The organism is Candidatus Omnitrophota bacterium (assembly GCA_028715415.1).
Lineage (GTDB): Bacteria > Omnitrophota > Gorgyraeia > Gygaellales > Profunditerraquicolaceae > JAQURX01.
On record JAQURX010000008.1, the window covers coordinates 1 to 57,671 of the forward strand.

Genomic DNA, 57,671 nt, shown 5'->3' on the forward strand with positions numbered 1-57,671 from the left:
CCCGGCTTGCCGCCTAATGCATCAACGCAAAGGCCCGAATCTTCTCCAAGAGTAAGCGCTTTTGTGAAATGCGCAATCTTTACTGCCTTCTTAACCGCATTTTCTTTAAAAGTTTTCCCATTTTCAATAATTCTTGGAGTTTTCTTAAAACTTTCTAAAGAAACAATTTCTAAATCAAATTCCCTTAAAAGATCTTTTAGCTCCTGAAGCTTTTTTTTATTCTTTGTAGCAACAACTAAACATTGCTTCTCTATCATAAAATATCACCAACAAAATTCTTTTGGATATCCACTAAATCACTAATACCTTTTTTTGCCAAATCAAGGAGTTTATCCATCTGAGTCCGGTTAAAAGGTTTTCTTTCCGCAGTCCCTTGTATTTCAATAAACTCTCCCTTGCCGGTCATAACAATATTCATATCAACCTCGGCCTGAGAATCCTCTTCATAACAAAGGTCAATTATGGGATGGCCCTGAAAAATCCCCACGCTTACAGCTGCTACGTAATCTTTAATCGGAATCTCTCCAATTAATCCTGCTTTCTTTATTTTACTTAAAGCGTCAACTAACGCGATAAAACTTCCCGTAATAGAAGCTGTACGCGTACCACCGTCTCCCTGGATTACATCGCAATCAAGCCAAATGGTCCGTTCTCCTAATTTATCCATTTCAGTTACTGTGCGCAAAGACCTGCCGACAAGACGCTGTATTTCATAAGTGCGCCCAGAATCTTTATTGCGCTGGATGCGCGATTTGCAGGAACGAGGAAGCATCCCGTATTCAGCTGTTACCCAACCATTGCCTGAATTTCTTAAAAATGGCGGCACAGTTTCTTCAACCGAAGCTGAACAGATAACTTTGGTATTTCCCATTTCAATAAGGCATGAGCCTTCTGCGTATTTTAAATAATTCCTTTTGATCTCAATTCTTCTTAACTTATCCAATCCTCTTCCATCTGGCCTAACCATAAATACTCCTCCCTAGTGAATCAATTCCAACAATTAATGGAAAATCTTTAACCTCTAATTCATGTATCGCTTCCGGGCCTAAATCTTTATATGCTGCAACTCGCATCTTACAAACAAATTTTGACAAGAGTGCTCCGCAGCCTGCATATGTTAAAAAATAAATCCCTTTATATTTCTTTATTGCTTTTTTTACTTCTGCTGAGCGAGCCCCTTTCCCAATCATTCCCAAAACCCCTTTTTCCAATAAGCAAGGAGCAAATTCATCCATCCTCGAGCTTGTGGTCGGGCCGCAAGCACCGATAGCCTTTCCTTTAGGTGTTTTTGTCGGGCCGCAATAATAAACAATCTTGTCTTTTAAATCTATAGGGAGCTTCCCACCTTTTTTAATTGTTTCAACCAATCTCTTATGCGCCTGATCCCGCGCAGTATAAATAATGCCGCTGAATAAAATCTTTTGCGAAACCCTTAAAGTAAGGAATTCTTCTCTTAAAATAGAATTTGATCTTTTCATCATAAAATTTTTGTTGCTGATCTTAAAGCATGGCAGCTAATGCTTACGGCAACCGGCAAGCCTGCAATATGCGTAGGATAAGTTTCAATATTTACTGCTAACGCAGTAGTTTTTCCACCTAGGCCCATTGGCCCAATGTTTAATTTATTAATCTCATCTAACAATTCTCTCTCTAATCTTGTGACCTTGTGACCTTGTGACCTTGTGACCTTTTTAAGCAGCGCTTTCTTCGCCAAGAAAGAAGCGCTCTCCGCCGTCCCTCCAATACCAACCCCAATAACATAAGGAGGACAGGCATCCGGGCCTGCTATCTTTACCGCTTCAACAATAAATTTCTTTATTTCTTCAATGCTTGCTGTCGGACGAAACATTTTAAGAAGCGATTTATTCTCGCAGCCAAAGCCTTTAGCTAAAACAGTTACCTTAATTTTATCTCCAGGAATATAATCAAAATGAATTACTGCGGGAGAATACCCGGACGAACCTCTTAATAGCGGATCAATAATAACTGAATTTCTTAATGAGCCTTTCTTATAACCTAACTCAACACCTTTATTTATTGCTTTCTTTAAATCTCCGGTTATTTTTACATTTTGCCCGATTTCAATATAAACACAGGGCATTCCGGTATCCTGGCAAATAGCAAGCTCTTCTTTCCGGGCAATCTTTGCATTATCTATAATCGCCTGCAAAATATCTTTAGCCTGCAAACTTGTTTCTTTAGCGTAAGCTTGCTTTATGCTAGCCAAAACATCTTTTCTTAAAAAGAAATTTGCCTTGATGCATAAATCTGCAATTGCGTCTCTTATTTTTTTTGAATCAATCTCTCTCATAATTATCTTTTGTATTCGGATGAAACAGTTGTTTTGATTCCCCCGCGGGGATTGAACTCACCAACAATTTTTACCCAACGCGGCTTGGATGCCTTAACAAAATCTTCCAGCATCTTATTGATCAAATGCTCGTGGAATATCCCCACATCCCGAAAAAATATCGTGTACATTTTAAACGATTTAAGCTCAATACAATATTTAGTCGGAGAATATTCAATACGAATATGGGCAAAATCCGGAAGCCCGGTTTTTGGGCAAATACAGGTAAACTCCGGAACATCCAATATAATCGTATATTTTTTATCCGGATATTGATTCTCCCAAACTTCAATCTCAGGAGTTAATAAACCCCTAACATTCTCTTGCAGCCCTTCATACGACGACTTTTTATGCCTTCTCATTTCACTCCCATAACTTTATGCATCTGCGGGATAATGCATGCCGAAACTTGCTCATCCCTACATAAATTCTTAAAATTCTCTAATTTTTCAATCAAAGTTTGATTATTTTCAAAACTATTAGGCTGCAAAACCAACATTGCTGAGCCATTAACTGATTTAATAACTTCCAATGCCTGTTTTAAATCATCCTCACTTGTCCCTTGGCAGATTATAGCTTTTAGAAAAACATCTTTTGCAGAAGCAATCTTTAAGAACTTTTTATGCAAGCCCCAAAGATCACCCATACCTGTCGAACTGGGAAGTTTTAAATCCATTGCTACAATATCTATTCCATCAATCACACTCTCTAATTCTCCGGGTAATGTGCCGTTTGTTTCAAGATAATTTTTAAAACCCGCCTGATGAGTTAACCGTAATACCTTACTTAAAAATTCTTTGTGTAAAAGCGGTTCCCCGCCGGTAAATGATATAGAATGATAACTATCTTCGTAGGTATCTATTTCATTAATCAACTCTTCGGGATCGTATTCGCGAAACCGGTCCAACTTAGTATCGCAAAAACGGCAACTAAGATTGCAGCCGAAAAAACGCACAAAAATCTGTTTTTCTCCGAAATAAAGCCCTTCCCCTTGAATGCTATCAAAAACTTCTGAGATTCTTGCTTTCATTTAATCCTATAAGTTGCAGCACTAGTATCGTTTTCCCAGATAGTGACAGATTCTGCCCTTACTCCCCTTTTCCTGATTTTGTCAAAAATATACTTTGCGATATTCTCCGAGGTAGGATTTACTTTCTTAAAGAATACGTGGTTATTTAAATATTTATGGTCAAATTCTTCCAAAACTGAATTTAATTCTGCTTTTAAACATTTAAAATCCATAACCATACCGATCTTATCAAGCTTACTGCTTGAAAGGACTAATTCGACTCTCCAGTTATGGCCATGAAGATCCTCGCATTTGCCCTTGTAGCCGCGTAGATTGTGCGCAGCACTAAAACTTCCCAAAACTTTTATACTATACATTATTATTCACCTTGCTTACATTCTTTACAGAATACCCTAAGAACCTTTTCGCTAAGCCATTAAACCACTCAGGATTATCACTCACATAAAACCTGCTCTTACCGGATCTTTTTTTATTTAATAAATCTTCCGCTGATAAAATCTTTTTTACTTCGACGGCTACCTGTTTTGCAGAATCAATTAAAGTTACATGTTCACCCATAACTTCTTTGATTACCGGCTTAAGCAAAGGATAATGCGTACATCCTAGTATAATTGTATCAACTTTAGCTTGTTTCATCGGCTTTAAATAACCTTCTGCTACCTGTTTTACGACATCTCCAGCTAACCATCCCTCTTCCGCAAAAGGAACAAACAAAGGGCATGCAACTGCCGTTACCGAAACCTTCGGATCAAGCTGTTTTATCTCTAATTCATAAGCCCGGCTCTTAACAGTCCCTCTTGTCCCGATTACGCCTATACGCTTATTCTTTGTCGCATAAACTGCCTCTCTTACTCCGGGAGTAATTACTCCGACGATTGGAACCCGAAAATGATTTTTGATTACCGGAAGAGCCAAACTTGAAACCGTATTACAGGCAACACAAATCAATTTAACATCATGCTTTAATAAAAATAAGATATTTTCAATAGAAAAACGGATTATAGTTTCTTTTGATTTGATGCCATATGGAACCCGCGCAGTATCTCCGAAATAAACAATATCTTCTGACGGAAGCTGCTTGACTAATTCTTTTACAACTGTAAGCCCTCCTACGCCCGAATCAAAAACACCAATAGACTTCATCTTGCCTCCAATGCCGCGTATTCTTTAGCATAACCATTAATCCCCTGCTCAATAGCCTCTGCTATTTGCTGCCTGTAATAACCATTTTTTAATTTGCGTTCTTCCTGAAAATTAGAAACAAAACCTGTTTCAATTAAAACACCCGGCATGCGTATACCTCTTAACACTTCAAACCTAGCACTCTTAACACCCAATATTTTAACTCCCAAATTATCATTCATTGACCTGCAGACGAATTTTGACAACTCTATTGATTCTGCGCGGCTGGAAGTATAAATCATATCCCAGAGAATTGCTTTAAGATTTGAGGAATGGCTCCCAAAACAAGCGCTGTTTAAATTTAATGAGGCGTCCTTTGCTGCCAATACCGCCCGCTTAGAATCGCTTACAGAAGGAGCAACATAATAAACTTCAAAACCATTCAAAGTTCTAACCCTGCTTGCGTTTGAATGGATACTAACAAAAAGGTCTGCTTGTGAACTATTTGCTATATTCACCCTGGATGATAAAGGGATAAACCTATCCGTTGAGCGTGTAAAAACAACCTCAACACCGTCTTCTTTTAACAATTTAGTTAATCTCTTAGCAATATCTAAATTAACATCTTTTTCTCTTAAGCCCGTCCTGCCAATAGCACCCGGGTCATTCCCGCCGTGTCCGGCGTCAATAACTATCTTACGGATATTTTGCAAATATAAAGTATATCCCGGACGCGACTCTCTAAAAAGAGAATCCATCTGTTCTTTAACCCTATAAGGAACAACCACAGCACCCTGATAAATATCAACCGGATGGTTTAAATAAATAGACTGGCTATCCACCAACATAAGCGAATCGCCGACTCGCAAATTAATTTTATGCGAAGCTCTTTTTAAATTAATTATTTTGGAGATATTGTCATATTCCCAGCTAACCCCTTTTTTCTCACAAAGACGGATAAGAGGAAAATAAGTTGCCCCGTTTATTGAATAGCTTGGCACGTCTGAAGTAGGAACTGTTGCGCATCCGGAAAGAAAATAACAGAAAGCTGACAACAAACAAAAACTTAGTAGTATTTTAACTGTGGTTTTAGAATGCATTTAGAAACTTATCTACTCCTATTAAACGTGGTAGGGCCGAAACACATTATTTCGGCATCCACTTGTTGTTTCATTAATGAAACAACAAGTGGAGGTGGGCGGAATCGAACCGCCGTCCCTAAGTAACCAGATAAAAGCCGCTACATGCTTAGTTTAGCTTTTACGCTTAATCTTGCGCACTCAACTAAACAAGATTGCACAAGACGCAACCTTTTAAATTTCGCTAAGCCCCCAAAGGTAAACAAAGCTTAGCTATCCTACTTTAGGCTCTATTTCATCCCGTAGGCATGGATGGATAGAGGCTTCAGCGTTTAATGAACGCCGAAGGCTAGCGCACCCGCTACCGGCGGAACAACCAATGGAGAAAATGCTGGTTGTATCGCTGATAAACGGTTTACCATTGTGTGGTTTGCGTTTACATTTTGCAAAGGTTGTTAACGCGGCTAACTTTGCCTCCGCGGCATGCTGCTCTTACCCAATTGCCTTAAGTCGAGCCCTTTTCACCCCCTAATGTTAATTATAACATATGGGCTTCTCTTAAAACAAAACTAACGATTTCTTCTTCTTAGTGCTCTACGCATATCAAGATCAGTTTCGCGCTTCTTAATATCTTGTCTGCGGTCATAAAGCTTTTTACCTTTACAAAGAGCAATTAGCAACTTTGCAAAACCTCTATCATTAAAATATGCTTTTAAGGGAACAATTGTAAACCCTTTTTGCGCGGTAAGCCCCATTAATTTTGCAATCTGTTTCTTATGCAAAAGAAGTTTTCGCGGCCTGACAGGATCTACATTCTGATAACTTGCTTGAGTATAAGGACTTATATGCGTGTTATAAAGGATTACTTCTTCTTTCTCTATTCGTGCAAAGCTATCGTCTAAATTAACCTTCGCGTCTCTTAAGGATTTTACTTCGCTCCCCTTTAATTCAATCCCGCATTCAAAGCTTTCTATGACTTCGTAATCTCTATACGCCTTATGATTTGTTGCTATTGGTTTACTCATTTTATCATAACTAATGCAAAATAAATACTTAAAAATATTGGAATTGTAATAATACTAACCACATGCCCTATAAATATACCTTGGCTGATATACAAGTCTTCTTTTTTAAAATGCCGGATGATAACCGAAAGGCTTGTAGCTGGAGGCATAGCTAACTGCATTAAAATCAACAATCCGATTAATTCCGGTAATCTAAGTTTAAGAATAACTGTCAGGCCAAGTGCCGGCAAAATAACCAATTTAGAAAGCACCATTAAAAACATTGCTTTTCTTTCAATATGCGCAAGCTTAATTTCCGCAAGGCTTCCCCCAACAACAATCATTGCGAGAGGAACGGTGCATTCTCCGGTAAGCCGCAACGGTTTAATTAACGCATCCGGCAGCATATTCTGCCAGCCAAAAAATACAAACCCCATACCGATTAAAGTCGCAACTACAGGGGCGCTGAAAATACTGGATAATTCAAATTTCTTTTTCTCATGCAGTAAAAGCATATAAACACCGGCGGAAAACATAACCAAATTAAATCCGAGCAGAAATAAAAAAAGATAAATATAAATTGGCCCGGCCTGTTCATTGGGTAATAAAGCTGCAATCAAAACGAGTGGAAGATAACCTGAATTCTGAAAAGCAGATAAACTTAAGAACTGTAGCCTGCGTTGCAACCCCTTAATAAAACCAATGAATATAAAACCGACCAATAGCCCGATTATTGTTATAACCACACTAATTAAAGGAAAAATCCACCAGTTTGGATACAAATGAAAATCAAAATCTTTGATTAACTGGCAAAATATCAAAAGCGGCAGAGTAACCTTCATCACCAGCCGGCTTATACCATCAAGCTCATCATGGCTTAAGATTAGTTTCTTAATTAGCAAGAATCCAATTGCGGCAAGCAATAAGCTCTGTGCAACCGCAATACCAGTTATCTTAAATGATTCTATTAGCAAGGCTTTTCTCCCTTTTAAGAAATTAATATTATAACAGTAAATTCACCCTCCAGCAACAAAGAAAACCATCACATGCTGTCATCCCTGCGGAAGCAGGGATCTACCATATAGCATAGATTCCCGCTTTCGCGGGAATGACGTCAAAACGGATCAATTAAAAAGCAATTTCAAAGATTAATTTGACATGATTATTAGGGTAGGATATACTAAAAAATAACATCGCGGGGGTGGCGGAATTGGCATACGCGTACGTCTCAGAAGCGTATGGGGCAACCCTTGAGGGTTCAACTCCCTCCCTCCGCATTCTATTTCGCCAGTCGTTAAAAAATTTTTATTGTGATTTACTTTGAAGGAACAAACGAAAGCCAATGCATTTTCCTATTGCGCTCTTTCCATTCCTTTAATATCCCATGCCCCATAAATCGGAACATAGCATTCCTAAAATGCAGTTTAATCAATAAAGAAAACGAACGGGTAAGAGAATAATATTTTGTGTATGCTTTTAAAACATTGGCTTGGAGCTGTTTTGCAGATATTAATTTAGGATAAAATACAACATGCTGCCCGTCGTAAAGATTCCAATCCTGGCTAAAAATCCTTTTTTGTGTATGCAATTCCTCGTGAATTTTTGTCCCCGGAAAAGGAGTTAATACTGTCATTTGCAGCGTATCTATTTTCTGCTTTAGTGCGAATTTAAGGGTATCAGTAATTGTATTTTCATTATCATTATCGCTTCCTAAAACAAACATACCGTGGATTTTAATTTTCTTTTTATGGAAAGACTTGATCGCAAATACTATATCTTCAAGGCTTTGATTCTTTTTATAATCCTGGAGGGTTTTAAGATTAACCGACTCAAATCCAATACAAGCAACTGCGCAACCTGCTTTACTCATAAGGCTAAGCAAAGAATTATCTTTTGCCACATCGCATCTTACCTGGCAACTCCAATCACGAATCTTGTTTTTAAGTATTAACTCCAGCAGCGTACGTGTGCGTTTTGGGTAAGCGGTAAAATTATCGTCGCAGAAAAACCATGAGTTTACTTTTCTAGACGACAACTCTTCCATCACATTCTCAGCACTGCGGAAGCGGTATTTCCTGCCAAACATCTTTGTCACGGAACAAAAAGTACAATCAAAAGGGCATCCCCTTGATGTAGAAATCGGAGTAATTATTGAAGGCAATTTATAGCCTTTTATCAAAGAAAAATCGGGAAATGGCAGTTTATCCAAATTTTGTACGGCCTTTCCCTGCACGATCGGATCTTTTATTAAACCCTCTACTATATCAACAATCACTTCTTCTGCCTCGCCCACAACTACCTGCCTTGCGTATTGCAAAGCTTCATCAGGAAGAAGGCTTGCGTGCACTCCTCCTATGATAACTTTTTCTTTAGGAAAATGCTTTGCTATTTCATAGCCTCTTTTAGCAGTTGACGTAAGGATAGAAATCCCGATTAAGTCAGCTTTTAGCTTACTATAATCGGGTTTAAAAATATCCTCATGGTAAATTTCAACCTCATGGCCTCTCTCCCTTAAGATTGTCCCTAAATACACAGGGCCCAAAAGAGGCATACGTAATTTACTATAAACTGTTGCGCCTGCCGAAACAGGTTCAATAAATACTATTTTCATGCTCTTAATTTGCCTATAAAGATTAAGCTACAACCTTTATATCAATTGCGCGTGGGCCTTTATCGGATTTCTCAATCTCAAATTCAACCTTAGTCTCTTCTGTCAGGTTTTCGAATTTCTCTCCGATAAGGCTTGATTTATGGAAAAACACTTCTCTGCCGTCTGTATCGCTGATAAAACCAAACCCTCTGTCTAAAACCACCTTCTTGATCTTTCCTGTATGCATGCTTCCTCCCTTGCAAAAAAAATGTGCTCAGCCCCTTATTGGAACTGAGCACATTCTCTTTTAGGTTATTTTATAACTTGACAACTTTAGTTGCTTGTTCACCTTTAGGACCTTTTTCAATTTCAAACTCAACTTCCTGTCCATCGGTTAAAGTTTTATATCCTTCACCCTGAATTGCGGAATGATGCACAAATACATCACTACCAGACTCAGGAGTAATGAACCCATAACCTTTCTGATTCGAGAACCACTTTACTTTACCTCTTGCCATTATTTGCTACCTCCTTTTCTTAAAATTGTAGTAAACCCCGTTAAGAAATCTGCTTCATCTTTACCTTCACCTTATTAGATTTCTTCTAACGGGGGCAAATAATGACAGCATAAAAAAAACCTCAAGGTTAGACATCTTATTAACCATGAGGCTTCAGACTTCTAATCTCTTGTTCACTACTGAAGTAAGTATACCACAAATACCCTGCTTGTCAAATGATATTTTCTTACTCTGTTTCATCCCTTCTATGGGTAGTTTGTTCAATATTTATATAATCCTTGAAATCCATCCCTTCTCCCAGCTCTTGCTTAACTACACGTATTCTATCAGGTACATAAGGGTGGGTTTTATAATAAACTGGTGGTGCAAGCGGCTTCTTTTTCTTTATGCTTTGTAATTTATTCAAGAATTTAATCATTCCATGCGGATCATACCCGGCTAATTTCTCATATCTTGCACCTAATTGATCAGCTAACAACTCATCTTCGCGGCCGTAACCAAGCAAAATTTCGGTAAATGCAGTATCCGCAGCAGTCCCTACGGCAGCTCCACTGCTTCCAGAGGGAGCAACCGCTACCAAAAGCCTGAGTATTGAATACCCCTGGGCAACTTGCAGCTTTTTAACGCTATGCCGCGCAACAATGTGCCCGACCTCATGCGCAATAACCCCGGCTAACTCATCATCGCTTGAACATTTTTCAATCAATCCTTTGTTTATATAAATATATCCTCCGGGAAGCGAAACCGCGTTGACATCCTCATCATCCAAAACATAAAAATAATAATCTATTTCTTTTCTATCGCAGACAGCTGCTATCTTTTTACCTATATCCTGCACCCTTTTCTGGATCAAAGGATCGTCCACAAACTTATATTCTTTTTCAACCTGCCTTGCTATTGACTGACCCATAGCCACTTCTTTATCCGTAGAGTAATAAAGAGAGTCTTCTTCTTTGGTCGCAATATTATACTCAGTAGAACATCCTGATAAAAGAATGCAAAACAACAACGCAAAAATACCGACTTCCATCTTTTTTAACATAATATACAATTTCCTTAAAGGCAGACCAACAACATTGTAAAAACAGCCCTCAATCCTTTTAATAAAAAAAGCTCCCCTTCCTTGTATATCAAAACTACCGGCTTTATCTAGAGGAGAGGTGGAAGCAAAATAACCCCGAATCTCCGCATCTGTCAATTTATCCATATAAATCTTTGTTTTTTCATAATCAACCAATACCTTCTTTTTATCCTTGTCAATCACAGCTAATCCAGTATAAAGCCATTGCGGTTTTTTTGAAAGCCTTTTTAGCATTCTCTGCGCTTCTTTTAGGCCTCTTGGCTTGCCAAAAATCAAACCATCCTGGACAACAACCGTATCTGCGCCGATAATAATGCCTTTTTGCACTTTCTTTGCTACGTCTTTTGCTTTATTTAAAGCATTCATTTTAACCAAAGAGGCAAAAGAAGAATTAGAATGATTCTTCTTCTCTTCAATATTGCTCGGTAGCACTTTAAACTTTATCCCAAAGATATTCAGAAGTTTCTTCCTTGCCTTAGAATCTGAAGCCAAATAAATAGCTCTCATATTTTAACCTAATGCAGCGCTCTCTCCCGCAAGATATCCCGTTGAAAACGCCGCTTGCAGATTAAAGCCTCCGGTATCAGCATCCACATCAATCATCTCTCCAGCAAAATATAAATCTTTGATTAAGCGCGATTCCATTGTTCGCGGATTGATATTCTTTAAACTAACGCCCCCTTTCGTAACCATTGCATGCTCAATCGGAAGCGTTTGTTTAATTTCAAGGCGAAAATTCTTAAGAAACCTTACAATTGTTAACCTTTCTTTTTGGGTAATCTGATTTGATTTTTTGTTTGCGTCAATTTTCAATAACTCCATAAACACATCTATCAATCTTAAAGGCAACAATTCTTTAAGCATATTCTTGATACTTTTTGACGGGCTAAGTTTGATCTCTCTTAAAATACGCAAATCAAGCTGCATTTCAGTTAAAGCCGGCTTTAAATCAATATCCAAAAATACTGAACCTCCGTCGGCAATCCAATCTGAGATCTTCCCACTAAGAGATATCACTAAAGGCCCCGATACTCCGAAATGAGTAAATAACAACTCCCCGATTTCAGAAGTCAAACGTTTACTTCCAGAGTTAAATTTTAATACAATATTTTTTAAAGTTAAACCTTCCAACCTCGCGGGAATGCCTCCCTTTACTTCCAGAGGCACAAGTGCCGGCTTTAAAGGGATAATATCATGCCCAAGCTTCTTGGCAATCTTAACTCCATCCCCAGTTGAGCCGGTAGAAGTATAAGAAGCGCCTCCCATAGCTAAAATCACGCTATCGGCTTCAATAATCTTCCCGTCCTTGAGCAAAACTCCGCAAGCCCTATCCCCTTTTGTCAAAACTTCTTTTATCTCCGAATTACAGATAATTATAACTTTGTTTTTCTGCGCTTCTTTTATCAAAACATCAAGTATACTACTTGATTTATCGCTTACAGGAAACACCCTAAGCTGCCTCTCAACTTTAAGCTTTAAGCCTCTTTCTTCAAAAAAAGCAATTAAGTCCTGATTAAAGAATTTACGGAAGGCATCTCTTAAAAACTCTCCATGTGAAAAAGCTTTTAAGAATGAATTTAAATCGCAGGCATTAGTAACATTGCAGCGCCCTTTGCCGCTTAAGAGAAGTTTCTGCCCAAGGAATGATTTTTTTTCAATTAACAATGTTTCTACCCCAAGCTGAGAGGCTCTTATTGCCGCCATCAAACCAGCCGGGCCGCCGCCAACAATCAAAATTCTATTTTTCACTAAACTCCGAATTCCTCTATTTTAAATATAGACTCCAATTTCAAGCCTACTTTACTTAAGTTTTCAGCTGCCCCCTCATTTCTATCAACAATCACAACAGCAGTATCTACCTTTAATCCTGCTTTATCCACAGCTGTTTTTGCTTCAATCAAAGCCTTTCCGGTTGTTGCCACATCATCAACTAAAATCACTTTATCTCCCGCATTCAAAGCAGGCCCTTCAATCTGACGTTGCATACCATGCCCCTTAGCTTCTTTTCTCACTATAAATGTTTTAATACCGGTTTGATTGATATGCGCAAGGCAGGCAACTGCTCCGGTGATTGGATCTGCGCCTAAAGTCGGACCGCCAACCGCCTTTATATCCTTATCCTTAATTAATTCTAAAATTATACTAGCCACCAGAAAAGCCCCTTCAGGCGTCAAAGTTATAACCCTACCGTCAAGATAATAGGTGCTTGCTTTGCCCGAAGATAAAATAAAATTCCCCCTCTTCAAAGCTTCTACCTGCAGGAGCTCAAACAATCTCTTCTTTAATATTTTTATTTTTTCACTCATTATTTTTTATGAGAGGTAAGCTTTTTAATTTGATCAAACAATTCTCCGGAATCAAATGGTTTTGTAAAATACGCATTTGCCCCAATAACTTTTCCTATGACTTTATCAACATCTGCATTTTTTGCCGTAAGCATTAATATTGGAGTAGAGCAGACAGAATCATCTTTACGTATCTCTTTGCAAACCTCCTCCCCGCTAAGCTCAGGAAGGATAAGGTCCAAAATAACAATGTCAGGCTTTTCTGCTTTTACTTTTTCAAGGCCGGAAAGGCCGTCATTAGCACTTATGACATCAAACCCCTTTTCTTTAAGGTCTAAAGCCAACAGTGAACAGAGATCCACTTCATCTTCTATTATCATTACTTTGGTCTTCATATTATCCTCTTAATAAAAATATACCACTAAATACCTAATCTTTCAACTATTTATGACAAACTAATTTATATCTAACTAAAAAGGGAAATTGATTTTGACAAATTTTAATTTCATTGTTATTATATACCTATGTTTGTGCGCCTTTTTAATGGGCTGATAGATACATTCTATCCAAAAAGGTGTTTGAGCTGTAAAAGCAAGATCCATAAGCTTGCGGTTGACAATTTTATTTGCGCTGAGTGTTGGGCTAAAATCAAGAAAAACCGGCCTCCCTTTTGCCATAGCTGCGGCAGGCAGCTTGAAAAGAAAGGCTTTGCTAAAAATATCTGCTCCGGATGCATAAGAAAAATGCTGCATTTTGACCGGGCCTTTAGCCCCTGCACTTACACAGGTATTATTAAAGAATTAATCCATGATTTCAAATATAATCAGAAAGATTACCTTGGCCTGCCCTTAAGCAAATTAATGATTGAATTTATTAAAGAATACTCTTTACCTATGGACAAAATAGACTTTATTATCCCCATGCCTTTACATAAAACAAGGCTGAGAGAAAGAGAATTTAACCAAGCCGAAATCTTGAGCCGGCACATAGGTAATGAATTTAAGGTAGATGTTCTTGCAACTTGCCTGGAACGCAGTCGTTACACAAAGACTCAAACCGAATTGTCTCCTCATGAAAGATTCTTGAATGTGGAGAATTGTTTTTCTGTTAACGGAAACCGCAACTTAAAGAGAAAAAACATACTGTTAGTTGACGATGTATTGACAACCGCGGCCACATCTTCAGAAGCCTCAAGGGCATTAAAAAATGCTGGCTCAGGAATTGTTTTTGTATTAACATTAGCTAATTAAAATGAAAATACTGCGAAGCTACTTCTTAAAAGAATTTATCGGGCCTCTATTTCTTGCGCTTGGGGTTCTTACCTTTGTCATGCTCCTCGGAAATCTTATTAAAATTGCCGATATGGTAATTAACAGAGGAATTGACATTGGAAGCGTCTCTAAGCTTTTTCTTTTCATGATGCCTGCTCTAATCAAATATACTCTACCAATAGCTTCTCTTGCCGCTATCTTACTTTCACTTGGAAGGCTCTCCAGTGATAATGAAATAATCGCAATCAGGGCAAGCGGGATTAACCTCTTTAGCCTGATTCTTCCTCTTCTCATAGTAGGCTTTATTTTAAGCCTTGTTTTGGTTATCTTTAATGACAGGGTTATCCCTTACGCCCATTTTGCTTCAAGGAAGACGTTAATGGAGGTCGGGATAAAAAACCCGACTGCAGCCCTTGAAGAAGGAGTCTTTATAAATTCTTTCCAAAAATACATATTGTTTATTTATAGAGTTGACCAGAAAAAAAACAAACTAAGTAATATACGTATTTATGAACCTCAAGGTGAAGATAAACCAACCCGCACAATTATCGCAAAAAGCGGCGAGTTTATTAGCATCCCGGAAAAAAGCAGCGTAAAGTTAAAACTCATGGACGGAACCAGTGATGAACCAGACCCGGAGAATCCTGCTAACTTTTATAAGCTGAATTTTAAAACTTATTTCATGAATTTAAACCTAGCGCAGACTAGAGATAAAAATAAAATTGAGAAAAAGCCAAAGGATATGACAATAGTTGAATTAGAAAATGAAATTGCAAAATTAAAAAAAGAAGGAATTGAGCCAACCCCTCTTCTTACAGAATTAAATGAAAAAGTTTCGCTTGCTTTCTCCTGCCTTGGTTTTATGCTACTTGGGATACCGATGGCAATAATCACCAGAAGAAGAGAAAAATCAATAAATTTCGGAATTGCATTCCTTATTGTGGGAGTTTATTATCTTTTACTTATGGGCGCAGAAGCCATAAGCTTGCAAGGAATAATGCCTCCGCAAATTGCCCTATGGATCCCTAATTTACTTATGGGGGTAATTGGCACTTTTCTCCTGATCAAACTATGCGCATCTTAGACCGCTATATTTTAAAATCTTGCCTCGGCATTTTCTTCGGCTGCCTTTTCATTTTCTTATTTCTTTATGTAATCATTGATATCTTCGCTAATCTTGACCAGATTTTAAAACAGAAGGTTGCAATCGAAATGCTTTTGCAATACTATCTGTCGTATCTGCCGATAATTTTCGTCCAAGTCTCTCCTATAGCTTGCCTTTTGAGCACACTTTATACTTTCGCGAAACTCAACCGAGGGAATGAAATTATCGCAATGCGTTCAGCGGGATTAAGCATTTTCCAGATAACAAAAACAGTGCTCTTATTTGGTGCACTAATCAGCCTCTTTGTTTTTCTTGCAAATGACAAGATTGTCCCCCCTGCCATGGCAACTAACCAAAGAATCAAAGATCAGATGGACAACAACACAAAGAAACAAAATGAAAAAAAGAACGAAATTATCACCAACCTTTCTATGTATGGGCTAAAAAACCGCTTATTTTTTGTAAATAAATTTACCGTGGCGACTAATACCATGGAAGGCATTACCATCTTAGAGCATGACGAACATCAGAATATTACAAAAAAGGTTGTCGCAAACAAAGGAATATACAAAGATAACCACTGGCTATTTTATCAAAGCATTACCTACAACTTTGACATAAGCGGGCAGGTATTACAAGAGCCGGAATATTATGATGAAGAAATAATGACTATCCCTGAATCTCCTGCTGACTTCATCAATCAAAGGCAGCGCGTAGACTTTATGACAATTGCACAGATTGAAAATTACATATGGAGATTATCCAAAAGCGGGGCAACTACGGTTATCAGAAACCTTAAAATAGACCTTTATCAAAGATACACTTCGCCATTTACCAGCCTGATTATCATGCTTCTGGGTATTCCTTTTGCTCTAATGATGAAAAAACGCGCAACCGGAGTTTCTTCTCTTGGTTTTTCAATTATGGTAGGATTTCTTTATTACGTTATTAATGCGGTAAGCATTGCCTTTGGCAAAGGCGGGATATTAATGCCGATACTATCTGCTTCTCTAAGCCATATTATCGCGATAATATTTAGCCTCTATTTAATCTTTAAACTTCCTTAAACGAATATACTCTCGGTATCCTTGCTCCAAACCCACAAACAATTTCATAAGGAATAGTCCCGGAAATGCGCGCAAGCTCTTCTGTTAGAATCTTATTCTTTCCTTGCGAACCGATAAGTACAACTTCATCCCCTACATTAACCTTTAAATCCCCGACATCAACCATTATCTGATCCATACAAATCTTTCCGCTAATTTTAAAACGCTTACCCTTAATCAAAACCGGAGCCTGGTTTGATAAATTCCGGGGATATCCATCTCCGTAGCCGATAGGAATGGTTACGATTTGAGTAGGTTTTTTTGTAATATAATCATGGCCATAGCTAATGCCATATCCTTTTGGGACTTTTTTTACATAGATTACCCTTGTCTTAAGGCTTAATACCGGCTTAAGATTAACCTCTAAGCCTTCTTTAGGAGACAACCCATAGATTACAAGCCCGGGCCTGACCATATTAAGGTGGCTATGGTTATAATCAATAAGGCCCATACTATTTGCAGCATGGAATAAATTAATCTTAATACCCAATTTATTTAGCTTCTGGATCAATTTCTCAAACAATTTGATTTGGTATAAAGTAAAATCTTTATTTAAATCAGCAAAAGGAAAATGCGTAAAAACTCCTTCAATATTCACAAACCTTAACTTTGATATTTTTTTAATAAGCGCATCTGCTTCTTGATGTAAAACTCCAATCCTGCCCATTCCGGTATCAACTTTTACATGTAAATTAAGATGTTCTGAGCGCGACTTGGCGAAATTATTTAATGAAACTGCAAGTTCCTCATCACAGACTGAAGGAGTAAGTTTATATTCAAAAACAGGATCTATATCTTCCTTCAAAATCAAGCCTAAAATTAAAATGGGCAGATTTATCCCAGACTCCCTTAGTTTTATCCCCTCGTCAATTGAGGCAACACCCAAGAAATCTACTCCCGCAGATACAAGCTTTTGAGATACAGGAATTAATCCATGCCCATAAGCATCGGCTTTCACGGTCACCATAATCTTCGTATTAGGAGCAACCCTGCCCTTAATCTCTTTAAAATTATGCAGGATGTTGCCTAAATTAACCTCTGCCCATGTCGGTCGATAACCGATAAAATTAATTTTGTCCATAGTTACTTTCGCCTTACCTGGCATTCTTTCGGGTAAAGATAAATTGGTGAAAGCTCAAAACAATTATCGAGCTTCTTATTCTTAATCCTCTCCAAGGCAAGTTCAATTATATTACGCGGCTTAGGATACCAGTACTCTTTATCTAAAATAACAACTCCTTTTACTTGAGCAATCAGCTTGTCTTTATATAAATTAACTGCATCCCCCAGAACTATACTCCTTGGCTTAATCAATTTAAATAGTTCATCTTCGTTTAGAAGTAAGTATGGTTTTGTTTTAACCAGACCTGCCTTATTCTTTCTAAAAACACTAGTATAGATAAGGCTTCTTTTGGCATCAATAATCGGGACAATGCTTAAGCTCTCCTTCAAACAATTTTTCGCTAAGATATCCAAAGAAGGCACGCCAACCATCGGCTTTTTTACTGACCAACTTAAACCCTTTAATGCCGCAAGGCCGACACGCATTCCCGTGAAAGACCCCGGGCCAAGCCCGCAGGCAAAATAATCTATATCTTCAACTTTTAGCCCTAAAGCATCCAAAACTCTTTTTATGCTGACAGTAATTACTGCAGAAAGCTGACGGCCAACTTCAAAAGTATATTCATAAACTTTTAAATTATCATACACTCCGATGCACAAATAACTTGTGCTAGTATCAACTGCTAATATTTTCATGGATATCCTTTAATAGCTCCTTGTAACGATTCCCGAATGCGCTGAATTTTATTGTTCTTTTGGTTCCCCCCAAAAGAGACAATTCAATCTTTAAGAATTCCTTAGGCATTAAAAAATTCAGCCTATCCGCCCATTCTATTATCGCAATTCCCTGCCCGTAAAAATATTCTTCGTAACCTAAACCCAAGATATCCCCTACCTCACTTAATCTATAAAGGTCAAAATGATACAGTGGCAAAGATTTTCCCATATGCATCCGCATAAGCACAAATGTAGGGCTGATTACTTTTTCCTGAGAAATCCCTAAGCCTTTAGCAATACCTTTTGTCAAAACAGTCTTACCAGCGCCTAAATCCCCGAACAAACAAATTATATCAGAAGGTTTCAGGATTTTTGCGATTTTTTTACCGATATTTAATGTATTTACTACGGAATTAGATACAATTTTCATTTTCTTTAGAAATGGCTAAACCCCTTTAGATCAATATCTTTTACTATATTCTTAAGATTTACTATTTTTAAACCTCCGGATTTATCAACAATTTCTCCGATTGGTTTATAAATCTTTAGCTTCTTACTTAACAACTTCTCTGCTTCTTTTTTAGATAGAGTAAAAAGTAGTTCAAAATCCTCTCCCATAAAAAGCGCCTCTTCTAAATTTTTCGCATTTCTATCTTTGGGAATCAAACATTCATAAATAACTGCCCCGACCTGACTTTGTTCTAAAATGTGCCGCAAATCCTGCGCCAGTCCATCAGAGATATCAATCATTGCATTAACTTTAAAATTCTGGACCAAAAACCTGGATTCTTTTAGCCTTGGAGAGAACTTAAGATGCTTTCCGCGGATTGAACCGCCAAGAGCTCCGGTAACAAATATAATGTCGCCTTTTTTTGCGCCATTTCTTAATACCAAATGCTGTTTGGCAACACTACCCAGCATACTTACATCTAAAATCAACTTAGGAGCTTTGCTGATATCCCCCCCTACGATATTTATACGAAACTGCCTTGCCAAATCAAACATCCCCTTAGCAATCCTATCTATCTTTTCTACACTTAAATATTTAGGCAAGCCCATTGATACAACACAATGGTTAGGAATCCCCCCGCAGGCGGCAACATCACTAATTGAAATTGCCAAAGCCTTCCTGCCAATTAGCTCTAATTTATCCTTAAAAGTAAAATCCTCATTTTCAACTATCATATCGCAGGTAAAAAGCTGGAAATTATTTTTATCAAGTTTTAATACCGCGCAATCATCTCCGCTTCCTGCCACAACAGAAGAATCTATTTTGATTTGTTTCTTAAACCGCTCAATCAAACCGAATTCTCCAATATTCTTTAATAACATCGTTATCCTAGTATTTTCTTAATATTAACCTTGTTAGGATGCTTGATAACCCCATGGTCAGTAATAATTGCGCTGATTAATTTAGCTGGAGTCACATCAAAAGCCGGATTATAAACCTTTACTCCTGCGCAGGCAATCGGCTGCTTAAAAAACAAACTGGTAATCTCCTTAGCATCTCTTTGCTCAATTGGAATTTGCTTTCCGGAATTAATACTTAAGTCAAAAGTTGATTTTGGAGCCGCGATATAAAAAGGGATATTATGGAACTTGCTTAAAACAGCTAAGCTATATGTTCCGATTTTATTGGCCGAATCCCCATTAGCAGCGATCCTGTCTGCTCCGGTAATTACTTTGTTAATTTTTCCCTGCCCCATTAATGAAGCTGCCATATTATCACAAATAAGCGTCACATCAATACCGTTTCTCTTTAATTCCCATGTCGTAAGCCGAGCTCCCTGCAAAAGAGGCCTTGTTTCACAAGCAAACACCTTAAACCTTTTTCCTTCTTTTTTAGCACTATAGATTACTCCAAGCGCAGTGCCATAATCAATGGTTGCAAGGATTCCAGCGTTGCAAACAGTCAAAACATTATCCCCATCTTTAATTAATTTCGCGCCAAAAGAACCGATATTCCGGCAAGAAAGCATATCTTCCTGTATGATATTCTGTGCCTCATTAAAAAGGATATCTTTTATTTCGCTAATTGGCTTATCTTTATTTATCAAGGCGATTTTATACATCCTATCCAAACCCCAAAAAAGATTCTTTGCTGTTGGTCTTGATGACCCGACATAAATAATTATATCTTTTAATCTCTTTGAAAATTGCTCAAAATCCTGCGATTTCAGATCTTTAACACCTAGATAAACCCCTAAACCGGCAGCCCCGCCTAATGCAGGAGCACCACGTACCTTAAGCAACTTTATCGCCTCCCAAAGCTGCTTTAAATCCCTAATATAACAATACTCTAATTTACCCGGTAGTTTTGTTTGATCAATAATTTTAATGCTATTTTTACTCCACTCAATAGTCTTTAAGCTCATATTATTTAACCATCCTTTAATTCTTTTTCAATAAGGCTGATTCTTTCCTTTATCTGCTTTCTAATACTCCGGCATAAACCGGGTTTAAGCAATTCCAAAACTTTTCTATAGGCCTTAAGAGAACCATCGTAATCGCCAAGATTATATAATGCATCTGCCAGATTATCATAAGTAACCGCCCTGCCCGACTCAAGAGATAATGCTTTCTTAAAACATTCTATTGCCTGGCTGCATTTCCCGATGTTATTTAAAAGCCAACCCTTATTATGATATATAGTAGCATAATCCGGCTCTACCTCAATACCCTTGTCAAAATATACAAATGCATCATCAATTATCCCAAGCTCCACCATACAAAGAGCTCTATCATTGTATGAGCCGCCGTCTTTGGGGTTGACCTTGATTGCCGCATCAAAATGCTCGATTGCCGAAGCAAAATTTCCTTTCAAAAGTTGTAACTGCCCTTTAAAATATTCCCTCTCTCCATCAAACTGCTTGCTCTTGGCTTTCTTAAGGCCCTGCCGTGCAACCTGCAATGCCTTAGCCTTGCTTCCATAAGTGATGGCGTAATCAAGCTTTGCCCTCATTGAAATTAAATCACAATTTTTACCCATAATTATAAGCCGATTATTTTAGCAAAAATACTTTTCTTTATTTTAATTGCCTTTTCAGGACAGACTTCCTGGCAGCAAAAACAAGCAATGCAACCCGAATGATCAATCACAACCTTTCCATTTTTAATGGATATTGCCTTTTGCGGGCAGGCTTTAATGCAAGAGGCGCATTTAACACAATTATCATATTCAACACAAGGATAAAATTTAATAAGCCTTCTTGCTAGATTAATAACCGGCTCGGGGATATGCCTTCTTAACAAAGAAGTTGAAGGAATTTTAAAAGGCTTACCGATAATATTATCAAGATTTTCACCAAGGATAGAAATAGAATCTAAATCCGAAACTCCTAACCCCCTGCGGGAAGCTTCTTTGGTAGTCAAGCAATCCGTAGGAGCTATCCCCATTACCTTGGCTAAAACACTGTCTACTGCTACTCCATCAGTTCCTGCGAATAATAAACCTATCTTACGCAATTTCCCGCTTGTTCCCGGGCCATCCCCTTCCATAGCCATAATCCCATCAACAATATTTAAACACGGGGTTACTTCTTCAAAAATATCTACGATAACTCGCGATAAATCTTCCATTCTAAAATATTTTTTATGTAATTCTGTCTTGTAGCTTCCTGCAACCAAACCAAAATTGTTCTTAATAGCCCCGGTTAGAATTGTCAGGCCATGCGTTTTGAACTTTGGGACATTAACCAAACAATCACATTCATCAAGTATCGCCGCAAGAGGAAACTTATTCCGCCTCCAGCGCCTTCTATCAAATTTTACTAATTCCACATCTTCTTCCGCGCAGACTTTTTTTACCCCTGTTACTTCATAGACCCAATCAACCTTCTCAGAATACCTATCCCAAACACTTGGGCTGTCCCCTAACATAACTCTGCAATTATTTTCTTTTAAAAGCTTAATAACCGCCCTTATTACTTCAGGATGAGTCGTAATCCCTGCCTCTGGATTTTTAGCCATTAACAGGTTTGGCTTAATTAAAACTCTGCTGCCTCGCTTAACTATACTAGAGATTCCCCCAATCAAATCAACCGATTGACGGACTGCCTGCTGCACTAGAATCGATTCATAGCTATCACATTTCGCTACTGCTACTTTAGCATTCATTTCAATCCAAAAAAGTTAACTGCATTATCCGTGGTTAATTTAGCTATTGTTTCAACCGAAACTGCTTTAATTCTTGCCACTTCTTCAGCAAGAATTCTTACCTGCATCGGCTCATTGCGTTTCCCGCGAAAGCCTTCCGGAGATAAATAAGGCGCATCTGTTTCTAATAATAACCTGTCAAGCGGCGTAATTTTAATCATATCTCTTAAGTTTTGCGCTTTCTTATAGGTAATGTTGCAAGTATACGAAATATAAAAGCCTAAATCTAGGCAAGCTTTTAAAAAATCTTCGTTTCCGGAAAAACAATGTAACACCGCCCTTACAGGCATCGCCTCTTTTAATATCCGAATGCTATCCTCCGCTGCTTCTCGGCTATGGATAATAAGCGGCTTATTAGATTCTTTTGCTATGGCTATCATTGACTTAAACATTGGAGGCTGATTTTCCGGCTTAGAGAAATTCTTGAAATAATCTAAGCCAATCTCTCCGATTGCGACAACTTTTTTATTACCTGCCAATTCTCTTATTGCTTCTTCTTCATTTTTATTAAAAGAATCTGCTTCATGAGGGTGGATTCCTACAGCGGCATAAATAAAATCGTATTCTTTTGCTAACTTTACGGAGGCAACTGAAGACTTAAGGCTCGAGCCTATATTTATGATATAACTAATCCCCGAGTTTTTTGCGCGGCTGATAACTTCAGCCCTATCTTGCTCAAACTCCGGGAAATCTAAATGGCAATGAGTATCAACAAGCATTTTGTATTATTTTAAGCTTTAGTTTTTGTGTCAATGCGGGGAAATAAAGGATTGCCTTTTTTAATTCTATCCGTTCCTAACTGCTCTTTAATTGACTCGGATGTTTTTGGCATAAAAGGATAAAGCTCATCTGCCACTTCTCTAATCGCATCCACTAAAACTCTGATAAAAGATTTTAATTCTTTGGTTTTATTTTCTTTAGCTAAGTTCCAAGGCTTTGTTTCCTCAACATACTTATTTGGCAGGCTGATTAGATCCCAGATATATTCAAGGCTCAAACTGAAATTTAATACTTCAGTTGGAATTGCTAGCTTTTCCGGCAGCTCTTTTATTAATTTTTCAATTACCATTCCTTGCTCATCTAATTTACCCTTTTCAGGGACTTCTCCTTGATAATATTTCTCAATCATTGTAAGAGTCCTATAGACCAAATTTCCTAAATCATTGGCAAGGTCTCCATTAAACCTTTTAACAATTGCCTGCTCAGAAAAATTCCCGTCTAAGCCAAATGGGACATCACGCAATAGAAAATATCTATACGTATCTATCCCATATCGATCTACCATCTCAATCGGATTAATTGCGTTTCCACGGGATTTAGACATCTTAGTATCATCTATAAGCCACCAGCCATGGGCGAATATTTTATCAGGCATCCTTACACCCAAAGCATGCAATAAAATCGGCCAATAAATCGCATGGTGCCTTAAAATGTCCTTTCCGATAAGATGCACAATCTCAACATCATCCTGCCACCACTTTGATTGATATTTCCCTTTCTCATTAAAATTACCCACAGCACTAATATAGTTGATTAAAGCATCAAACCAAACATAAGTAACGTGCTCGGGGCTAAACGGTAAAGGTATCCCCCAATTAAGGCGTTCTTTTGGCCTTGAGATACAAAGATCATTTAATTTGTTATGGCGCAAAAAACTTAAAACCTCTTCTCTTCTTGATTGAGGAGAAACAAAATTTACATTATCTTCAATGTATTTAACCAGCCAATCCTGATAGATGGATAATCTGAAGAAATAATTTGTTTCACTGATCTTCTCAACCTTACGCTTACAATCCGGGCAAAGCTGCTCTGTAATCTGAGTTTCCGGCCAGAAAGTTTCACAGGGAGTGCAATACCAACCTTCATATTTAGACGAATAAATTAATTTCTGCCCGCCGGCTTCCTTGTTATGAAGAATTTCCAGCACTCTCTGGACTGTTTTTATATGCCTTTCTTCGGTAGTACGGATAAAATCATTAGGGGTAATCTCTAATTTATTCCAGAGCCCTTTAAATTGCAAAACAACCTTATCCACAAATTCCTGCGGAGTTAATTTTGCTTCATCTGCCGCTTTCTGGATTTTCTGGCCATGCTCATCTGTGCCGGTTAAAAACCAGACATTCTCTTTGCCTAATTGCTTACGCTTATAACGCGAAATAGTATCCGCGGCAATCGTGGTATAAGAATGCCCGATATGCGGGGCAGCATTAACATAGTATATCGGAGTCGTTATATAAAACTTATTTGCCATGTTCTTTTTCCTTAAAACTCACCTCAAAAAGGATCCCGTCTTCAAGCTGGACTGTGGCAGATCTTTTAAAAACATTCACACTTATCACTTTTCCTTTTCCCTTAATAGTATTAATGTGCTCTCCCTCTCGAGGCAAACCTTTAGATAGCATTTTATAAGTTTCGTATTCAAACGAAAGACAGCACATCAGCCTGCCACAGAGCCCGGAAATCTTAGTCTGGTTTAAAGGCAAGCCTTCCTCTTTTGCCATTTTAATTGTTACCGGCTGAAAATCTTTTAAGAACTTTGCACAACACAGTTCTCTTCCGCAAGAACCAAAACCTCCGATTATCCTTGCTTCATCTCTAACGCCAATCTGCCTTAGCTCAATCCGCGCTTTAAAGATTTTAGCCAAATCTTTAACTAGATTCCTAAAATCAACTCTACCATTTGCCGTAAAATAAAAAACTATTTTTGTGCGGTCAAAAGAATATTCTGCCTGAACAAGCTTCATATCTAATTTATGTTCATCAATCTTCTTTAAACAGCTGTTAAATGCCTCTTTTGCCTTAACACGGTTTTCTTCGATTTGCTTTATATCGCCTTCTTTTGCAAGCCTGATTATTTTCTTAATTGGCTCTTTTGAAGCATCTTCTTCAACTGCCTCATTAGGAGAAACAACTTGGCCATAATCAACGCCACGGTCATGTTCAATAATAACGTAATCCCCTTCTTTTAAAACAATTCCGTTTGGGTTATAAAACTGGACTTGGCCCGCGTCTCTTAATCTTACATGTATCATGCCTTCCATAACTGAGCTCCTAGGTTATACAACACAAGCTTGGGATTCATATTCTGCTCCAAAGAAAGCACTGAATCAGATATAGAATTCAATACTCTGTCTAAATCAGCAAAAGTAAATTTATCTTTAAGCTTAAGAAGGTCCTGCTTGCGGTCAAGATTGATAATCTCAACCGAAGGCAGGCCTGCCTTAATCAAATAGACATCCCTAAACCATGCTGCCAATATGTTTAAATAATTTTCAATACACTCTTTTTTTTGGGCTAACACATTTTCAAAATCAGGCTTCGCAGTAAAAACAAATTTATCAACAGCCTTATCTCTTTCAACAAAAATCCCTGTTTCTTTTAAACTTAACGCCCTTCCGATTCTGCCTTCCGAAAAATACGCTAAGAAATGCGCCTTATCTTTTTCAAGCTTGTAATCCGACTCAAAAATCTCTTCAAGCTCAGGCCGCTTAGCAGGGTAAAATCTAATTACTTTGCAACGCGAAACTACAGTTTTAAACAATAACTCCGGTTTTGAGGTCGTTAGAATAATTAAACTATTTCTTGGAGGCTCCTCTAATATCTTAAGCAAAGCATTAGAAGCTTCAGCAGTTAAATTATGCGCATCGTCAATTATAAAAACTTTGGATCTTCCCTCATAAGGCCTTAAATTAATATCCCTTTGCAGTTGCCTGATATGATCAATCTTTATCACATTTGCCGAAGAATCAGGAGCCTTAGCCCCCTCTTGAGCCGGCAAAGAAGCATCAATGGTAAAGACATCCGGATGTTGATTCTTTTCTATCTTTAAACAAGAAGGGCATTTTTCACAAGAATCAACAGAATCAGCCTGGCAATTAACAACTTTTGCCAAAGTTTTAGCAACTAATTTCTTTCCTATGCCTTCTGCGCCTATAAAAAGATAACCTCCCTCAAGTTTTTTATTTTCTATATATCCTTGTAGAAGGCTTATAGCCCTAGCTTGGCCTTTTATATCACTAAATGACATAATGCTCTTACCTTTTCCTGTGTTACGGACAATTCTTTATCTACTTTTACAATCTTGATTCTTTTTGGCTCAAGGGATGCTAACTTTAAATATCCGATTCTTACTTTTTTATGATAAGCAAGCGGGCGCATTTCAATACGGTCTTCTTTTTCATGCCTATGCTTTAAGCCTTTTTCTACAGGAAGATCGAGAAATATTGTTAAGTCAGGGATAATCCCGCCCGTAGCAAAATTTCCGATATTCTTTATAGTTTTTAAATCTATGCCCAAGCCAAACCCCTGATAAACAATTGTTGAATCCATAAATCTATCTGAAATTACAATCTTTCCCTTTAAAAGTGCGGGCTTAATAATATCGTTAACCACCTGAGCCCGGGCAGCCATATAAAGAAGAGTCTCTGATTCAGGACAAATATCGCTTTCAGGGCTAAGCAAAAGCTCACGAATCTTCTCGCTTACTTTTACTCCTCCCGGCTCACGCAGATAAACCACAGGATATCTTTTATCTTTTAAATACTGGTAAAGAAGCTTTGATTGCGTACTTTTACCGCATCCTTCTGAACCCTCAAATGTAATAAACTTACCTTTCATATGACCTAGCCTTTTTAATTTTATGGTTTCGCTTCCGGCGCTGAAAATTTTTGCCGTGCGCTGCGATTTACCACGTCGCTACGGCTTAGCGTTCTTTTATAGCTGTCCTTCGCTCCTCGTAAATCCTTGCGCACTAATGTTAATAGCTGTGCCAAAAATTTTCTAATGCGCCTCCAGCAAAAACCATAAAATTTCTACAATCTTCTTCGCCAAGTAGTTTTACCGAATTTTGTATCTTCTAAAATAATACCTTTCTCTTCCAATTCTTTTCTTATCCTATCAGATAGAGCAAAATCTTTATTCTGCCTGGCATTATTTCTTTTTAATATCGCTTCCTCTACTTCTACATCAGGCATACCGGAAGTTTTTGCGGTAAGCGAGATACCCAGTATCTTTAAAAACTCCCTTATAGTGCTCCCTGCAGAAGAAACAAATTCTTTATTCCCAATATTCTTATTTGCTTCATTAATCAATTCAAAGACCGCGGCAAGCGCTTTAGGCGTATTAAAATCATCGTCCATAGAATTAAAGAATTTTATTTCTGCTTCTTCAATTACAGGAAAAACATTGTGATTAGAGCTAGGCTCTGTTTTATCCAAGAAAATTACTATCCTTTGCAGCGCCTGGCTGGCCTCTTCAATTCTTTCATCAGTATAGTCTATCGGGCTGCTATAGTGGGCGCTTAAGAAGAATAATTTTAAATAATCGGGATTCTTATATTTAGCAATGAAATCCTTGATTGTAATAAAATTACCCAAAGACTTGGCCATCTTTTGGCCATTAATAGTAAGAAGCCCTCCATGCATCCAATATTTTGCAAAAGGCTTCCCGGTTAATGCTTCTGCCTGAGCTGTCTCATTTTCATGATGCGGGAAGATTAAATCGCGGCCTCCCGCATGGATATCTAAGGTATCAACTCCCAAAAATTTCTGGCTCATCACCGAACATTCAATGTGCCATCCCGGCCTACCCTTTCCCCAAGGGCTTTCCCAATAAGGCTCATTTTCTTTTGACTTCTTCCACAAAGCAAAATCCAAATGGTCTTTTTTATTCTCGTTTGGGTCAATGCGGGCTCCACTTTCCATCTGATCAATGGATTGCCCGGATAACTTTCCATATCCGGTAAACTTCCTTACATTAAAATAAACATCCCCTCCGGATTCATAAGCAAATCCCTTTGCAATCAAACCTTCAATATATTTAATCATTTCAGGGATGTTTTCAGTTGCCCGAGGCTCATAATCTCCTTTCTGGATCCCTAATGCCTCTAAATCTTCGTAATATCTACCAATGTATTTCTTAACAAGTTCTTTCCAATCAACTTTTAGCTCGTTAGCGCGATTAATAATCTTATCGTCAATATCGGTAATATTACGCACAAACTTAACTTCATATCCGCGTTGCGATAAGTATCTTCTTATAACATCAAAAATATACAAGCTTCTGGCATGCCCAATATGGCTCTCGTCATAAACAGTAACACCACAAGTATAGATATTTACTTTGGGCGGCTTTAGCGGCTCAAAAACATCTTTCTTTCTACTGAGGGAATTATATATTTGAATAGGCATAAAACGTGGCCGTTTGAATTATTTATTTTTTTCTAAATCTTCAATTCTTTTCTCTAATTCTTCCATTTGCTGCATTATCGGGTCTAATATATGGATATGGTCTAGGCTAATATCAATCTTCTTGCCTTCCTGCTTAGTGATCCTTCCGGGAACACCTACTACTGTTGAATTTGAAGGGACATCCTTGATCACAACTGCATTTGCACCAATATATGAATTATCCCCTATGGTGATATTTCCTAATACCTTCGCCCCTCCTCCAATTACCACATTATTCCCAATTGTCGGGTGCCGTTTACCTTTTTCAAGGCCTGTTCCTCCGAGTGTAACGCCTTGATATAGCAAAACATCATCACCAATTATTGCAGTTTCTCCAACCACAACCCCCATCCCGTGGTCGATAAAAAACCTTTTACCGATTTTTGCACCCGGATGTATCTCTATTCCAGTAAAGAATCTTGCAATCTGTCTTATAAAACGCGCAAAAAAGAATAAATTAATTTTATAGAAGAAATGAGCAACGCGATAGCTAACTAACGCATGCAAACCCTGGTAAAGAAGCAAAATCTCTAAGAAACTTTTTGCTGCAGGGTCTCTTTTTTGCGCAATCTTTATATCCCCGTAAAAAAATATAGAAATAAGTAATAATTTAATTACTCCTAAAGCAATTAAAATTAATAGTATATTTAAAAGGCAAGTCATCTTATTCTCCTTTTTCTAACAATACAACGGCAAAACTTGCGATAGCCTGTTTTTTCCCTATTTCTCCAAGCTTCTCATTTGTCTTAGCCTTTACGCTAACACTATCTTCATTTATGCCAATAATGCGCGCAATCTCTTTTTGCATGTTTTCTTTGTGGCCTGATAACTTTGGCTCTTCGGTTATAACTACTGCATCAATATTATTAATGCTATAACCTTTGTCTTTTATAATCTCATAAACCTTAATTAATAACTCTGTGCTAGCAATCCCTTGGAATATTGGCTCAGTGTCCGGGAAATGTGCTCCGATATCTCCTTGTGCAACTGCTCCCAACAAAGCATCGCATATTGCATGCAAAAGCACGTCTCCATCGGAGTGTCCCAATAAACCTTTCTTAAACGGAATCTCGATGCCGCCTAAAAAAAGTTTACGGCCGCTTACTAAACGATGAATATCATAACCTATACCTATCCTAAGTGACATATTGCTTTTGCTATTCTCCTGTCTTCTGGAGTCGTTATTTTTATATTATTATAAGAGCCCTTAACCAGGCTTACTTTCTTTCCCAGCTTTTCAACCAACATAGAATCATCGGTAACCGGCAATCTTGCATACTTCTTAAACGCCTCTAATATAATCTCTTTTTTAAAAACCTGCGGCGTATGTATTTCCCACAAACAGCTTCTATCTAATGTCTTCTTTACTACGTCTTTACTTCTGCCTTGTACCTTGTGCCTTGTGCCTTCTTTTATCGTCGCCTTTACCGGAACTCCTAAGATTGCAGCACCGGTTTTTTTAGCCTCTTTAATAACCAGACAAACATCTGTTTTGCTTACAAATGGACGGGCTGCATCATGAATTAAAATCAAATCCGCATTATTCTCCACGCTCTTTAACCCATTCATTACCGAATCCTGTCGCTCTTTACCACCTAAAACAACTTCTCTAACTTTCTTAAAATCCTTAACTTCTCTTAATACCCCCTTAAGGTTATAACGATTCCCCACAACAATAATGCTCTTTACGTAAGGAATTTCCGAAAGAGTCTTTAGAGAATATTTTATTATTGAATTATTCCCAATGCGCACCAGAGGTTTCGAAGTTCTGCATTTAAACCTTTTACCCTGTCCTGCAGCCAAAACTATAGCGCTTACAAACATAACTATTTCTCAATCTTTGTAAAAATCATCCTTCCTGCCTGAGTCTGCAGCACAGAAGTTACTGCCACTTTCACATCTTGCCCAAGAAGCCGGCGCGCATCTTCAACAACCACCATTGTGCCATCATCTAAATAACCTACAGCCTGATTATGCTCCTTGCCTTCTTTAATCAATTTAATCTGCATATGCTCACCAGGAAAGACAACAGGCTTAAGGGCATTTGCCAGCTCATTAATATTTAAAACCTTTATTCCCTGAATTCCGGCAACACGGTTTAAGTTAAAATCAACCGTTAAAATTTTAGCTGCTAATAATTTGGCTAATTTAACGAGTTTAGCGTCAACTTCCTGAGTCTCCGGAAAATCTTCTTCTGAAATTGAAATATCAAGGCCTTGCTCCTTCTGAAGAGTATGCAACATTTCAAGCCCACGCCGGCCGCGCTGGCGTTTCATAGGGTCAGTTGAATCTGCAATCTGCTGCAATTCTTTTAAAACAAACCTTGGAATAATTATTTTCCCTCCTAAAAATCTTGATTTACAGATATCAACGATTCTTCCGTCAATAATTACGCTGGTATCCATTACCGCGATTTCCTCGGGCTGGTCCTGCCGGCGCAATCTGACATAAGGGATAATTATATTAAATTCATCTTTGCCGCGTAAAGCCATAACCATCCCCAGATAACAAAATATCAGCGTCAAAGTAACCCTAATAACACTTAAAGTTTCCTGGTCAATAGCAGGAGAAAGCGTAAAAGCGTCTCCTACAAGTTTAGCCATAATTAAGCCTAATATAAGGCCGAATACCGCACTTGATAACCCGCTTACTGAAACCTTACGTAAGCCAATTTCAAGAAGTATCATTATAAGAGCAGCCCCTCCACCAATCGCTATTCCAATATGGCCAATGTTTTTTGCTGCTAAAGACTGGTAGCCAACCATCATGCTTCCTACGATAAAAAGAATGCGTGCCAATAGTACATTCATATTTTTACCTCCTAGAGCACAAGCTCATCCCAAACCATCCTATAGGTTTGGGGACAGTACAACATCCAATGCCTCTTTTAATGTAGACACCGGGATTAACTTTATCTTTTCTTTCTTTTGAGTTAAGTTCTTATAAATATTTTGCGGCAAAATACAATGCTTAAATCCAAGTTTTTCCGCTTCATTAATACGTAAACTCGCATTTGAAACACTTCTAATTTCGCCACTTAACCCTACTTCTCCTAAGAAAATTGCGTCTTCCATAACTACCTGTTCTTTAAAAGCGCTCGCAACCGCAATACAAACTGCCAAATCCGCAGCCGGGTCTTCTATTTTAATCCCTCCGGCTACATTTAAAAATATATCTTCTGTTTCAAGGTGCAGGCCAATTCTTTTTTCTAAAACCGCAACCAGAAGATTAAGACGATTGGAATCAAACCCCTGTGCTTTCCTGATAGGAAACCCAAAATTTGTTTTACTTACCAAAGCCTGAATTTCAACCAATAACGGGCGCGTTCCCTCTAAAACAGCAGTTACAACGGAACCTGAAACACCTCGTGGCTTCTCAGAAAGAAAAATCTCGGAAGGATTTTTTACTTCTTTAAGCCCTCCTTGAGTCATCTCAAATACGCCTATCTCATTTGTTGAGCCGAACCTATTCTTAACAGCACGTAAGATTCTATATAATGCAAACCTGTCGCCCTCAAAGTAAAGCACCGTATCAACGATATGCTCTAGCACCCTTGGGCCAGCGATTGCCCCTTCTTTTGTTACATGCCCGATTATAAAAACCGGAATCCCGCAAGACTTGGCTATCTGGGTCAAAATACTTGCACATTCTCTAACTTGGCTAACGCTTCCCGCCGCAGAAGTAATTGCCGGATCAAAAATAACCTGTATGGAATCAACAATGACCACATCAGGAGCAATTTTCTTAATGTGTTCAGTAATTAAAGAAAGGTCCGTTTGATTTACAATATAAAGGCTCTCTGAATCAACGCTACCTAAACGCTTTGCCCTTAACTTAGTCTGAGCAACAGATTCTTCTCCGCTTATATAAAGAATTGTTTTTCCGGTTTTTGCCAACTGATGCGAGATCTGAAGCGAAATTGTAGATTTTCCTATCCCAGGATCTCCACCGATTAGGATTACCGAACCATTTACTATCCCGCCTCCTAAAACCCTATCAAGCTCAACGATTCCGGTCTTAAGACGAGATTCTTCTCCAGCCTCAACATTTTTTAAAAGAACTGGTGCATCCTTATACAAAGAACTCTTCTGATTGTCTCCGGGCACTTCTTGAGCATAATCTTCCTCTAGAAACGAATTCCAGCTATTACAATCCGGGCATTTCCCGAGCCATTTTGGAGACTGATATCCGCAACTTGAACAACTGAATATTGTCTTTGTCTTCATTCTATTCCTATTGCTAATTACTACTTATTCTCCTTCGTCTTCCAAATCAACTTCCAGGGATGCTTTCGGATATCGGTTGCAAACGCCTCAAACTCTTTATACATAGTATCATCATTAAGAAGCTTGCCGATGGTTCCCTGCCCTTTATTTATTTTTAACAAAGTATCATCCGCGTCAGTAACCACTTTCATTGCCAAGGCCCCTACTTCCTGCATAGAGATTGGGTCCTGGCCAGCCAACTCTTCATTAGCGGCAAGAAAATTTACATAATCTTTCCCCGGCATAATCTCAATATATTTTTCACCTAAAAGGCCTAAGGTATTTACCCAAACAGTAGAGTCCTTTGGAATTTTTACCTTTTCTTTAACCCAAGTCTCTATTTTTACCCGAGTCTTTTTTTCTTCAGGTATAATAAAAAAGCGGATATTTTTCACAACTCCCACATCAACACCAGCAAACCTTACGGGAGCTCCGACTTTAACGCCATTACTAAACCCAAACATAAAATTCACCCGGTAACCATTAGCCCAGGTTTTAAAACCCCCAATAGACAAAATAAATATAGATAAAAGAACAAGGCCGACAAAAACAAAAATACCCACCTTTAACTCTAATTTAGTTTTGCCAAATATCATTTTACTTCCTCCATTATTCTAAAGTTTCAGTAATAGGCCCTTTTGAAAGCCCATTGATAAACTGATGGACAACCGGATTGTCGGAATTCTGGATCTCTCCGGGGTTACCTTCTGCGATAATCTTGCCCTTATACATCATTGCAATCCTGTCTCCAACCGTATAAGCGCTTTTCATATCATGAGTAACAACAATAGAAGTTACTTTTAATTTATCATGCAAATTTTTGATAAGTTGATTTATGCTGTCAGCAGTAATAGGATCAACCCCTGTTGTCGGTTCGTCATAAAGAATAATTTCCGGCTTTATGCAGATTGCACGCGCCAAAGCAACGCGCTTTTTCATTCCGCCGCTTAACTCTGAAGGCATTAAATTTCCAATCCCGCATAAATCTACCATACATAAAGATTCTTCAATTCTTTCAAGAAGTTCTTTTCGTTCAATATGCTGATGCTCAATTAAACCAAAACCTACATTCTCTCCTACGGTCAAAGAATCAAAAAGAGCCCCTCCCTGAAAAACCATGCCGATTTTTAAACGAAGACTGTTTAAATCTTTTTCATCCAACTTAGAAACTTCCTGCCCCTCAACAGAAACCCTGCCTTTTTCCGGCTTTAAGATTCCGACAATATGCTTTAACAATACTGATTTTCCGCATCCGGATCGGCCGATAATCACACAAGTTGAACCCGTTTTAATATTAAGGCTCAATTCATCCAAAACCCTGTGTTCCCCAAAATTTTTTACGACACCGGAAATTTCAATCATTTTTTTAAAACTCTTAAGGAAATATAAAATAAAATATGGCCGTAAAGAAACAATCGGCGATAATAATAAGTATAAAAGTTGTTACAACTGAACGCGTAGTTGCCTGGCCTACCCCTTCAGCCCCTCCTTCAACATTAAAACCCTCATAACAACTAACGATAGCAATGATCATCCCGAAAAACAGCGTCTTAAATAAACCGGTAAATAAATCTTTGTACAATACCGCGTCCACTGTTACTCTCCAATACATACTTGAAGAAATTCCAAGTTTGAGTGTACAGATTAAATAACTACCGAAAATCCCAATTGCATCAGCAAATAGAGTTAACAAGGGGAGCATTAATGTCAAGGCGATAAACCTTGGCACTACAAGATACTTTACCGGGTTTGTCGCAAGTGTTTCCAAGGCATCTATCTGCTCGGTAACCTGCATTGAACCAAGCTCTGCGGTAATTGCAGCTCCTACCCTGCCCGCTACGACCAGCGCGGTAATTACAGGCCCAAGCTCTCGCACCAAAGAAAGCGCAACTAAACTTGCGATATACATTTCAGAGCCAATGCGCTGCATGAAATATGCGGTTTGCAAAGCAAAAATAAAACCGATAAACAATGCAACCAGTGAAACTATTGGAAGGCTGTCATATCCTGCTTTTTTTGCCTGCTCAATAATTCTATGGTTTTTAAAAGGGGGCTTGAATGACAAATAGCAAGTTTGCGCAAATAAATATGCGCTTCCGCCAAGAAAATGTAAAAACTCAATAAACCTGCGGCCTAAACTAATAAAAAATTGAGTAAACATCATATTTAATTACTACACGAGCTCGAAATACAATTCTTCATTCTTACGGGTAACCTTGATTTTTGAGCCTTCCTTAAACTTCTTTGAGATTATCTCGGAAGCAAGTGGGTCTTCCAAAAATCTTTGTATCGTCCTCTTAAGAGGCCTGGCTCCAAAAACCGGGTCAAAACCTTTTTCAATCAAAAACTCTTTTGCTTCCTGGTCAATATCCAACGAAATATTCTGCTCTTTTAATCGGCTGGCAACATGCCCTATTTCAATATCAATAATCCCAACCAGGTCTTCTTTCAACAAAGGCCTGAATACAATAATATCATCAATACGGTTTAAAAACTCCGGCTTAAATACCCGTTTTACTTCTTCCAAGAGCTTATCCTTCATCTCTTGATAAGTAATTTCTTCTTTTTGAGTTTTGAACCCTAGCGAGCCGGTCTTCCTGATTAATTCAGCCCCTACATTTGAAGTCATAATAATTATCGTATTCCTAAAATCAACTTTCCTCCCAAAACTATCAGTCAATCTTCCTTCTTCAAAAACCTGAAGCAGCAAATTAAATACATCCGGATGTGCTTTTTCAATTTCATCCAAAAGGATTACCGCGTATGGCCTGCGACGCACTCTTTCAGTTAACTGGCCGCCTTCTTCATAGCCGACATATCCGGGAGGAGCTCCAATCAGACGGGAAACGTTAAACTTCTCCATATACTCAGACATATCCAACTGCAAAAGGGCATCTTCATCTCCGAACATAAATTCAGCAAGCGCCCTTGCAAGAAGAGTCTTTCCTACACCAGTCGGGCCCAAAAATACAAAAGAACCAATTGGCCGTCTTGGGTCTTTGATACCAGCACGTGAACGCCGCACAGCATGAGCAATGGCCGAAATAGCTTCATCCTGGCCAACTACTCGTTTATGCAACTCTTCCTCTATTTTTAATAATTTCTCGCCTTCCTTCTCTTCAAGCCTAAAGATAGGAATCCCTGTCCACTGTGCTACAATTTTTGCAATCTCTTCTTCCGTTACTTCAGGGCACATCTTATCTTTTGCCTGAGACCATTCTTTATTTTTCTGCTCCAGCTCAAGGCGGGCAGCTCTCTCCTGGTCCCTTAAAGAAGCGGCCTTTTCAAAATCCTGCGATTTAATAAACGACTCTTTTTCTTTTCTGATTGATTCAACTTTCTGCTCAAGCTGCTTTATATCGGGAGGAACAACCAGGACATTTAAACGTGCACGCGAACCTGCTTCATCAATTAGATCAATCGCTTTATCGGGAAGAAATCTTCCTGAGATATAACGATCTGCTAATTTTGCTGCAGCTTCCAAAGCATCATCACAAAATTTTACACGATGGTGTGCTTCATATTTATCCCTTAAGCCTTTAAGGATATCTACGGTTTGGCTCACCGACGGCGGCTCAACCATAATTGTCTGGAAACGCCTTTCTAGTGCTGCATCCTTCTCAATATATTTTCTATATTCATCCATTGTAGTTGCGCCGATACACTGCATCTCCCCTCGGGAAAGCGCTGGTTTTAATATATTTGAGGCGTCAATTGCTCCTTCCGCAGCCCCTGCGCCGACAAGCGTATGCAACTCATCAATAAAAATAATTATGTCCTGAGAGCGTTTAATTTCTTCCATTACCGCTTTGATTCTTTCTTCAAACTGCCCACGGTATTTTGTCCCTGCGACCATTAAAGCAAGATCCAACACAACTAAACGCTTGCCCCTTAAAATATCAGGGACATTTCCGGCAATAATTGCCTGAGCCAATCCTTCTACTATTGCAGTTTTACCAACTCCTGCCTCACCAAGAAGAACAGGATTATTCTTTGTACGCCTGCTTAATATCTGTATAACACGTTCTATTTCCTGGATTCTATCAATGACCGGATCAAGTTTATTTTCTTTAGCAAGCACTGTTAAATCACGTCCAAACGCATCTAACGCCGGAGTTTTGGTTTTTCCCTGCGAAGTTCCCTGCTGGCTCATCCCCGGAAGAGCAGAGCCTAAAAGTTCCATTACTTCATTTCTAACGGTATTTAAATCCATCCCGAGATTAAGAAGAACCTGCGAAGCAATCCCTTCTCCCTCACGGATAAGGCCGAGCAAAAGATGCTCAGTCCCTATATAATTATGCCCCAAGGAACGCGCCTCTTCCGCAGCTAATTCCAAAGCTTTCTTTGCGCGGGGAGTAAATGGGATATCGCCAATAATCTGAGTCGTTGGCCCGGGCTGGACTAACTTTTCAATTTCAAGGCGGATATTCTCCAAAGAAATCCCTAATTTTTGCAAAACTGCAGCAGCTACACCCTCACCTTCGCGAATAAGGCCTAAAAGTATATGCTCAGTACCGATATAATCATGATTAAAACGCCTTGCTTCTTCTTTAGCTAAAATGATTACTTTACGCGCTCTTTCCGTGAACCGATTAAACATGAGGCCTCCCCTATTAAATTAAACTTAATTTGCTTCTTATGATTTTTGCCCGTTCCACATCCCGTTCTTCCGAAGAAAGTTTTTTATTTTCTATTTTCTGCAGATGAGCAGGCTGCGTAATTATAAAAAGTTCGTTTACCGACCTACGGTCTATGCCCTTAATTACATTACTATCAACTCCAAGCCTGACCATAGACAATAATTCTATTGTCTCCTGGCTTGAAATAATATGTGCACTCTTTAAAATCCCAAGGCTTCTATTAATCCTGTCTTCCATCGCCGCTTTATTTTTGGAGAACAAAGCTTCTCTCGCCTGATTTTCCTGTTCAATAATCTGGCGTATTAAGCCGCTTAAGTTATCAATCAATTCCTCTTCTTTAAACCCTAATGAAAGCTGGTTTGAAATCTGGAAGAAATTGCCGCTTGCCTGCGTGCCTTCTCCGTATAATCCCCGCGTTGTAAAACTTAATTTTGAAATCGCAGCCAAAACCCTGTCAATCTGGCGGGTCATGACTAACGCTGGCAAATGCAACATTACAGATCCGCGCATTCCGGTTCCAGTGTTAGTCGGGCATGCTGTCAGATAACCCCATTCCGGCAAAAAAGCAAAGGTGAGTTCCTTGGCAAAGCTATCATCAAGTTTATTAATTATATTCCATGCTTCAAAAAGATTAAATCCGGATTGCATAACCTGCATCCTAATATGATCCTCTTCGTTGACCATAACCGCGATAACTTCATCCTGATCAACAACTACAGCCCTTGACTCAGACTTCTGGGCATGCTCTAAAGACATGACATGTCTTTCTACTAAAAACTGCTTATCAACGCTATCTAATTCTTGAAGTTTAAAAACAGTAGTCTGCTTCAAGAGGTCAATTTTGTTTACAGCATCTTCAATTGCTTTTAAAGAAAGCTCCCCCTGCTTTTTATTTGCCCAGTGAGGAAATGGAAATTTCTCTAAATTTCTTGCAAGCCTGATACGGCTTGAGATTACGATATCTGAGTTTGGGCCAGTGCCTTTCAGCCATTCGCTTGTGTGATTAATAAGGTCGTTTATCTTCATTTATTATCTTCCTTGGATTCATTTTTATCATTTGATTGATTGATCTCAAGCTCTTTTATTTGATCGCGCAACTTCGCTGCCTCTTCAAACTCTTCATTATCAATTGCCTTCTGTAAATTATGGCGTAATTCTTGCAGGCCTAAAGTTTTCCTCTTTGTTTTCTTTTCAGCTTTAACAAAAGGAGATTTTCCAATATGCTGTATTGAACCATGAATCCTCTTAAGAAGAGGCCCTAAATATTTTTTAAAAGTAACATAGCATTCCCCACAGCCAAGCCTGCCTATTTTCTTAAAATCTTCGTACGTCAGGGAACAACCCGGGCATTTGACAGTCGCTCCACCCGTTTCCTTGGTAGGCTTTTCAAAATCAGCAAGGCCTGCCAAAAGATCGCTTAAGCCAAATTGCTGTTCCATCTGAGCACTTTTCTGGCGAGCGCATTCTTCACATAAATGCAGTTCATTAATCTGATCGTTAATAATCTCTGTCAAATGAACAGTAGCTGCAACCTTACCGCAGACATCGCATAACATTAATATCTAACCCCCTCTTTCTTGGTGATCTCTTTAAACTTTTTCATTAAAGAAAGTGTTGTCTTGCCGGGCCGGCCTTCTCCAATGATACGCCCATCTACTTTCACTACCGGAATAATTTCCGCGGCTGTACCCGAAAGGAAACACTCATCCGAGATAAAAACCTCGTGCCGCGTAATTACATGCTCATGCACAGAAATTTTAGCTTTTTTTGCAATCTCCATAATAGAATCTCTCGTAATCCCTCTTAAAGTCCCCATACATTGAGGAGGAGTATAAAGATGATTATTTTTCACGATAAAAATATTGTCCCCCGTGCATTCTGCCACATACCCAAGAGAATCAAGCATTATTGCTTCATCGCATCCAGAGTTTACCGCTTCAATCTTCGCAAGAATATTATTCAAATAATTCAAAGATTTAATCTGCGGGTTAAGCGCTTCAGGAAGATTCCTTACTGTCGGAACAGTAATAATTGACAAACCTTCTTTATAAAATTTCTCCGGGTAAAGCGCAATCCGATCAGCAATAATAATAACCGTGGGCCTTCCAAAACATTTGCGCGGGTCTAAACCTAAATCTCCTTCTCCGCGGGTAACGATTAAGCGGATATAAGCATCTTCCAGCTTATTTTCTTTTAACGTAGCAACTACCGCTTTAATCATCTGCTCTTTAGTTATGGGGATCTTAATCATTAAGCTATGCGCTGACTCGTAGAGCCGCTCAATATGCTCCTTTAGTTTAAAAACCAAACGCTTGTAGGAACGAATCCCCTCAAACACTCCATCACCATAAAGTAAACCGTGATCAAAAACTGAAATCTTCGCGTTATTCTTATCGTAAAATTTTCCATCAATATAAATTTTCATAATTTCCTCCCTGGGCACCAGCCCGCCCCAATTGCCCTACCAAGGGCACACTTTGCCTTCCGATAGGCAAAGGTGTGGTAGGTTAACTAACAAGTAATCCATCTTTCAAATGATATATCTTATCTGCCTGTTTAGCTAATTCAACATTATGCGTTACCATAACAACTGTCATGTTATTTTTTTTGCTTATATCCGATATCAAAGAAAAAACCTCTTCTCCTGATTTAGAATCAAGATTCCCTGTCGGCTCATCGCACAAAAGCAAATCCGGCTTATTAATTAACGCGCGGACAATAGCAACTCTTTGTTTCTCCCCTCCTGACAACTGCCCGGGGAAATGCGTAATACTGTTTATCAACCCAACGTCTTTTAAAGTTTCTTTCGCCTTATGCACAAGGTCAGCTTTATCAATCTTAACTTCAGGATTAATCAAAACAGGAAAAAGTACATTCTCTAAAACAGTAAAGTCGGGCAATAGATGATAAAATTGAAAAACAAAACCGAATTTTGTATTCCTTAAACGGGAAATCTGCCGGTCGGAAAGAGAGTAGATGTCTTCTCCTTCAAAAAAAACTCTTCCCGTTGTCGGAGAATCAAGCCCCCCTAAAATATGCAAGAGAGTTGATTTTCCTGCTCCTGAAGGCCCAACTACTGCCACAAACTCTCCGTTATTAATTTTCAAATCTATATCGCTTAAGACTTGTAATTTTCTTTTTCCCACACTATAAACTTTTTGAATATTCTTTGCTTCAATCATATCTATTCATACCTTAATGCTTCAACCGGCTCTAATTTTGCAGCTTTAATTGCCGGATAAATAGTAGAGATAAAAACAATAGTTATTGCGCTAGCAATAATCAAAACCATATCCGGCCATAACTCAATAGAAACCGGAAGCCTGTCAATATAGTAAATGTCCGACGGTAATTTGATAAATTGGTATTTTTTAAGCAGCCAACATAACAAAATTCCACCCGCGGAACCAAGAAAAGTCCCAAGTAAACCGATAATTAAACCCTCCATCATAAAAATCTTCTTAATCCCGGAACTTGCCATGCCTTGCGCTCTTAATATCCCGATATCTTTAGTTTTATCAACAACCATTACAATAAGCGTACTTGCGATATTAAAAGAAGCAACCAGTATTATAAGCGCAAGAATAATAAACATAGTAAATTTTTCTAATTTTAACGCTGCGAAAAAACTACTATTAGCCTCCATCCAGGTCTTTAGATTATATTCAAATCCTAAGCTCTTTAACAAATCTTCTCTAACCTTATCCGCGGAATAAAGGTCTTTTAGCTTTATCGCTACAGCGCTAATCTGGTTAGGCAGTCCTAAAATATCCTGAGAGGCCTTAATACTTGTAAAAATAAGATTAAGGTCATAATCATACATTCCGGAATTAAAAATTCCTGCGACTCGTAAATCATATTGCTTTCCAAGAGGAGAATAAATAGTAAGACGCGAATTCAGATTTTTGCCTAGATAAGCGGCAAGTTCTCTTCCAATTATTACTCCATCATCTCCAAGCTTATCAATATCTCCTGCGATAATATATTGCTTAACTTTTGTAACTTGGGGCTCAGTTAAAGGGTTTATGCCTTTAAGGCTGACGGCAAAATACTTAGCTTCTTCTTTAATTAAAACTTGCCCCTGAACATACGGACTAATACCTTTTACTTGCGGGTTTGAAGCTATTTTTTTTAATACAGAGTCGTATTCAATATTAGTTAGCGGCTTGTATCCTGCTAAAGTAATGTGAGAATAATTGCCTACAATTTTATCGCGCAAATCCTTGTCAAATCCGGTCATAACCGCGATAACAATAATCAAGGCCATAACTCCGATAGCAATCCCTAAGACTGAAATAAGGCTTATCAAAGAAACGAATTTCTCTTTTCTTTTAGCGAGCAGATAACGCCAGCTTATGAACAACTCAATACGCATATTAATCGGGCCTTAACAAAGGAAATAAAATTACTTCCCTTATTGAGGGTTGATCCGTAAGGAGCATAACCAATCTATCAATTCCAATGCCTAATCCTCCAGCGGGAGGCATACCATGTTCTAAGGCCAAAACGTAATCTTCGTCCACTGTCTTCATTTCATCTTTATTCAAATCCCCAATTTCTTCTTCAAACCGTTTTTTCTGGTCGCGAGGGTCATTTAACTCTGAATAAGCATTCCCGACTTCCATGCCGGCAATATATAATTCAAATCTTTCCGAAATAAGAGGGTCTTCTTTTTTAGTTTTAGCCAACGGCGACATACTTGTAAAATAATCCGTGACAAATGTCGGGCCAGCGTTCATTTCCTGCTCTAATATATCCTCAATTATTTTTCCTACCTGAGTACGGCTTAACCTTACCGCATCTTTACCAAATCCTTTTTCCTGCAATTTCTTTAACATAAGTTCCGGCTCATCTTTTGGCTCAATACCAAATCTTTCTTTTACAACTCCGGCAAAAGAAATCCTCGTCCATGGAAGCGCCAAATCAATAGTCTTGCCCTGATAAACAAATTTAGTGTCCCCCAAAGCTATTCTTGCTGCCTCGGTAATCATATTTTGCGCTAAGTCCATCATATCTTCAAAATTAGCATACGCGCAATAAACTTCAAGCATGGTAAATTCAGGGTTATGCCTCGTAGAAACTCCTTCATTGCGAAAACTACGGTTTATCTCATAAACCCTATCAAGCCCGCCGACTAAAAGCCTCTTTAAATACAATTCGGGAGCAATCCTCATAAATAACTCAAAACCATATTCATTATGAAAAGTTTTAAAAGGCCTGCCGGCAGCTCCTCCGGGGATAGGATGCATCATCGGAGTTTCAACTTCCAAAAATCCCTTTGCGTCTAAATAATCCCTGATTGCTTTTATAATCTTAGCTCGCTGTAAAAAAACCTTCTTTACTTCTTCGCTTGAGACCAAATCCAAATAACGCTGCCTATACCGGGTATCAACATCTTTTAAGCCATGCCATTTTTCCGGAAGAGGCCTTAGCGCCTTAGAAAGGATTTTAAATTCTTCAACCTTAATCGTAGGCTCTCCGGTGTGAGTCTTAAAAAGCTCTCCCTTAACACTCATAAAATCAGCTATATCAACATCATCTAAAAGGCTAAAAACTTCCTTTCCAATGATATCCGCTTTCATATATAGCTGGAGGCGGCCGGTTGTATCCCTTAAGTCCATAAAGATAACCTTACCGTGCTGCCTTTTAGCAGTAATTCTACCGGCAACACAGGTTTTTGAAGCCTCCTGAAAATCCTTTAAAACACTGCCGATATCCACTCTTTCTTTAGGAGCGCTATCGTAAACAGATATACCTTTTTGTTTTAAAGACTCTAATTTGTCTATTCTCTGCTGAATAATCTCATTTATTTCCATAGTTTTTTAATTATATATTATAATTACTCCTCTGTCAATTAAAGAAAACCCGTCTTTTGCTAAGACGGGTTTTGCTTCTTGCCTTACTTTATCTTATTATATTTCAGGCTGTTAACTAACTTTATATTCGCTTAATTGCTTGATCCTTTTGAGCATGTTTGGATGCGTGCTCAAAGCCTCTAATAATCTGTCACCAAAGTTTAATTTAACACTCTTGGATTTTAGCAACATTAACTCACTTGAGTCAATTGTTCCATCTTTATCTAAATCCAACTGGCTCAATTCTTTAACTTCGCTCAAAGCCCTTGAAGGGTCATTTACAAAAAAGGCTTTTAATCCTTCCACTTCTTTTATAGAATCTTTATTCATTCTAGCTGATCCATAGGCTAATTTATATAAGCTGGATGCTAAACTTGAAGGCTTATTACCTAACTCAATTGAACCTCTATCCGCAAAATACTCTCTGATGCGAGAAGCGTAAAGCACCAAAAGGTTAGTTATAAAATAAAAGATAAAAGCTGCCAACCCAATCAAAGCAGTATTCCCTCCTCTTTCATCCCGCCTTCTTCCATAGAATAAAAACTGCCAGGCGATCCTATACATTATCATCGGGATAACTGAAAGAAGCGTAATTGTTAAAACATCCCTATTTTTAAGGTGGCTTAATTCATGGCCTAATACCGCCTTTAGTTCTTCCTCGTTAAGCAGGTTTAAAATCCCCTCCGTAACACAAACCCTTCCGTCTTTAATTGACCTGCCGAAAGCAAAGGCATTGGGAAGCGGTATTTGCGCAACACAAACTCTTGGAGCCGGAATCCCTGCCCTCATCGCAAGGCCTTCAACCATCTGATAAAGCCTTGGATATTCCTGCCTTGAGACATACTTAACACGCATCGTCCACTCAACGATCTTAGGCCCGATCATATACTGAATAAACATCATTACCAATGAAAGCCCGAGGTAAAAATAAAAATTACTTACTCCCATATACGAGCCAATCATAACAATAACCGCATATATGATCGCAAAAAGAACTGCCACTAATAGATACATCCGTAATTTCAAGAAAAACATTTTAATCTACCCCCTTACATTTTAAAGAAAGGCCGGGATTATCTCCGGCCTTGGATTTTATTTCTCTACTTTTGCCTTGATTATATAACGAATAACTGGATTGTCAAGATTATCAGTATTAACATAGATAAACTGCTGCACATCCCCGGAATAACCTTTTGAATTGAATGCAACCTCTAACAAAGTAGTTTCCTGCGGCTTAAGCGTTTTATTCTTAACATCTGAAACCGTACAACCACAAGACGTAGAAACCTCCCTTATTTTAAGAATCTTTTCAGTTTCATTTTTAATTAAAAAACTGTGCTTCGCAATTTCCCCTGCCTTAACTATCCCAAAATCCCATTCAAGAGGATTGCTATTCCCGGCAAAACAACATGAGAAAGATAAAAACGCTATGCAAATGACTAAAAACTTCCTAAACATTACCCCCTCCAGATTAAAAATATTCCTAAACCAAAAAATAAGAATATCATTAATAATTTTATCGTTAAGAGATGCTTCTTTAAAAAGTTAGAAAAATTATTCGGCGTAGTCCCTGCAAGCGCCAAAATAAATATAACCAAAAGCGGAATTATAAACATTAAATTATAAATTAACAAATAAAGCAAAGCCTGAAATTTAAGAGTTGCCGTTTTTAAAACAAAGCTTATCGTGGGAAGATAAGTTTGCCCTGTGCAAATCGCTTCTAATATAGAAACCGAGACTCCGGTAACAAACGCTGTAGAAATTATCGGTAAGAGATGTAACCGTCCGGAAACTGCCTTTTCTTGTTTTCCTTTTTCTTTGCGATAATGCAATCCGATAACATAATGAATTTTATTCTTTATTGATTTAGGAAGCTGCAGCAACAACCCTTCAGTATCCCCCGTTTTCTTATATTTAAAGAAATCATACAAGGCAAAACAACCTAAAATCACACTTAAAATTCCTATAGAAAAGTTCGCAATTTTAGTAACCATCCAGAAGCCCTTTAAAGCATAAAGAAAATTAAAAACACCTAATCCCAATAGAAAATATGTCAAAAATACTGCTAAAATAAAACTAAGCCCAATAACAATGAGCTCTCTTCTTCTATACCCTTGAAAAGAAAGAAAAGAAACAAAGAAAACTATCACTGTAAAAGCGCAAGGATTTATCCCATCAACTAAGCCCGCGCCAACAATAGCGGCTAATTTAAAACTCTTAAAATACTTAACTATATCTATTTTCGCAACCTCATCCTTATAACCTTGATTATTCAAAGCATCGGAAATAAAGCTCGTAAGAGCAATTTTAACCTGGCCCTCTGTAGTAAGAAATCTTCCATTAAGAAAAAATACCGGTAGATCTATTTTTAGATTAGCCAAGTATTTTTCTTTTAAACCAAGCAGATGTTTATAGTTTTCCACGTCAGAAATATCCCTATATTCAATTTCAACTCTGCCTTTAAATTCTTTCTCAATCTCGGGCATTACTTCGTTCTTGACTTCAATACAACGATGGCATGAAGGCGAATGGAAAATTACCAGCTTAGCCAATGGCTTTTCACCCTGGCAATATGCAATTATAGGAATTGCGGTTATGATAACAAAAATTAAGAATAACTTCAGCCTTTTCATAAATATATAATACATTCATTCCCTCCAAATTCAAGTAAAAACCAAAGTCAAATATTTAAATTGACAGCATAACTGATTTATAATAAACTTAAAATCACTATGGGCCAAATAAGGTTAACCCTGCAAAACCGGATTACCTCACTTCTGATTATCTCATCCATCCTATTTATCAGTGCGTTTACCCTTATTCAGCTTAATAACCAGATTGCCAGCATCAACAGATTCAATTCTTACCAGGCAAATTTTGCCAGCATAATCGCCAAAAATAATCTAGAAGCAGCTGTAAAACAAGCTGAACCAACTACTATCTCAGACTTAATCCAAAAGAGCCTTAACGACCTCTCCAGCGGCGGAGTTATTAAAAATGCCACGGTTTTTGATGCTGAAGGAAAAGTTTTGGCTTCTACGGACTCTAAATCTGTCGGAGAAACCGTCCGTTATAAAGAACTCAATAAATTTTCCCAGCTTGAAGAATTATCCAAATCAGATAAATGGTTCATACCCGAAGTAGACAAAGTTAGGCAAAGCCTTGATTTATACCTGGCAATACGCACCAACCAAACAAAACCTTTGGATATGGTAACAAAACTCTCTTTCCCCCTTGGGAACATTCAAGGTGCTCTCTCGGAAGTCTATCTACCTGTGATTATTACAGTTTTTATCATTGTCTTAGCTAATATCGTTTTTGGATATTTGCTTTCTAAAACCGTTATTGGCCCAATTAAAATACTTAACGAAGTTACAAAAGAAATCGCTCAAGGGGACCTCTCTATCAGGACAAGCATACATACAAATGATGAGTTAGAAGAATTGGGCTCGACATTTAATTATATGACAGAAGAATTAATTAAAATGAAGGATCGCGCCGAAAATGCAAACCCCCTGACCAAACTACCCGGCAATATCGTTATTCATGAACAGATCGAAGAAAGAATCACTAATAATAAGAAATTTATGGTAATTTACTGCGACTTGGATAATTTCAAAGCTTTTAACGATAAATACGGAATTGCTAAAGGTGATGAAGCTATTAAGCTGACCTCGGAAGTATTCAAAGAGGCTGCAAAAACAAAAGGCAATACAGATGATTTTGTAGGGCACGAAGGTGGAGATGACTTTATCTTAGTTACCACTCCAGACAAAGCCGAAGCAGTCGCATCGCATATCACCACTGAATTTGACAAGCGCGTACGCAGCCTTTACAGCGAGGAAGACCTTAAGACCGGCTTTATTATCGCCCACGCCAGAGACGGCTCAATCAAACAATTCCCCATCATGACAATTTCACTTGCAGGGGTAACCAACGAAGCCCGCCCGATTTCCAGTTATGGAGAAGTTACCAACATCGCCGCAGAAATTAAAAAGAAAGCGAAAGCAATTGAAGGAAGCGTTTTTGTGGTGGATAAGAGGAAAGATTAGCTTAATTCCACAGACACAACTAACAAACCAACCTGTCGTATACTGCTATAACTTGATTAATTTTATTTTCCCAAGAATATCTTTTCGCCTTGTTTCTTGCGTTTAGGCTTATTTCCTCTTTTTTCACGCTTGATAAATTAGAAATCACATTTATTGTTTTCACAACTTCCAAAGGATCATTAAAGTCTGCGATAAAACCGTTTATACAGTTATCAATTTTATCTCTATAAGGAGCGATATCATTCACAAGGCAGATACATCCATTTGCCATTGCTTCAACTAAACTAAAACCAAACCCTTCGGCAGTTGAAGGAAAAAAACAGATATGCGCATTAGAAATAAATCTTAAAAGTTCCTCTTGCGGCACAAAACCATGCCATTTAATCTTATCATCTATCCCTGACAGCCTCGAATGATCTTTTAAAACAACAGAAATATTATTACTAGATAAACCAAACATATTAATAACCCATTTTTCATTTGCGATTTGCGACAAAGCGTTAAATAGCAAATCTACTCCCTTATTCTTATCTATGCGGCCAAAATAAACAAACTTTCCAGAGTCGTAAGACCTAGTATTTGTTTCAAAACTCTTAATCTCTACGCCATCTTCAATAAGCTGTATTCTGCAATTCCCTTCCTCATTTAGTATTTCAAAGTCATGAAGACTGCTACAAATTACAGAATCAATGCATTTATTAATTGTCTTTTTATAATATAGCTTCCAAAGCACTCTCTTTAAAAGTGCAAAATCTTCAGTATGAAAAACTAATCCGTGAGTAGATAGCACTATTTTATATTTAAAAATATTTTTCAAACTCAATACTGTCTCGTAAAAAAACCTTAAATCATGAATATGAATGATATCGGCCCAGCGGAAAAGATTAAATGGAATATTTAATGGAAATATTTTTTTATAATGCCCAACTACCGGTACCCGGATTACCTCTATACCATCAACGAGTTCATGCTTTGAAAATTTATTCTTTCTGGATAAAACGTCGTATTCGGCCGTTAGAACCTTACAATTAATACCCCTTTGTATAAGATTTCTTGACATTCCGAGAATATATTTCTCAGTTCCTCCTATGCAAGGATAGAACCTTCTAGAGATATGCAGAATATTCATGTTTTCTCACTCATAATTTTATAGGCACAGACTTGTACTTTTCAAGCTTGTTTAAAGTCAAAAGAGAAAATGCTACTATTAATGCCATTAGAATCCAAGGAAAGCTCAACCAATAACCTTGAGTAAATTGGTAAGCAATTGTTAAGCATAGGCAAGAAACAAAAGTTATAAGAATCATATTCTTTAATAACCTGGACCTTGCTTCAATAAAAACCTTCCACATTAATTTAATCAAAATAACGTGAATCCAAATTAAGCAGGACAATCCAATAATTCCTGTGCTATGCAGAGTATCAAGAAAAAAATTACCGATTCCTAATACTTCAATATCTTCGTAAATATGAAAAAGATTCAAATGTGCCTGTGTTCCGTGTCCAAAAAATAGCTGTAAATCAAACTTAATATCTTTCAAAACAGTACTCCACGCCCAAATCCTATCCCACCCTGTCCCGGTATAATAACCAAACATGCTCCAAAATTTTAATTTATACCCTGAAAAAATCTCCTTATCCAGAATAAACCAAATTGCAACAATAGTAGAAAAAACAAAGGAAACAAGAAAACAGTCTTTCAGAAAAGTAGAATATTTTAACCTTAGTAATTTCAAAATTATACTCAATATAATCACCCCTAATAAATACGCTAGCCATGCGCCACGAGTATAACTAAACAGTAGGCCTAAGAGAGAAATCTCAAGTCCTAATAATATTAAAACTGAATATTCTTTTAATCCAAGCCTCCTGGAAATAAAAAGCCCAAAGAAAACTAAAGCAAAGAAACAACAAGTACTGCCATAAATATTTGGTTCTTGCATAGTAGCAAAAATTCTGTAAATTACTCCTCCTTGTCCGTCGATAAAATGGTAAGCTAAGATTCTATCAACTCCGAATAAAACAAGCCCAAATACCCTGGAGAATAAAAGAGACACTACGCCGAATAAAACCGCTGAAATCCCCAAACACAAGAACAATTGAATAATACGCCTAATTTTTAAATCGTGTTTATTGAGAGAAAATATAAAGTTGACTATAACGAAATAGAATGAAATATACATTGCCAACAAAGCAACCTTCCTTAACGACAAGGCTTTAATCGGAGAAAAAAATATTGATGAAAATAAATTTAAAAACAAGAATATTGCCAGTGGTAAATCCAAAGGAGTTTTAAAAAAACTTACTTTCCTGAGTATAAAAGGTAGGAATAATAACCCGATTTGTTCAGGCCTAATAGTAATATTGTTAAAATCTACTTTCAAACCATGCAAAAAGCTAAAAAAAACCAAAGCAATGAAGTATTGTTTAACGGAAATTAGAGAACCTAAGGCAAAAATAGAGGCAATTAAATACAAACATACAATATCATTAGCCTTATATAAAAAAGAAAACAAAACTATTAAAACCAAGAAAAAGATTGTTATATTTCTAAGATAACCATTATCGTATAAATTTTCTTTTTCCATTATTGATCATCCGCCTTTTTTAAGCATGCTGTAAACAAAAGGAGAATTCTTTTTTATAAACACGCTGTCCTGCTGAAAAGGCAAATTACAGGAAAAACTTCTATGTTCTTTAAGGCTGCCAAAATAAAGAAAATCCATATCTAACAACATACGATATACTCGATCAAACAAAGGTTGGTCCTTATAAAGCTCGCAAAAAGCTGTTTCAATAATAATTATCGGCACGCGGCTTAAGATCTTTTTACCGCCATTTAGAACTTTATCTTCATAACCCTGCACATCAATCTTAAGCAGCACATTATCTTCCAAAACAATTTCGTTAAATATATTATCCAGAGTATCAATAATTATTAGCTCGTTACTGTTACTATTTAAATCAAACGGAACCAAATTATGATAAAATTCGCTTTTTTGAAGGAATGACGCGTTTTGAAGAGATTCACTTCGAAAAAACAACCGGTTACACTTTTCTTCTCCTAAGGCAAAATTATAAGACTTAAAATTCTTATGTCTTGCCATATTATGCGTTAACTCCCGAAAACATTCACCAATAGGCTCAAAGGCATAAATTCTTGCTTCCGGCAAAAGTTTTGAAATCCACAAGGAAAATTGTCCGGTATTCGCCCCAACATCAATTACCGACCTAATACCTATTCTTTTAATCCAAGAAAAATCATTATCTGAGAAAATATCTGTTTTGTTGTACCAACTGAATAAACCTTTATCAAGGCGCACGATTTTAAAACCTAATAACAATAATATTTTCTTTAATAGTTGTTTAAAAATATTCATGGCTAATATAAAAAATTATTTATTTAGAATAAACTTTTTCGTATCAGAGAATCTCTTTTTATAAAAATTATTAACCTGCACTAAGCCAAACCTATCAAACAATCTAGAGGTTCCGCACCTTACCAAATGAAACAAAAAATATAAAAATGAAGTAACCTTATTACCGCCATTTTCAATTTTAGCTTTACAAATCTCCCAGCAACCAAATTGCCAATTGATATCCGAAACTCCGCCTCTTCTCATATTTGCCAAAGTCATATCCAGATAAACAAAATTTGCCTTATTTTTGTAAAACCGTAATAGCAATTCATAATCCATTGCAAATCTATACTTTTCTCTAAAAATCCCTAAGTCCTGATAGAGTTTTCTCTTTACGAACACCGTCGGATGATTCAAAGTCATTTGGACATTTAATGCTTTATCATTTGCTAGAAAGAGAAACTCCTTCTTCTCGTTTTTCCAATACTGAAGATTACCATGAATCACATCAAATTTCTTAATTCTTTTTATTATTTCTTCAACGCAATTTAATTCATACCAATCATCAGAATTGATAATACCAATAACCTCACCTTTAGACAATGAAATCCCAATATTAAATTTTTCCGATATTCCCTTTACTTCTGAACTCTGCCAATAATCAATAGAATCGTCATATTTTCGGATTATATCCAAAGTTCTGTCAACCGAGCCACCATCAATTACTATATATTCGATATTCTTATAGCTCTGGCTCAATACGCTAAGAATAGTTTGCTCAAGATACCTTTCCCCATTAAGCACAACCGTAATAATGCTAACCAATGGTTCTTCTGGCCGCGTTATCCTCACAACTTCTTTTAATCTTCTCCCACCCTGACAATTAATTATCATTATTATTAAGAATTATACTAATCCGCCATGGACAATTCTTTCCAATCCCTTTCATCATAGAGCCAGAAAATATTCTCTCTTTCAAGTATAGAAATCAGTTTTCGTATCCTCTTATCTATAATATCTTGGCTAACCTTATTATCCATAGACGAAGACAAGGTTTTGCAACCATCGAAATATGGAAAAATTAAAACTTCATCAAATCTTACCTTTTTAATCAGATTGATTGTTTGATCAAAATCTTCTTCGCTTTCAGAAGGAAAGCCAACTATTATCTGAGTTTCAAGCCTTAAACTAGGATTGATTTCTTTTGATTCAATAAGAGTTTCAATTACTTTTTCTACATCAAAATATCGATTCATTAGCTTTAGAATTCTGCTGCTCCCTGATTGAACCGGGCAGATTATAAGGTTAATTTTTCTTGCTTTTATAAAAGCAAATAACTCAATCTTATACCTAATCAACCATTTAGGATCTAAATCAGACAGCCTCCAGCGTACTTTAACACCTTTCGATACAAAATCAAGATAACTTAGCAAATCCGGTAATGAGCTTTTGATATCAAAACCATAAGCACCCAAATTATCCGCAATAATAATAAATTCCCTATAGCCTGCCTTAAGCAGACTAACGTATTCATTTCTACAAACCTCTAAAGATTTACTTCTTAGTTGCCCAACAGCTCTTCGTATGCAACAATAAGCGCAATTTTCAATACAACCGTTACTTATCCTAAGATAAGCTTTATTTCGCAAAAACTGCTCGCAAAACGAAGCAGTTTCTTTAATCAAAAAGTGCTTAATCTTCCTTAAGAAATTCAGCGATAAACGGAAATGACTTAAGAAAATCTTAGGCAGCCGAAAAAATTGCTTTTTATAAATTAACTTATGCCTATTGATAAGTAAGTTTTGGTCGGGAATTTCATTAAATTTAGTCTTAAAAGTTGGGAATAAATTATCAATAAGACCCAAATCTTTTGTGCCAATAAAACGCCCTTTAAATTTATCCTTAAACTCTTCAAGTGCAATATCTGGTAAACAGCCAAAAACCAACAATTCCGCCCTATAACGGCTAAGATCATCAATTATTTTGAAACACTCATCTTTTTTTAATTCTTTAAAGCTACAAGTCACAAAGATAATATAATCAGCGATCTTGCAATCTTTAACTATATTGCATTTATTAAAACGAAAATAATTTTCTATACGTGTAGAATCGAGCCCTCTTTTTTCACAAGCATTGCTAATTATATAGATATTATTTTTCATCGAATTAACTTGTAATCTCGTTTATTTTGTTGGCATATTACACATATATTTAGCTAGAAAATCAGATACTAACAACACTCCCTTATTAGACCAATGCCCGTCTAGATTTAAATAACAGCCTGAGCAGTCCTTCAGCACTGGATACAAATCTATATAATCAATTTTGTCTTTTTTGCACAAATCAATCGTTCTTTCGGTAACCTCCCTGAAATGTTGGGAATATTCTTTCATATCTATTAAAGGAGCCCATAAATCTTGCAACCCCCTATCAACAGTAAAAGCTTCAGGTATAAAAACACAAACAAATTTTATATTTTTCTTAGCACAAAGCCCCTTTATGCGTTTTATCCATTTATAAGCATATTCTTCTGAAAGATATTGTTTATTATATTGGCCTTCCAATAAACATCTCGCAGCATACCATAGATAATCTTGACGAAATACATAAGAGCCATTATCACCATGATTAATATTATTTAAAAACAACTCCAAATCTTTTTTGGAAAGTATCTTCTTAAGCTTCTCTCTTTCTTCACTGCTTACTGAATTTAACAACGAATCCTCAATTAAGATTTTGTTGTTCGATTTAATCTTCTCAGTAAATGTAAGGTCATTTTTTAGTTTTTTATCTCCATCGGACTGATCCCAATTTCTAATTAATGGACGCAATTTGTTTGTCAAAATATAATTAATTGATTTTAACCCTATTAGCGAGAAAAAAGAATCCTTGGGATAAACAGCAACAATCCCAAGGAAACCTAACAATGACTTTTCTTGGATAAAGTCGTTTCTCGCAAATATAAATACAAAACAAAAACTAGGCTTCAAAGATAACCCAATATTTTTAATCCTATAGAAATACTCATCAGGACTAGTTGACGACAAGCCAAGGTTGATTACTTCAAATCTATATTTAGAAAGTTTATCCTCAACTAAAAGTGGCAAATTGATATCGTTTGATACCTCAAGAAAAGAATCTCCTACAAAAATAGTCCGTTTTATATCTTTTTCAGCAACAATATTACGCTCTCTATCAATTAACCCCCACGAATTAAATTTAGCCTTAGGAGCATTGCAATAATTTATAGACTTGATATCGAGCCCTCGTAAACCACTAACTGGCCAATGAGGAACAAAGAAATATACCGAACACTCTAATAGATACAAAGAAAGAAATACTATTAAAACAAACAATACTGTCCTAAATAATAAAAGCTTCTTCCCATAACTTAACAAATATTTGGACAATAAACATACTAGTATTATGAAATAAACTACTAAAAATACTGAAAAAGCCATTTCAGGGAAGAAATCTGTAAAATCAAAGAATAATACAAATAAACCTCCTGAAACAAATATAACACTAAGTAAAGAAATAAAATAAAGACCGTAGCTAATAAAAATAAACGCCCTTGATTTAATATTACTTTTAAAAATAAATAAAGTCCCTAATATTAAAAAAATAACCCTTATTGAAAAAATAATATTATTAATTATTGGAATATCAATTCTTTTGTCTGAAGCTACAATATTTCCAATAAGATCCTGACTCAAGAATAATGAGAATAATAATATAAGTACTCCTAAACACCTAATTACAGTTCTATTGCTCATATTCAAAGTTAATCTTAACTGGTTAATAATCAATCCACGTTTATTACTATGGGATGATCTTATTGCAGCTTTGCTTTCTTAACTTTTTTTAGGCTAGGACTAAATATTTCAAAAGCATAAGAAATTACTACCCCTGCAAACGCTGATATAATAATAGCCAACATAATACTTTTAATTCTGTTAGGAAAAACCGGGCTATTTGGCACAACTGCTTTATCGAGAATGCGAATTCCTGAAATTATAGACATCTTTTCCATACTCATTTCCTTGAGTTGTTCTATAGGCAGACTAAACGTAGGCTTATTATTTTGCTTCAACAATAATTTTCTTTCTACATCCTGAATGATGTAGGCATCAACAATAGCATTAGCTATTAAAGCTGCCCTTTTAGGATTATTATCATAAACATGAACAAAAACTGCCCATGAATACCTTTCTTGTTCAACGGAAACCTTACTTAAAAGTAACCCCACAGGATCTTTCGAATCCTTAAATTCTACATCGTTATCTAAATGCAACATATTAAAGACTTTCTCTGCTAGGAAACGAGAACTTAATATCCTGCATTGTGTACGATAATAATCAACTCCAAGATCATTTGGAGCATAAAACATATCATTATCAGTGACGCTTTTAGGAGCCATATTTTCTAAAATTAAGCTAGCCGTAACTGCATACATAGGCTTAATTTTATTAATACGAACCGCCTCAAAGATTGAAACTGCAGCAACAAATACCAAAATTAGAACCATCCTTTTCTTTACCACCAACAAAATGTCATTCATAGTTATAATCTCCTTATTATCATTACCCATTATATTTAATTCCTCTGATTATAATTGCGCCTTAAGCATTTTTTAATAATAACCTAAGATCCTCCTCCAAGCAATTTTCTTGTTGGTTTAAAAAATCTTCCGAGTTGAAATTAAACTTTTTTGGTAAACATAGGAAAGTATTCTTTAAATCTTCTTTGCTTCCATTTTTAAAAATAAACCCGTACTTAACCTTTTCATAAATCTCATTAAAATATGGCAAATCAGAAGAAATTACAGGTTTATTATAATAAAATGCCAGGTTAAGAATTGCGCTTTGGTAAATTTTTTCATATGGCAACAAGACATAATCGGCGTTATTAAACAAGTACCCAAGCTCATCGTTATTTATGTACCTTATAATTAGAGATAAATCAACATTATTAGAAATCATATTTTCAATTGGAACAAAAGCTTTGTTGATATTTTGTCCGGCGATAATTAATTTTAGCCTATTTAGTTCATGTGGATTAAGTTCGTTTAACGCATTAATAACCAAATCTAATCCTTTCGATTTCTTAATGCCTCCAAAAAAAAGTAAATTAATCTTTGAGTGATTAACACTATCCCTTACTTCAGGAGCAATATTAGCATCATCAAAAGATTTATCGAAAGAATATGCAGGCCAAGGAATAATAAAAATTCTCCCTCTGAAACCAAGACTATATAATTCATCTCTTGCGCTTTTTGAGAAAACAATGATATTTCGTATGAAATATTTATAAAAGATTCGCTGCAGCAGACTTAAACCATCCATCGTATTTAGCGACTGGACATCATTGACTAAAACAAAAAAATTACCTAATAAAGAAAATGGTAAATTAAAAATAATGTCTACAAATCTTAAGCCAAAACAAGAATAGACAAAAATGCTTTTTTGATGGCAAAATATAAATTTTAAATAATTTAAATAAGAAATAACAAAAAATAATATTTTCTTAGCAAAACTTATGTTCTTGTAGAAATTATAAAAGACTTTGCTGCAATTCTTACTACTAAAATTAGAAATAATCCCACATTTGATACCATTAGATACAAAGAGTTTAACTAAATTCTCATCAAATGATTCTAAACCTGATTTCTCCCCAACTGTATCAATGAAATAAACCATTTAAGCGCCTTTAGCTTGCCCTAAATTCTCCAACACTAATTATGTTAGCAACTACAGAGAGAACAATAGTTATAACTGATTCAGAAAAGAATCCGATCAAGAAAAAACCAAAAACAAACCCAAAAGCAACAAATCTGTTCTTAATAAACAACTCTTTACTTAAAAGAAAAATAATCCATAGATACAACAAGAAAAACAAAAATCCGAATTGATAGAACATAATTCCGATAAAACTTTCATTACCGTTAGAAGTAGAAAGGCTACTTAAAACCTTATCAAAGGTATTATTGAATAAGGCGATATTCCCATCATTTACTGCTTGAGAGTAAATAAGATAGCCGGCAGTTCCTGTCCCATGCCCCAGAAAAGGATGAACAAAACCATTAATAGCACCTAAAACAAGGCCTGAATAATGGCAACCCAAGCTTCCATAGGTAGTATCTACATGCGAGAAATCTGAATGGTCAAATATAACAAATAAACAGACAAACAAAACAAGGATAAGGAAAAAATAGAAAAATAAGACTTTCCTCTTTGCAAAAATACTAATTAAAAATAAACCTATTAATATAACTGCGCTTTTAACAAAAGACAAACATAAAGATAGGAAAATAATAATTTTATTACTCCTGCTTAACGGCACTAGAAAAGAAATTATTAATAACTCAGCCGAGAAAAGACCCAATGTTAATGGGCTAAAGAAAAACGAACCCGAGCGAAAAAACTTGATTCCAAAATCTTCGATTAAATAGGAAGATCCATCCAAACCTACGGGAACAAAGAGTTTAAATTTCTCTAAAAATTTCATTTTAAAATCTACGGGGATAATTTGCTCAAAGATTGCAAAAATAATTAAAGGGATACCGATATTCAAAATAAAACCATAAATTTTCTTAAAATCGAGTGGCAGCGTTAACAAAATTAAGATTGTCAAAAGTGGCATTAAAAACTGTGCATACGAAATCAATACATATCTCTTCTCGACAAACAAGGGTAGGTTAAAATAAGTCCTAAATGTTATAACGGAAAGAAAGAAAATTAAAATAATTACCGGGAATATTAAAAAACTAATTTTCATTTCATAGGCGATCTTTAGAAT

62 protein-coding genes, 1 tRNA gene and 1 other RNA gene are annotated in these 57,671 nt (G+C 37.0%); 5 read left to right on the forward strand and 59 right to left on the reverse strand.

Annotated features, from left to right (window positions below; genetic code table 11):
- From PHO70_04445 to PHO70_04500, 12 genes are all read right to left on the reverse strand, one after another.
- Positions 1 to 257: non-canonical purine NTP pyrophosphatase (locus tag PHO70_04445; protein MDD5432220.1), on the reverse strand; the 257-nt coding region annotated here is incomplete at its 3' end.
- A complete protein-coding gene (gene rph, locus PHO70_04450; GenBank protein ID MDD5432221.1) occupies positions 254 to 967 on the reverse strand; it encodes a ribonuclease PH in 714 nt (237 codons plus the stop codon). The genes rph and PHO70_04445, both read right to left, overlap by 4 nt.
- On the reverse strand, positions 960 to 1,481 hold the full coding sequence (locus tag PHO70_04455; GenBank protein MDD5432222.1) for a FumA C-terminus/TtdB family hydratase beta subunit: 522 nt from the start codon (positions 1,479 to 1,481) through the stop codon (positions 960 to 962). The genes rph and PHO70_04455 overlap by 8 nt, the downstream gene beginning before the upstream one ends.
- Positions 1,478 to 2,311: a fumarate hydratase gene (locus PHO70_04460; GenBank protein MDD5432223.1), complete on the reverse strand. Its 834-nt coding sequence runs from the start codon at positions 2,309 to 2,311 to the stop codon at positions 1,478 to 1,480. The genes PHO70_04455 and PHO70_04460 overlap by 4 nt, the downstream gene beginning before the upstream one ends.
- A 2-nt stretch (positions 2,312 to 2,313) precedes the next feature.
- Positions 2,314 to 2,712: a preQ(1) synthase gene (gene queF, locus PHO70_04465; GenBank protein MDD5432224.1), complete on the reverse strand. Its 399-nt coding sequence runs from the start codon at positions 2,710 to 2,712 to the stop codon at positions 2,314 to 2,316.
- Complete coding sequence (locus PHO70_04470; GenBank protein ID MDD5432225.1) at positions 2,709 to 3,380, reverse strand: 7-carboxy-7-deazaguanine synthase QueE; 672 nt, start codon at positions 3,378 to 3,380, stop codon at positions 2,709 to 2,711. Before PHO70_04470 ends, queF begins: the two co-directional genes overlap by 4 nt.
- Positions 3,377 to 3,736: a 6-carboxytetrahydropterin synthase QueD gene (queD, locus tag PHO70_04475; GenBank protein MDD5432226.1), complete on the reverse strand. Its 360-nt coding sequence runs from the start codon at positions 3,734 to 3,736 to the stop codon at positions 3,377 to 3,379. Before queD ends, PHO70_04470 begins: the two co-directional genes overlap by 4 nt.
- Positions 3,729 to 4,523, reverse strand: a complete 795-nt coding sequence (gene murI, locus PHO70_04480) for a glutamate racemase (protein ID MDD5432227.1) — start codon at positions 4,521 to 4,523, stop codon at positions 3,729 to 3,731. Before murI ends, queD begins: the two co-directional genes overlap by 8 nt.
- Positions 4,520 to 5,602 (reverse strand): N-acetylmuramoyl-L-alanine amidase, encoded by a 1,083-nt coding sequence (locus PHO70_04485; GenBank protein MDD5432228.1) that lies wholly within the window; start codon positions 5,600 to 5,602, stop codon positions 4,520 to 4,522. The genes murI and PHO70_04485 overlap by 4 nt, the downstream gene beginning before the upstream one ends.
- A gap of 86 nt (positions 5,603 to 5,688) precedes the next feature.
- Positions 5,689 to 6,110: a transfer-messenger RNA gene (gene ssrA / locus PHO70_04490) on the reverse strand.
- Positions 6,111 to 6,150: 40 nt separating this feature from the next.
- Positions 6,151 to 6,606, reverse strand: a complete 456-nt coding sequence (smpB, locus tag PHO70_04495) for an SsrA-binding protein SmpB (protein MDD5432229.1) — start codon at positions 6,604 to 6,606, stop codon at positions 6,151 to 6,153.
- Positions 6,603 to 7,559 (reverse strand): AEC family transporter, encoded by a 957-nt coding sequence (locus PHO70_04500; protein MDD5432230.1) that lies wholly within the window; start codon positions 7,557 to 7,559, stop codon positions 6,603 to 6,605. Before PHO70_04500 ends, smpB begins: the two co-directional genes overlap by 4 nt.
- A 221-nt stretch (positions 7,560 to 7,780) precedes the next feature.
- On the opposite strand from PHO70_04500, the gene PHO70_04505 reads away from it, so the two are divergent.
- Positions 7,781 to 7,862: transfer RNA gene (locus PHO70_04505), tRNA-Leu, on the forward strand.
- Between the two features lie 38 nt (positions 7,863 to 7,900).
- Here the strand turns inward: PHO70_04505 and PHO70_04510 are convergent.
- The 7 genes from PHO70_04510 to PHO70_04540 form a co-directional block, all read right to left on the reverse strand.
- Complete coding sequence (locus PHO70_04510) at positions 7,901 to 9,196, reverse strand: radical SAM protein (protein ID MDD5432231.1); 1,296 nt, start codon at positions 9,194 to 9,196, stop codon at positions 7,901 to 7,903.
- Positions 9,197 to 9,218: 22 nt separating this feature from the next.
- Complete coding sequence (locus PHO70_04515) at positions 9,219 to 9,422, reverse strand: cold shock domain-containing protein (protein MDD5432232.1); 204 nt, start codon at positions 9,420 to 9,422, stop codon at positions 9,219 to 9,221.
- A 70-nt stretch (positions 9,423 to 9,492) separates the two neighbouring features.
- Positions 9,493 to 9,693, reverse strand: coding sequence for a cold shock domain-containing protein (locus tag PHO70_04520; GenBank protein ID MDD5432233.1), 201 nt, complete (start codon positions 9,691 to 9,693; stop codon positions 9,493 to 9,495).
- A gap of 226 nt (positions 9,694 to 9,919) precedes the next feature.
- Positions 9,920 to 11,281, reverse strand: coding sequence for a Maf and M48 domain-containing protein (locus PHO70_04525; GenBank protein MDD5432234.1), 1,362 nt, complete (start codon positions 11,279 to 11,281; stop codon positions 9,920 to 9,922).
- 3 nt (positions 11,282 to 11,284) lie between these two features.
- Complete coding sequence (locus PHO70_04530) at positions 11,285 to 12,523, reverse strand: NAD(P)/FAD-dependent oxidoreductase (protein ID MDD5432235.1); 1,239 nt, start codon at positions 12,521 to 12,523, stop codon at positions 11,285 to 11,287.
- Positions 12,523 to 13,080: an orotate phosphoribosyltransferase gene (pyrE, locus tag PHO70_04535; GenBank protein ID MDD5432236.1), complete on the reverse strand. Its 558-nt coding sequence runs from the start codon at positions 13,078 to 13,080 to the stop codon at positions 12,523 to 12,525. The genes PHO70_04530 and pyrE overlap by 1 nt, the downstream gene beginning before the upstream one ends.
- Entirely contained in the window at positions 13,080 to 13,454 is a 375-nt protein-coding gene (locus tag PHO70_04540; protein ID MDD5432237.1) for a response regulator, read from the reverse strand. The genes pyrE and PHO70_04540 overlap by 1 nt, the downstream gene beginning before the upstream one ends.
- A gap of 129 nt (positions 13,455 to 13,583) precedes the next feature.
- Here PHO70_04540 and PHO70_04545 point away from each other — a divergent pair, with 129 nt between their 5' ends.
- Genes PHO70_04545 through PHO70_04555 form a run of 3 tightly spaced genes read left to right on the forward strand, consistent with a single transcriptional unit; the run spans position 13,584 to position 16,502 of the window.
- Positions 13,584 to 14,309, forward strand: coding sequence for a ComF family protein (locus tag PHO70_04545; protein ID MDD5432238.1), 726 nt, complete (start codon positions 13,584 to 13,586; stop codon positions 14,307 to 14,309).
- A 1-nt stretch (position 14,310) separates the two neighbouring features.
- The gene (locus PHO70_04550; protein ID MDD5432239.1) at positions 14,311 to 15,414 is read left to right on the forward strand and encodes an LptF/LptG family permease; all 1,104 of its coding nucleotides are present in this window, start codon (positions 14,311 to 14,313) and stop codon (positions 15,412 to 15,414) included.
- Entirely contained in the window at positions 15,402 to 16,502 is a 1,101-nt protein-coding gene (locus PHO70_04555) for an LptF/LptG family permease (GenBank protein MDD5432240.1), read from the forward strand. The genes PHO70_04550 and PHO70_04555 overlap by 13 nt, the downstream gene beginning before the upstream one ends.
- Here PHO70_04555 and alr read toward each other — a convergent pair.
- From alr to PHO70_04710, 31 genes are all read right to left on the reverse strand, one after another.
- A complete protein-coding gene (gene alr, locus PHO70_04560) occupies positions 16,489 to 17,622 on the reverse strand; it encodes an alanine racemase (protein MDD5432241.1) in 1,134 nt (377 codons plus the stop codon). The two genes, PHO70_04555 and alr, sit on opposite strands and share 14 nt — an antisense overlap.
- Before the next feature lie 2 nt (positions 17,623 to 17,624).
- Positions 17,625 to 18,299, reverse strand: coding sequence for a tRNA (adenosine(37)-N6)-threonylcarbamoyltransferase complex dimerization subunit type 1 TsaB (tsaB, locus tag PHO70_04565; GenBank protein MDD5432242.1), 675 nt, complete (start codon positions 18,297 to 18,299; stop codon positions 17,625 to 17,627).
- A complete protein-coding gene (tsaE, locus tag PHO70_04570) occupies positions 18,280 to 18,750 on the reverse strand; it encodes a tRNA (adenosine(37)-N6)-threonylcarbamoyltransferase complex ATPase subunit type 1 TsaE (protein ID MDD5432243.1) in 471 nt (156 codons plus the stop codon). Before tsaE ends, tsaB begins: the two co-directional genes overlap by 20 nt.
- Before the next feature lie 5 nt (positions 18,751 to 18,755).
- Positions 18,756 to 19,652: a thiamine-phosphate kinase gene (gene thiL / locus PHO70_04575; protein ID MDD5432244.1), complete on the reverse strand. Its 897-nt coding sequence runs from the start codon at positions 19,650 to 19,652 to the stop codon at positions 18,756 to 18,758.
- A 2-nt stretch (positions 19,653 to 19,654) separates the two neighbouring features.
- Positions 19,655 to 20,695, reverse strand: coding sequence for an S-methyl-5-thioribose-1-phosphate isomerase (mtnA, locus tag PHO70_04580; GenBank protein ID MDD5432245.1), 1,041 nt, complete (start codon positions 20,693 to 20,695; stop codon positions 19,655 to 19,657).
- Between the two features lie 5 nt (positions 20,696 to 20,700).
- Entirely contained in the window at positions 20,701 to 21,309 is a 609-nt protein-coding gene (locus PHO70_04585) for a tetratricopeptide repeat protein (GenBank protein MDD5432246.1), read from the reverse strand.
- A gap of 2 nt (positions 21,310 to 21,311) precedes the next feature.
- On the reverse strand, positions 21,312 to 22,436 hold the full coding sequence (locus PHO70_04590; protein MDD5432247.1) for a DUF362 domain-containing protein: 1,125 nt from the start codon (positions 22,434 to 22,436) through the stop codon (positions 21,312 to 21,314).
- Complete coding sequence (locus PHO70_04595; GenBank protein MDD5432248.1) at positions 22,433 to 23,194, reverse strand: TatD family hydrolase; 762 nt, start codon at positions 23,192 to 23,194, stop codon at positions 22,433 to 22,435. The genes PHO70_04590 and PHO70_04595 overlap by 4 nt, the downstream gene beginning before the upstream one ends.
- An 11-nt stretch (positions 23,195 to 23,205) precedes the next feature.
- A complete protein-coding gene (gene metG, locus PHO70_04600) occupies positions 23,206 to 24,726 on the reverse strand; it encodes a methionine--tRNA ligase (protein MDD5432249.1) in 1,521 nt (506 codons plus the stop codon).
- Positions 24,716 to 25,516, reverse strand: a complete 801-nt coding sequence (locus PHO70_04605) for a stage 0 sporulation family protein (protein ID MDD5432250.1) — start codon at positions 25,514 to 25,516, stop codon at positions 24,716 to 24,718. The genes metG and PHO70_04605 overlap by 11 nt, the downstream gene beginning before the upstream one ends.
- Complete coding sequence (locus PHO70_04610; protein ID MDD5432251.1) at positions 25,504 to 26,502, reverse strand: AAA family ATPase; 999 nt, start codon at positions 26,500 to 26,502, stop codon at positions 25,504 to 25,506. The genes PHO70_04605 and PHO70_04610 overlap by 13 nt, the downstream gene beginning before the upstream one ends.
- Positions 26,484 to 27,092 (reverse strand): dTMP kinase, encoded by a 609-nt coding sequence (gene tmk / locus PHO70_04615; protein MDD5432252.1) that lies wholly within the window; start codon positions 27,090 to 27,092, stop codon positions 26,484 to 26,486. The genes PHO70_04610 and tmk overlap by 19 nt, the downstream gene beginning before the upstream one ends.
- Positions 27,093 to 27,286: 194 nt before the next feature.
- On the reverse strand, positions 27,287 to 28,663 hold the full coding sequence (cysS, locus tag PHO70_04620) for a cysteine--tRNA ligase (GenBank protein ID MDD5432253.1): 1,377 nt from the start codon (positions 28,661 to 28,663) through the stop codon (positions 27,287 to 27,289).
- A gap of 18 nt (positions 28,664 to 28,681) precedes the next feature.
- Positions 28,682 to 29,365, reverse strand: a complete 684-nt coding sequence (gene cysE, locus PHO70_04625; protein MDD5432254.1) for a serine O-acetyltransferase — start codon at positions 29,363 to 29,365, stop codon at positions 28,682 to 28,684.
- A gap of 1 nt (position 29,366) precedes the next feature.
- The gene (ispF, locus tag PHO70_04630) at positions 29,367 to 29,849 is read right to left on the reverse strand and encodes a 2-C-methyl-D-erythritol 2,4-cyclodiphosphate synthase (GenBank protein MDD5432255.1); all 483 of its coding nucleotides are present in this window, start codon (positions 29,847 to 29,849) and stop codon (positions 29,367 to 29,369) included.
- Complete coding sequence (gene ispD / locus PHO70_04635) at positions 29,834 to 30,526, reverse strand: 2-C-methyl-D-erythritol 4-phosphate cytidylyltransferase (protein ID MDD5432256.1); 693 nt, start codon at positions 30,524 to 30,526, stop codon at positions 29,834 to 29,836. Before ispD ends, ispF begins: the two co-directional genes overlap by 16 nt.
- Before the next feature lie 2 nt (positions 30,527 to 30,528).
- Positions 30,529 to 31,512, reverse strand: a complete 984-nt coding sequence (locus PHO70_04640) for a PIN domain nuclease (protein MDD5432257.1) — start codon at positions 31,510 to 31,512, stop codon at positions 30,529 to 30,531.
- 39 nt (positions 31,513 to 31,551) lie between these two features.
- Positions 31,552 to 32,928 carry a DNA repair protein RadA gene (gene radA / locus PHO70_04645; protein MDD5432258.1) on the reverse strand — a complete coding sequence of 459 codons (1,377 nt, stop codon included), beginning with the start codon at positions 32,926 to 32,928 and terminating at the stop codon, positions 31,552 to 31,554.
- A gap of 20 nt (positions 32,929 to 32,948) precedes the next feature.
- Entirely contained in the window at positions 32,949 to 33,563 is a 615-nt protein-coding gene (locus PHO70_04650; protein MDD5432259.1) for an MlaD family protein, read from the reverse strand.
- A 13-nt stretch (positions 33,564 to 33,576) separates the two neighbouring features.
- The gene (locus PHO70_04655; protein ID MDD5432260.1) at positions 33,577 to 34,329 is read right to left on the reverse strand and encodes an ABC transporter ATP-binding protein; all 753 of its coding nucleotides are present in this window, start codon (positions 34,327 to 34,329) and stop codon (positions 33,577 to 33,579) included.
- A gap of 13 nt (positions 34,330 to 34,342) precedes the next feature.
- A complete protein-coding gene (locus PHO70_04660; GenBank protein ID MDD5432261.1) occupies positions 34,343 to 35,131 on the reverse strand; it encodes an ABC transporter permease in 789 nt (262 codons plus the stop codon).
- A gap of 9 nt (positions 35,132 to 35,140) precedes the next feature.
- The gene (locus PHO70_04665) at positions 35,141 to 37,567 is read right to left on the reverse strand and encodes an ATP-dependent Clp protease ATP-binding subunit (protein ID MDD5432262.1); all 2,427 of its coding nucleotides are present in this window, start codon (positions 37,565 to 37,567) and stop codon (positions 35,141 to 35,143) included.
- Positions 37,568 to 37,580: 13 nt separating this feature from the next.
- Positions 37,581 to 38,633 carry a protein arginine kinase gene (locus PHO70_04670; protein MDD5432263.1) on the reverse strand — a complete coding sequence of 351 codons (1,053 nt, stop codon included), beginning with the start codon at positions 38,631 to 38,633 and terminating at the stop codon, positions 37,581 to 37,583.
- Positions 38,630 to 39,163, reverse strand: coding sequence for a UvrB/UvrC motif-containing protein (locus tag PHO70_04675; protein MDD5432264.1), 534 nt, complete (start codon positions 39,161 to 39,163; stop codon positions 38,630 to 38,632). The genes PHO70_04670 and PHO70_04675 overlap by 4 nt, the downstream gene beginning before the upstream one ends.
- Positions 39,163 to 40,032, reverse strand: a complete 870-nt coding sequence (gene ilvE, locus PHO70_04680) for a branched-chain-amino-acid transaminase (protein ID MDD5432265.1) — start codon at positions 40,030 to 40,032, stop codon at positions 39,163 to 39,165. Before ilvE ends, PHO70_04675 begins: the two co-directional genes overlap by 1 nt.
- Before the next feature lie 82 nt (positions 40,033 to 40,114).
- Positions 40,115 to 40,789, reverse strand: a complete 675-nt coding sequence (locus PHO70_04685) for an ABC transporter ATP-binding protein (GenBank protein MDD5432266.1) — start codon at positions 40,787 to 40,789, stop codon at positions 40,115 to 40,117.
- A 2-nt stretch (positions 40,790 to 40,791) separates the two neighbouring features.
- Positions 40,792 to 41,982, reverse strand: a complete 1,191-nt coding sequence (locus tag PHO70_04690; GenBank protein ID MDD5432267.1) for an ABC transporter permease — start codon at positions 41,980 to 41,982, stop codon at positions 40,792 to 40,794.
- 1 nt (position 41,983) lies between these two features.
- On the reverse strand, positions 41,984 to 43,423 hold the full coding sequence (gene lysS / locus PHO70_04695; protein MDD5432268.1) for a lysine--tRNA ligase: 1,440 nt from the start codon (positions 43,421 to 43,423) through the stop codon (positions 41,984 to 41,986).
- A gap of 111 nt (positions 43,424 to 43,534) precedes the next feature.
- Positions 43,535 to 44,497 carry a zinc metalloprotease HtpX gene (locus PHO70_04700; GenBank protein MDD5432269.1) on the reverse strand — a complete coding sequence of 321 codons (963 nt, stop codon included), beginning with the start codon at positions 44,495 to 44,497 and terminating at the stop codon, positions 43,535 to 43,537.
- Positions 44,498 to 44,554: 57 nt separating this feature from the next.
- Positions 44,555 to 44,920, reverse strand: coding sequence for a DUF1573 domain-containing protein (locus PHO70_04705; GenBank protein MDD5432270.1), 366 nt, complete (start codon positions 44,918 to 44,920; stop codon positions 44,555 to 44,557).
- Positions 44,920 to 46,110 carry a hypothetical protein gene (locus PHO70_04710; GenBank protein ID MDD5432271.1) on the reverse strand — a complete coding sequence of 397 codons (1,191 nt, stop codon included), beginning with the start codon at positions 46,108 to 46,110 and terminating at the stop codon, positions 44,920 to 44,922. The genes PHO70_04705 and PHO70_04710 overlap by 1 nt, the downstream gene beginning before the upstream one ends.
- 84 nt (positions 46,111 to 46,194) lie before the next feature.
- Here PHO70_04710 and PHO70_04715 point away from each other — a divergent pair, with 84 nt between their 5' ends.
- Entirely contained in the window at positions 46,195 to 47,514 is a 1,320-nt protein-coding gene (locus PHO70_04715) for a diguanylate cyclase (GenBank protein MDD5432272.1), read from the forward strand.
- 19 nt (positions 47,515 to 47,533) lie between these two features.
- Here PHO70_04715 and PHO70_04720 read toward each other — a convergent pair whose 3' ends face one another.
- From PHO70_04720 to PHO70_04760, 9 genes are all read right to left on the reverse strand, one after another.
- Positions 47,534 to 48,643 (reverse strand): glycosyltransferase family 4 protein, encoded by a 1,110-nt coding sequence (locus tag PHO70_04720; GenBank protein ID MDD5432273.1) that lies wholly within the window; start codon positions 48,641 to 48,643, stop codon positions 47,534 to 47,536.
- Positions 48,644 to 48,653: 10 nt separating this feature from the next.
- Entirely contained in the window at positions 48,654 to 50,102 is a 1,449-nt protein-coding gene (locus PHO70_04725) for a hypothetical protein (GenBank protein ID MDD5432274.1), read from the reverse strand.
- A 6-nt stretch (positions 50,103 to 50,108) separates the two neighbouring features.
- On the reverse strand, positions 50,109 to 50,894 hold the full coding sequence (locus PHO70_04730) for an FkbM family methyltransferase (protein MDD5432275.1): 786 nt from the start codon (positions 50,892 to 50,894) through the stop codon (positions 50,109 to 50,111).
- 15 nt (positions 50,895 to 50,909) lie between these two features.
- Entirely contained in the window at positions 50,910 to 51,767 is an 858-nt protein-coding gene (locus PHO70_04735; GenBank protein MDD5432276.1) for a glycosyltransferase family 2 protein, read from the reverse strand.
- 17 nt (positions 51,768 to 51,784) lie between these two features.
- Positions 51,785 to 53,035 carry a radical SAM protein gene (locus tag PHO70_04740; GenBank protein MDD5432277.1) on the reverse strand — a complete coding sequence of 417 codons (1,251 nt, stop codon included), beginning with the start codon at positions 53,033 to 53,035 and terminating at the stop codon, positions 51,785 to 51,787.
- A gap of 21 nt (positions 53,036 to 53,056) precedes the next feature.
- Complete coding sequence (locus PHO70_04745) at positions 53,057 to 54,649, reverse strand: hypothetical protein (protein ID MDD5432278.1); 1,593 nt, start codon at positions 54,647 to 54,649, stop codon at positions 53,057 to 53,059.
- Positions 54,650 to 54,708: 59 nt separating this feature from the next.
- The gene (locus PHO70_04750) at positions 54,709 to 55,434 is read right to left on the reverse strand and encodes a GNVR domain-containing protein (GenBank protein MDD5432279.1); all 726 of its coding nucleotides are present in this window, start codon (positions 55,432 to 55,434) and stop codon (positions 54,709 to 54,711) included.
- 61 nt (positions 55,435 to 55,495) lie between these two features.
- The gene (locus PHO70_04755) at positions 55,496 to 56,572 is read right to left on the reverse strand and encodes a glycosyltransferase (GenBank protein ID MDD5432280.1); all 1,077 of its coding nucleotides are present in this window, start codon (positions 56,570 to 56,572) and stop codon (positions 55,496 to 55,498) included.
- Positions 56,573 to 56,582: 10 nt separating this feature from the next.
- A complete protein-coding gene (locus PHO70_04760) occupies positions 56,583 to 57,650 on the reverse strand; it encodes a hypothetical protein (GenBank protein ID MDD5432281.1) in 1,068 nt (355 codons plus the stop codon).
- Between the last annotated feature and the right edge of the window lie 21 nt (positions 57,651 to 57,671).

Coding starts and splice junctions, on each gene's coding strand:
- tmk (MDD5432252.1), bottom strand. CDS start 27,092: ATGAAAGGTAAGTTTATTACATTTGAGGGTTCAGAAGGATGCGGTAAA.
- PHO70_04675 (MDD5432264.1), bottom strand. CDS start 39,163: ATGTTATGCGATGTCTGCGGTAAGGTTGCAGCTACTGTTCATTTGACA.
- ispF (MDD5432255.1), bottom strand. CDS start 29,849: ATGTCACTTAGGATAGGTATAGGTTATGATATTCATCGTTTAGTAAGC.
- smpB (MDD5432229.1), bottom strand. CDS start 6,606: ATGAGTAAACCAATAGCAACAAATCATAAGGCGTATAGAGATTACGAA.
- PHO70_04540 (MDD5432237.1), bottom strand. CDS start 13,454: ATGAAGACCAAAGTAATGATAATAGAAGATGAAGTGGATCTCTGTTCA.
- PHO70_04755 (MDD5432280.1), bottom strand. CDS start 56,572: ATGGTTTATTTCATTGATACAGTTGGGGAGAAATCAGGTTTAGAATCA.
- ispD (MDD5432256.1), bottom strand. CDS start 30,526: ATGTTTGTAAGCGCTATAGTTTTGGCTGCAGGACAGGGTAAAAGGTTT.
- PHO70_04730 (MDD5432275.1), bottom strand. CDS start 50,894: ATGAATATTTTTAAACAACTATTAAAGAAAATATTATTGTTATTAGGT.
- PHO70_04525 (MDD5432234.1), bottom strand. CDS start 11,281: ATGAGAGCTATTTATTTGGCTTCAGATTCTAAGGCAAGGAAGAAACTT.
- PHO70_04740 (MDD5432277.1), bottom strand. CDS start 53,035: ATGAAAAATAATATCTATATAATTAGCAATGCTTGTGAAAAAAGAGGG.
- PHO70_04760 (MDD5432281.1), bottom strand. CDS start 57,650: ATGAAAATTAGTTTTTTAATATTCCCGGTAATTATTTTAATTTTCTTT.
- PHO70_04720 (MDD5432273.1), bottom strand. CDS start 48,643: ATGAATATTCTGCATATCTCTAGAAGGTTCTATCCTTGCATAGGAGGA.
- PHO70_04520 (MDD5432233.1), bottom strand. CDS start 9,693: ATGGCAAGAGGTAAAGTAAAGTGGTTCTCGAATCAGAAAGGTTATGGG.
- PHO70_04470 (MDD5432225.1), bottom strand. CDS start 3,380: ATGAAAGCAAGAATCTCAGAAGTTTTTGATAGCATTCAAGGGGAAGGG.
- PHO70_04515 (MDD5432232.1), bottom strand. CDS start 9,422: ATGCATACAGGAAAGATCAAGAAGGTGGTTTTAGACAGAGGGTTTGGT.
- pyrE (MDD5432236.1), bottom strand. CDS start 13,080: ATGAGTGAAAAAATAAAAATATTAAAGAAGAGATTGTTTGAGCTCCTG.
- cysS (MDD5432253.1), bottom strand. CDS start 28,663: ATGCCTATTCAAATATATAATTCCCTCAGTAGAAAGAAAGATGTTTTT.
- PHO70_04745 (MDD5432278.1), bottom strand. CDS start 54,649: ATGAGCAATAGAACTGTAATTAGGTGTTTAGGAGTACTTATATTATTA.
- PHO70_04715 (MDD5432272.1), top strand. CDS start 46,195: ATGGGCCAAATAAGGTTAACCCTGCAAAACCGGATTACCTCACTTCTG.
- PHO70_04750 (MDD5432279.1), bottom strand. CDS start 55,434: ATGAATGACATTTTGTTGGTGGTAAAGAAAAGGATGGTTCTAATTTTG.
- PHO70_04605 (MDD5432250.1), bottom strand. CDS start 25,516: ATGGAAGGCATGATACATGTAAGATTAAGAGACGCGGGCCAAGTCCAG.
- PHO70_04690 (MDD5432267.1), bottom strand. CDS start 41,982: ATGCGTATTGAGTTGTTCATAAGCTGGCGTTATCTGCTCGCTAAAAGA.
- PHO70_04555 (MDD5432240.1), top strand. CDS start 15,402: ATGCGCATCTTAGACCGCTATATTTTAAAATCTTGCCTCGGCATTTTC.
- alr (MDD5432241.1), bottom strand. CDS start 17,622: ATGGACAAAATTAATTTTATCGGTTATCGACCGACATGGGCAGAGGTT.
- PHO70_04610 (MDD5432251.1), bottom strand. CDS start 26,502: ATGTCATTTAGTGATATAAAAGGCCAAGCTAGGGCTATAAGCCTTCTA.
- radA (MDD5432258.1), bottom strand. CDS start 32,928: ATGAAGACAAAGACAATATTCAGTTGTTCAAGTTGCGGATATCAGTCT.
- PHO70_04670 (MDD5432263.1), bottom strand. CDS start 38,633: ATGAAGATAAACGACCTTATTAATCACACAAGCGAATGGCTGAAAGGC.
- PHO70_04455 (MDD5432222.1), bottom strand. CDS start 1,481: ATGATGAAAAGATCAAATTCTATTTTAAGAGAAGAATTCCTTACTTTA.
- PHO70_04655 (MDD5432260.1), bottom strand. CDS start 34,329: ATGATTGAAATTTCCGGTGTCGTAAAAAATTTTGGGGAACACAGGGTT.
- PHO70_04710 (MDD5432271.1), bottom strand. CDS start 46,110: ATGTATTATATATTTATGAAAAGGCTGAAGTTATTCTTAATTTTTGTT.
- PHO70_04590 (MDD5432247.1), bottom strand. CDS start 22,436: ATGAATGCTAAAGTAGCAGTAGCGAAATGTGATAGCTATGAATCGATT.
- queF (MDD5432224.1), bottom strand. CDS start 2,712: ATGAGAAGGCATAAAAAGTCGTCGTATGAAGGGCTGCAAGAGAATGTT.
- PHO70_04705 (MDD5432270.1), bottom strand. CDS start 44,920: ATGTTTAGGAAGTTTTTAGTCATTTGCATAGCGTTTTTATCTTTCTCA.
- PHO70_04685 (MDD5432266.1), bottom strand. CDS start 40,789: ATGATTGAAGCAAAGAATATTCAAAAAGTTTATAGTGTGGGAAAAAGA.
- PHO70_04665 (MDD5432262.1), bottom strand. CDS start 37,567: ATGTTTAATCGGTTCACGGAAAGAGCGCGTAAAGTAATCATTTTAGCT.
- thiL (MDD5432244.1), bottom strand. CDS start 19,652: ATGTTATTAAAGAATATTGGAGAATTCGGTTTGATTGAGCGGTTTAAG.
- PHO70_04660 (MDD5432261.1), bottom strand. CDS start 35,131: ATGATGTTTACTCAATTTTTTATTAGTTTAGGCCGCAGGTTTATTGAG.
- PHO70_04460 (MDD5432223.1), bottom strand. CDS start 2,311: ATGAGAGAGATTGATTCAAAAAAAATAAGAGACGCAATTGCAGATTTA.
- tsaB (MDD5432242.1), bottom strand. CDS start 18,299: ATGAAAATATTAGCAGTTGATACTAGCACAAGTTATTTGTGCATCGGA.
- murI (MDD5432227.1), bottom strand. CDS start 4,523: ATGAAGTCTATTGGTGTTTTTGATTCGGGCGTAGGAGGGCTTACAGTT.
- tsaE (MDD5432243.1), bottom strand. CDS start 18,750: ATGAAAATTGTATCTAATTCCGTAGTAAATACATTAAATATCGGTAAA.
- PHO70_04545 (MDD5432238.1), top strand. CDS start 13,584: ATGTTTGTGCGCCTTTTTAATGGGCTGATAGATACATTCTATCCAAAA.
- rph (MDD5432221.1), bottom strand. CDS start 967: ATGGTTAGGCCAGATGGAAGAGGATTGGATAAGTTAAGAAGAATTGAG.
- PHO70_04550 (MDD5432239.1), top strand. CDS start 14,311: ATGAAAATACTGCGAAGCTACTTCTTAAAAGAATTTATCGGGCCTCTA.
- PHO70_04485 (MDD5432228.1), bottom strand. CDS start 5,602: ATGCATTCTAAAACCACAGTTAAAATACTACTAAGTTTTTGTTTGTTG.
- PHO70_04585 (MDD5432246.1), bottom strand. CDS start 21,309: ATGGGTAAAAATTGTGATTTAATTTCAATGAGGGCAAAGCTTGATTAC.
- PHO70_04650 (MDD5432259.1), bottom strand. CDS start 33,563: ATGATATTTGGCAAAACTAAATTAGAGTTAAAGGTGGGTATTTTTGTT.
- PHO70_04700 (MDD5432269.1), bottom strand. CDS start 44,497: ATGTTTTTCTTGAAATTACGGATGTATCTATTAGTGGCAGTTCTTTTT.
- PHO70_04735 (MDD5432276.1), bottom strand. CDS start 51,767: ATGATAATTAATTGTCAGGGTGGGAGAAGATTAAAAGAAGTTGTGAGG.
- mtnA (MDD5432245.1), bottom strand. CDS start 20,695: ATGAGCTTAAAGACTATTGAGTGGAGTAAAAATAGCATTAAAATTATT.
- PHO70_04725 (MDD5432274.1), bottom strand. CDS start 50,102: ATGGAAAAAGAAAATTTATACGATAATGGTTATCTTAGAAATATAACA.
- cysE (MDD5432254.1), bottom strand. CDS start 29,365: ATGACTTGCCTTTTAAATATACTATTAATTTTAATTGCTTTAGGAGTA.
- lysS (MDD5432268.1), bottom strand. CDS start 43,423: ATGGAAATAAATGAGATTATTCAGCAGAGAATAGACAAATTAGAGTCT.
- PHO70_04595 (MDD5432248.1), bottom strand. CDS start 23,194: ATGCTTGTTGATACTCATTGCCATTTAGATTTCCCGGAGTTTGAGCAA.
- metG (MDD5432249.1), bottom strand. CDS start 24,726: ATGGCAAATAAGTTTTATATAACGACTCCGATATACTATGTTAATGCT.
- ilvE (MDD5432265.1), bottom strand. CDS start 40,032: ATGAAAATTTATATTGATGGAAAATTTTACGATAAGAATAACGCGAAG.
- queD (MDD5432226.1), bottom strand. CDS start 3,736: ATGTATAGTATAAAAGTTTTGGGAAGTTTTAGTGCTGCGCACAATCTA.
- PHO70_04510 (MDD5432231.1), bottom strand. CDS start 9,196: ATGAAAATAGTATTTATTGAACCTGTTTCGGCAGGCGCAACAGTTTAT.
- PHO70_04640 (MDD5432257.1), bottom strand. CDS start 31,512: ATGAATGTACTATTGGCACGCATTCTTTTTATCGTAGGAAGCATGATG.